The following is a 57,671-nucleotide window of genomic DNA, read 5'->3' as shown; positions in this document are numbered from 1 at the left end:
TAGATTTCCACCATTCACGACAATTGCCGCCCAGGGAATCTCTTTACCAACTTCTGGTGGATCGAATTCAAACGCGATTCCTTCCAGTGCCAGCGTCCCCTTTGAAACGCGTAAGATGTGTCGCACATTCGGATCTCGTTCCGGACGGGCTCGTAATCCCAGTTTATTGCGTCCTCTGGTATACACAAAGACCGGGGAATAACCAAAGCCTGCTTCGATCGTTAAATCTTTATCAATTTCAACATGCGGAATTCGGAAAGGGCCATCGCCGTTGACGCGAATCAAGTCTCCCGCTTTCGCTGCAGTCACAGCGTCTTCCAGTTTCTCAAATTCCGGTTTCTTTGCCTGAGTATAAATCTGAAATTTCTTTTCCGGCTCGCCGTTCAACATCCGAGAAATATCACTTCCCAGATTGGCCTTCCGCAGAAAAAGGATCGCAAACGAAGTATCAGCCAGTTTTCCTCTCGAATTCTCCCAGCTCCCATCTTCTTTCTGAGTTTTGATCAACGCACTGGCGCCTCTGGAAAACCAGTCGGTGTCCCCCAGTTTTTCCAGCCCCAGCAAGACCCCCACGCGTTCCGTAGACCAGAGAAAATAACGAGCAGAGGATGCATTGATTCCTGCTGCATATTTCCCCGCCATTTCAAGGCCTTTGGCAAAAATCGGATCGGACACTAGTGTCTCACCCTCTTTTTGATCTGATGCTCTGGATTCACCCTCTTTTTCCTGTTCTTCCTGTAACGACCGGATTTTCGCCGCACGGGCAACTGTCAGACAAAACAGGCCCGCCAATGTCATGGAATTTCGTGAAGGCTCTGCCTTATCATCCTTGGGCATGGCGTAAGGCCAGCCACCATCTTCGTTTTGTGTCTCAACAAATCGTCGGGCCACACCAATCATCGAATTATCAATATTGATATTGGAGCGGGATGCAGTCCATAAGCCGAGCACAGCAAACTGCGTACAGCTGTTATCTCCTGGAGAAGTCCCTAATTTGGGTCGGGCTCGCGGATTATTCAATGAACTGGCAGACGCCAGGGGACAAGAATAAGTCCAGCCACCGGTTGTGGTCTGTCCGGCAATCAAGCGTGCAGCAAACCTTCGAATCTGAACTTTGTCCTCCCGGTCTCCCACCCGCGAGAGTAATAAGATCGCCAGCGCTAGATCGTATGTGGACTTCAACTTATCTGACTCTTTCAGGACAAACTCGCGGCCTTTCCGAATCACAGGATCATTCACTGGGATTCCGTTTTCAAGCAACGCCATCGTGCAGAGTGCCGTAATGCCGACAGGATGTCCTTCGTACTCCCAACTTCCATCTTCTTTCTGCTGCGACTTGAGAAATTCGACCCCCTTCAAACGGGACTCTGTCACTTCCTGATCTGTCTGGGCCTGTACAACAGAGGTAAACATAACCGTCGATAACACACTAACCAGTGCGAATGTTATACTTTTGAAAAGGTGCTGGCGCATCACTTGTCTACTCCGAGAGAAAAATGGTTTGATCTTAACAGATCTCAATATCTTGATTTCGTATTAACCTATTCTAAATATATGGGTTAGAAAAGAGAACTTAAAATACAAACTTCCACCAAAATAGAGAAAATACGTGACAAATCGGGCTTGTTATGCAGGCCAGACCTGATTCAGGAATGCTTATCTCACTTCTTCACAGCCTGACGGGCCTGTTCGGTGAGATGATGTATTTTCGATGTGACTCGGTTTTCTACGGAATCAGTAAACGGTCCCGGATAAGAAGAATAAATCATCGCTCGGGCTCCCTCGTATCCACCTTCTTTCAACACCCGCAGGCTAGGCAGATATCCAAATACATGGTTGGAATAACCGGCGACCCAGACAATCGGTTCTACACTTTCAGCAACACCAAAACCCGATTTTAGCTCTGATTGCAGACGTAACGAGTAATCAACGACCGTCTCGCCGCAAATCGCAACCAATGTCAGATCATTTCCAAACTGGATTACCTGTAAAGGGAAGGCATATGTCGTTTGTATTCCCCCTCGTTCTTTCAGTTGTGCTAACAGCCGTGTCGCATGACTTTTCTCATACTTGTTTCCCGTCTCTTGGGATTTGAGCAATTCCTCACGGGAAGGGGGTGTGGCAAACTCCAACTCAACATCATCCATCGCGATTCCAAGAGGACCATGAATCAAGCGAGACTGCTTGACAGACAGAGCAGTTTCCACCGCGTTAGCCAGAGCACGCCCATGTTGTTTTGCCAGATCCAATGTCCGACGGGGATACGGGTTTTGATCGCCGCCGCACCCCATCATAAATAACGCCACCATTCCCGGATGATCGGCTTCCAGATATTCCTGCGCAAATCCGGCGTAGTCACCGCAAAACTGATAAAAGCTAAGCGTGGTATTATGACAGGCATATCCGAAGAGCGCTGCCATCACAGAACCATCAGGACGCGCCACACTCAACACTGGTACCCGCTGATCTACTGGACCTTCGGGATGTGGACTATTAATGACGCCCTTCGGAGTCGGCAAACGCCGATTCATCGCGAACCCGGCCCGACCATAAGAATATTTTAACGTCACCGGCTCCAGCCGAGGCAATGTTTCGCCGACGTGCTTCACTATTTTTTTGACCAGTGACTGAGTGTACTCGCGCGCCTCAGCCCCACGATCTCCTCCCAGTCCGCGACGGGATGCCTTCTTTTCCCTCAACTCGGGACCACAGTGTGTATGCGAGGCATTCATCAACAGTGCTGCGGAAGGAATCTGATACTCTGATTCCAGACGAGCAGCAATTGGATCGCGGAGTGCCGGCGTAATTCCGATTAAGTCCGTCGTAATCAGAACGATCTTTTGCCCTTTCGCATCCTCAATGATTAACACTTTCGCAAACAGATCGTGAACCTTCCCTTCCGAAGGCTTCGTGCGTGCTGCGTAGCCTGACATCCACATCGACTTTTCCGGAGTGATGACAACCGAACCCGCCGCGGCGCGCCATTCAGACTGCCTCGTCACCTCGGCAGACAACACGCGGCTGTCGTTACCAGCAGAGATCCATGTCAAAAGAACAATAATCAACAGATACGGACGGTTCTGAATTTTCATGTGATCTCTCCTATTAATTAAATCAAACGCATCTTCTTCTATGTCCCACAAACGGGGCAGTTTGTCCGGCGTTGAATTGTATTTCGCCGAAATGTCATGTCCCGCAAATCAAACATCAACAACTGATTTGTCAGCGGCTCTCCCAATCCGGACAGAACCTTGATCGCCTCCATCGCCGCGATACAGCCGACAGTTCCTGACACAGCGCCAAACACGGGAAACTCACGTTTCCAGGCGGGCGGATCATTAGGAAACAGACAGGACAAACAGCCCGTTTGACCGGGTATGAATGTTGTAATCTGTGCTTCCAGGTCATACATGGCACACTCAATTAACGGCTTATTCTGTAATACCGATTGACGATTCATCGCATAGCGTTCAGGGAAGAGCGGGGCACAATCAACAATTAAATCGACCTGATTCACAAGCTGTTCCGCGTTTTCTTCATTCAGATTTTCGGGAACGGCGACAATTTCCAGGCGGGGATTCAACTCTTTCAGACGACGTTCTGCCGATTCCACACGCGGCTTACCTAACCAGTCATGCGTCATCAATAACTGGCGATTTAAATCACTCGGTTTGACATTTCCTGCATGAGCAATCACCAGTTTGCCAATTCCTGCCGCTGCCAGTTCATAGGCCACCACGCTGCCCAGCCCCCCGCAACGCGAGACCAGCACCGACGCATTTTTCAATTTCTCCTGGCCGGCTTCACCAAACTCCGGTACCCAGATCTGCCATTCATAAACTGCTCGTTCTTCATCTGTCAGGGGAGCGAAACCAGACATCACGACTCCTGTCTCTCACTAAATTTTCATTGCCGATGTATTAAAAAAGGAAATCATCCGCCGGAAATCGGCGAGAGAATCGTCACGACATGATGCGGTTCTAAAGTAAACGGTTCCTCCCACAACACCTGCTGATTGGAGACAAACAACAGGATCGACGGGTGTAACTCGTCTGAATTCGGGAACAGAATTGATTTTAAAGAAGCTGCATGATTTTCTGCCACTTGTTTGACAAGTTCCTGCAGAGAGCTCCCCTCATTAACCTCGAATTCTTCTTTTCCCACACCGGCGGCTTTTTTAACCTGTGCCGAATACTCCACTACAATCTTCATTTGATTCCGCTTTCCTTTTCGCAGATTTCACGGGGTTGATTTTGTTGTCTGACTTACCTGATTCGGCTGTCCCGAAATTTTCTCCGTGCCGCCCGTTGAGACCTGATGAACCGCACCCCCTTCAATCCGTAATTTGATATCTCCTAGTCGATCGGACTCTGAAAGATTATGTGTGATATGCAATGTTGTAACGCGGGTCAATCGTTGTACATCACTCAGCAGCACACACATTTCTTCACGCGTATGTTCGTCCAATGCACTTAAAGGCTCATCCAGACACAAAAAGGCAGGCTTGGCTGCCAGAGCCCGCCCCAGCGCAACGCGTTGCGTTTCCCCTCCACTTAATCCATGCGGAGTCCGATCGAGTAACTCTGTAATCCCCAGCAGGTCGGCCAACTCGTCCACACGTTTATTGATTGCCTTTTTGCTCCATTTTCGGAGTTCCAGCGCAAAGGCCAGATTATCTCTGACCGTCATCGTATGAAACAGCACACCATCCTGAGGGACATAACCAATCTCACGCTCAGATGGTTTGGCATGCGTCATCAGTTTCCCGTTCAGGTGGATCGTTCCGGAAAGCACTTTCTTCAAACCACAAATCGTTTCCAGAATCGTCGTCTTTCCACTACCTGTCTTGCCCATTAATACCGCATAGTGCCCCTGAGGCACTTCAAAGCTGATATCCTCCAGGCTGAACTCACCAACTTGTACACAAAGATTATTTACTGAAATCATGTCTTATCTAATCAGGTAGCAGACTTCTCTGGCATGCAGAGGCACTTTAATAGAACAACAATTTAAATTGCCGCGCCGCGCGTCAGCCCGAACATTCGAGCGATGACTAATACAATCAATGCGGAAACAACCATAATCAAGGAAGCCGCAACCGCACCTTCTATGTTACCAACAGTCAGCTCCAAAAACACGGTTGTGGGCAGAACCTCTGTTTTCATACGCGTGGCACCAGAAAATACCAGAATCGGCCCAAACTCCCCCAGAGAACGCGCCCAGGCCAGTGTGCCCGCCGCTAATAAGCCGCGATAAGCCTGGGGAAACACCACACGCCAGAAAGCCTGACCGCGATTACAGCCCAGTGTCAACGCAACCTGCTCATAGCGGGGCCCAATCTGATCGAAGGTCACCCGCATTGTCCGGACCGCAAAGGCACACGCCACCATAAATTGCGCCAGAATCACACTTGGAATTTCGTAAGTCACGCCAATCGGCCTACTGAAAATCAGGCCAGTCATTTTGCGAATCATGTCATCCAGCGAATCGCCCTGAGCGACATAGATTTCTTTCCCAAATAGAGCTCCTGAAACCGACTTCAATACATGGTTCACCCATTCAATTTGAGGCACTTCCACCTGGAACAAAATCAACAGGCACAGGCCAATCACCAGTGGAGGTAACACAATCGGAATATCCAGAATCGCATCCACCAGGGTTTTGCCCCAGAAATTGTGACGGGACATTAAATACCCGATCGGCACCGAGACCCAGAGTGACAACACCGTCGTAATTGCACAGGAAACAAGGCTCAACCAGATCGCATAGCGAATTTCCGGCTTGGCAAACGCGCCCCAGATATGATCGGGCGTGGTATATGTCGTCTCTGCCGACAACATCGCAACAATCAGCAGCACATAAATGGCGCTGATGGCAATGAAAATCGTATAGAAGGGGAGATCAGAACGAGATTTGAGCTTGCTGGAATGTTCGTCAGTGTTCTGCTCGGTCATGTCGACTCCGGAGTGAAACGCCAGCGAAACCCTCGCGATTCAAAAATCACTCGAGAAGAGTCCGATGTTAACTGATCGACCAGACGCTGCATCAGGTTGGGATATTTTGTCGACTTCAAGATCGCAATCGGCTGCTCGGCCAGAGGACGTCCCTCTTTAATTTCTACGACATCCAGCTTATCTGTGACTTTAGAAATATTGGCTCGATAGACAATTGCCGCATCCAGAGAACCGGTTCGTAATTGATTCACCAGCAGATCAGCCGTCGGAGTATTGGTTTTGACGTTCGGCTGAATGGCGTCGTACAGACTTTTATCATTCTGTACCAGGGGACCCAGTAATTTTTTGGTCAGAGCCCCCAATGCACTTTGCTCATGATGGGCAATCCCCACCTTGATATCATCGCCAGCCAGATCATAAACGGATTTAATATTCTTAGGATTGCCTTTTTCAACGATGATAATCATGTCCGTTTCAGCGACGGTTAAGGGCAGGGTGAACTTGGGTTGTACCTGCACCATATAGGATGTATCACAAGCAAAGTACGCATCCGGTCTTTGCCCGCTGTTGATTTGCCCGACCAGAATTCCACAGCCGTTATATACCACGTTAATGGAAACGCCTTCACGCTTTTCAAATTCTTTCAGCGTATCCTGAATCGCCAGTCGGTTTACCCCCCCACTAAAGAGCAGTATTTGCGGATGCGGTTCCCAGGTGTCGCCTTTGACCGTCTGGTATCCCTGTGCTGCAAACAATTTCTGACCTTTCTCAGGAGCCTGCAGGTAACGGGCAAACATTAACGCTTCCTGAGGATGTGCGGAAGAATTCAAAACTCCCACTGTCACATTTTTAATTGCCTCTGAGAATTCGGGGACCTCAATCATCTCTACTTTGTCTGCATGTTGATTGACGGTCGCATCCCAGACAATACCCGCATCGACCGCCCCCAGCAGCACATCATTGGCAACTTCTGAAACGGTCGGTTTGAAGACCCGCGCTGATTTTGCCAGCGCATCCCACTTCCCGGCTTTTCCCAGTTCTTTTTTCGCCAGCTTTCCGATCGAGGCGGCATCGGGATTCGCCAGGGAAACCGTCACGCCTTCTTTCATCAGGTCGTCTATCGATTTAATCTGCTTCGGGTTCCCTTTTTTGACCATGATAACCGGATGCATTTGCGCTACCGGAACGGCTTCTTTGACCAGATTCTTCTCGCGGGCAATTTTGATATAGCTTGTATCTGCCGCCAGATACAAGTCTCCTTTTTTCGCTACCTGTAAATTACTCAGCAGAGTCCCTGAGCCGCCATACTGTAATTGAATTGGAATGCCGAACTCTTCAGCTGCAAACTGTGCTGCTGCTTCAGCAACCGGTGGTTTGATGCCGGCCGCACAGTACATCACCAGGGACTCAGTCTCCTGATTTGCAGAGCCAGACTCGGCTTCCCCAGATTCATTCGTCGCACTCGGCTGGTCATCAGAGTTCTGAACTGTCTTGACCGGCGTCTCAGCGTTCTCTTTTGGAGGAGCATAAATCAAGACCCCCAACATGATCACAAGAACTGCCAGAGAACCTCCGACAAACGCCATGCCACTGCTGATTTTCCCTCTTCGGGACACGAACCGAGTTGTTTGCTGCCTGTGATCACTGCAGGGGTATATCATCATTCTATCCAATTAGTTTGGTTAGTTCTTAAGAATTAATTAACGCTTCTGTTTCACTTTGAGGCTGTAACCGGCCATCCTTGATGCCTAACACTTTCTGAGCTGACTGCACGGCTTGATCATCGTGAGTCACCATCAGCACACAGCCTCCATTCTGGGTAAATTGATTGAGTGCGTTCAACACGATCTCAGAATTTTCAGAATCCAGATTCCCGGTTGGCTCATCTGCCAGCAGAATTTTAGGTTGGTGAAACAGCGCTCTGGCCAAAGCCACCCGCTGTTTTTCTCCTGTACTCAATTCCGCAGGGGTATGGTGCAAACGGTGCTCCAAACCAAACTGTGAAATCAAGGCATTCGCCCGTTCTTTCGCCGCCGCCAAATTGGTTGCCAGCGCGGGCGTTAACACGTTATCCAATACCGTTAAATAAGGGACGAGATGAAACTGTTGAAAAACAAAACCCAGATGAGTTGATCGAAACCGGGCTCTCTGGTCATTTGAAAGGGCATAAGGATCTGTTCCCTCAATCAGCACCTTTCCCGAATCAGGACTCAACAATCCCCCAACCATTAACAGCAAGGTCGACTTCCCACAGCCACTCGGACCTTTGATCGCCAGAAATTCCCCTGCGCCCACAGTCAGACTGATCCCATCCACGGCTTGAACCCGTTGGGAGCCGGACTTGAACGACTTCGATAACTCAACCAATTCCAATAACATATCTGTTCTGATTATCCTTCCTGCAGAATCGTGGCTGGATCCTGTCTTGCCGCCAGCAACGCGGGGATCCAACTGGATAAGCTAGCCAGCACTGGTGCAAAAACCAGACTTAACAGCAACCACTGCCCCGAAAACAGGGCTGCTTCTGGATTGACGGATGCCGGCAGGTTCCCCCAGATGATTCCGATCCCGTAGCCCAAAAAATAGCCGATCAAGGCACCAATCACACCAATCACAATCGCCTTGATGATAAAGATCCCAAAGACCTGGGAAGACCGTAAACCGATCGCCCGCAAGATACCAATTTCCGTCGCGCGACGCCGGACGTTTTCCAGGGACAGAAAACCGATCCAGGCACCACAACCGAGTACAACTAAAGGAACTAAAACGGCTGCGAAATCAGCGTGGCGTTCGATCATCTTTAATCGACTGGCCTTTTCCTGCTCCAGAGAAGCGAGTGCCGTTTCATGTGCTTTGTTGCGTGCCTCTGCGCGGGCCAAAGCAGGGGGGCCACGTTCAATCACTTGCGTCCCGGGGAGGATCTTTCCAATTTCATCTCGAATTTGAGCGACTCGATCTTCGGCAGCACAATTACATTCCAGAGCCAGGATCGCATTGACCAGGTTTTGCATTCCCAGTAATTCCTGTGCTTCTTCCAAGTTGATCCAGACGGTACTGTCATCAGCGGTGCCCCGTTCGGGATAAGTTTGAGTGACTTTGAAGTTTTTCCCCATCAGTTGAACTTCATCCTCTTTGCTCAAGCCTAGTTTCTTCTGAATCTGATAGCCCAGCACCATGCTTCCCTTAGGAACCTGTTGCTGGAGCGGTTTCTTGAGAGCACGATGTAAAATAGGCACTTCACCACGCGTGCCCGTTAAAATCACATCACATTTTTTTTCTGGCCAGGTAATTTTTTTGGCGACCATCGGCAACAGGTGATTGACGGTCACGATTTTCGATTCGGCCAGCTCTTTAACGTATGCTTCCGGCATCGTTTCAGAAACAACCCCGGTTAAATGGAATTCACTCAAATCCTGATTCGCCGGCAGGACGAGGATATTAAACCCGAGCCCTTTCATGATTTTCCGCATGGAGTCTTTCAGTTCTGCCCCCGCCTGCTTCACCTCATCTGCCTTCTGTTCCAGAATGAAAGTCGTTTGAATTTCATCTGCCTGTAACAAGGTTAAAGCAGCGATCAAGCAAGCAACCGCAATGACAACAGAGGAGAGCCCCAGCAGAAAATTAATCTTACGATGCTGCATTTCCTGAAGAATTAAGCGAAATAAAGTCATAGCCCGAACTTTTCTTTGACCAAAAATAGGAATGGAACCAGGTCTGAATATACTGTCCTGTTTATTTGCGAACCATCAGCATATAGCTGGCCCCCAGAATCAGAACAATCACGAATGAGGCCATGATGATCAGATTCCGAAACAGAGTACTGCCCTGAGCGCTCTCGAGCGTTTCTGCCCCGCCTGTACTTTGCTGTTCTGTTGACCCCGATGTCGAGACGGCAGCACCACCGGCTTTTGTAGCGGCCACTTCCTGCGACTGATTCGCCTGGCTTCCGTCACCTGCAGTCTCAGCTTGCTCAGCATCCGCTTTTTTTTCTGCCAAATCATTGTTCAGAGCAGCAGGCATCTTTAGTTTCTCTGAGGCATCCTTCGAATCTTTGGAAAATCCGATCAGTCCCGTCAACGGTGGTAATTCTTTTTCATCCTCTGTCGAAGGTGTCACCAGATTTTCCCAGTTGACAGCCATCAATAAATCCGTTCCCGGATTCTGATCTTTTACCTGACAAGTACAGGGCCCCGTCAGATCTCGGCAGGCCTGCTCGATTGTCCCGGCATTGATCCCCTTACCAATTAACGCATACAAGACCCGGCCTCGCCCGAATACCGGTAGAGCCATGGGTTCGTCATTAAAGTCTTTGAGATCATTTTCCGTCGCCAGTAACATCTGCGTGAAGTAGGCTTCTGCAGAATCTTCGCGCGAACATTTTTCAACACTGAACTTCAGTTTCAAACTATCCGGGGAAACGCTCACCAGCCCCTGTTCAATATCTGCCTGCTCGATCTCTGGCAACTTCAGCGTTTTTTCCATTCGCTTGAGTTCCTTGGTCAGAAGCTCAAATGCCGCTTTGTCTTTTTCAGGATGACCGCTTTCCAGAAAAACCCAGACAGCGGTTTGTCCATTAATCAATTGTTTGGCGATATTCTGCCGCAGAGGAGAATCGATCAGTCGTGTCAGATTCTCTTCATTCAATTCCCCGGACCAGAAACCATCAGGGACCGGAGCGGGCAGGGGAGTCCGCACAACCAGTAAGGGAAGCGTTTCCGATTTTTGCTTTTTCCAGAGTTCGAGATCTTCCGGAGCAGGTTTTGTATCCAGATTGACCAGACGCAATTCAACGTTCGCTGATTTTTGGCCGATCGCCCCCGCTTTGTCGAATTGCGCGACCAGCTTTTGCTGATCTGCATTGAGTTCCCCCCGGTGAAACACAACAGCGTTATATTTATCGGCAGGCCAGCGCTCTAATGCATAACGAAAGACAGGAACAGAACACGCCCAAATTACCGTTGATGTCAATAGAGCACCAAGGACAGCCAGAGAAGTGATAAACCGTCTCATGAATTCACCTTTCGAGGAGGGTAGCTTCGGGCGGGTGTATGTTTCAATTCGATAATGAATCGATTTGCAAACCTGCAAATCCAGTAAACCGAATCAACTCCATACTATGATGACAAATTGTTTGGTAATTGTGAAGAAAAGATGTTTTTAATAGGAAAGAATTATTGGAACTGCATTTAGCATGAAAAGGAGCCGGGGAAATCACACAAACCAGCCCACTTTGTATACTACAGTTTACAGTCCCCAAAGGAAGGCACGCTCAGACAATCCATGTTGTGATTGATCCAAAAACGCAATGACTCGCCCCACTCAATTTCAGATGACCAGGTTTGGCATGCTGAATTTGATAGTATGAAACAAATTTAATTCGGAAACCGTTTTGTTAATTCACTTTTCACTAGCGGTTATTTTTTCGCGTTCAGCTTTAACTCAATCGGTTTTCCTGGTGCAACAGTCGCTTTCAATTCCGAATGATCATGGTCCGAATATTTGCGGGGCAATGTTTCTCTCGCCGGCGATTCAATTGGCGGCGTCGTGTCTCCCTCGGGAACAGGAGTGCCATCCGGCATCAAGCGATAGCTGACAGCAACCCGGTACGTACCTGCAGGGAGGCCTGCACCACCACGACTATACGTGACTTCGAATTCACCCGCTGCTTTGGTTCGTGCCTGTCCGCCCACTCCGGGTGTACCTTCGAGCGGGACAAAATATAGATCGGCATTGACCAACGGTTCTTCGTTTAACAAAACGGTGCCTGTCGTCGGCGTCAACTCAGGTCCCGGATCTTTTGATGAACAACCCATACAAGATATCAGCAGAAAGACTACGGCAGCAGATGCAATCTGACTGCAGCGATACAAACTCATGGAGTACCTCACTTGTTCGTTGTTTACTCAAAAGGGAATCAACTACTTAAGGCAGTTCGACGACCGAACCATCTGACATCGTTCCCAATCGCCTCAACAAGGTGAGATCGGTATTTTCAGAGATGAACCGCACAGCACCATCCCCAAGACCAAAGTGGGCACCACCAGTATGCAGACTCCCGACTTGTCCCCAGCTATTCAAGTTGCCGACATCAGGACGTGTCCACCCTGTGGGAATATCCCAAACATTGATTCCCGGATCCACGTCGCCTCCGGTTGTGACCCAGCCCCGCATTCCCCAGGCAGGTGGCTCACCATTGGCAACTCTGCGCGTGGTTTCACAAACCATCAGCGTATTGGAGCTGCCGTCCTTCACATCGCTGATTTTGCACCGACTGTTCTCTCCAAACATTTTACGAGAATTGACCCCTTGCTTAGACCAATAGTTGCAACTAATGGTCTGGTCCGCACTGAACTCATAATTTGTCTTGGCAGGCCCGGGCGCCACTGACGTTCCGTAGGGTGCACCGGTTCCTAAATGTGTGGTTCCATCATCAGAAGGACATAGAAATACATCAAGCAGGACCACCATTTCATCTGCGTTATCTGCCGGATTCCCAGCAAGAGGAGCGTTGCGCCCTGCATACCCGCAACAATAGCCGGTATTCTGAGCGCTATTTGCTGTATCCTGGTTGATTTTATTATACAGGGGCGCCTGATCCAGATAAGGCAGCAATAAAGAAAACCCGTTTTTATTATGAGTGGTATCACCGGGAGCCTGATTCGGGTCGGCAGTACACCAACCATAGTTAATCCCACCTGGAGGAAACACGCGATGCGTTTCATGATAGTTATGTAGTGCTAACGCAATCTGCTTGATTTTGTTCTTACAGGTCGAACGGCGTGCTGCTTCGCGGGCTTGTTGCACTGCAGGCAGGAGCAGGGCGATCAGGATCGCGATAATCGCAATCACGACCAGCAACTCAATCAGAGTAAAACCCCGACGCCTTGATTGGCTTGAAAACATAATGACCTCCCGATAAAAAAACGATAAAAAACATCAATTATTAAGTTCTGAGCAATAAATCATGACAATGAAAGGCAAGCGATTTATGTCAGATGAGTGATCATAAAACAGATGTAAAAAAGAGATGTCAGTGAATAGCTAATAGCCGAGCAGCTTTATTTCTTAAGTATACTTATGAAAATTAGTACCTCAAGAACGAAATTCGCTTTGTTTAATAGTTTTACAAAAAAACTATCACTCCCGAAAACCGCACAAAAAATGAGTTGACTCCCATTTAGAGAACAAACCCGGGAAGAGGGGGAGCAGACATTCCATAGTCCGTTCGAGAGACGGTGCAGCCGCTCTATCTAGCAGAAGATATCATTGGCCTAGTGCATACATCAGCAGAAATGTAGCAGAGAGGGTGAGCAGAACCATCGAAGCACATCCGGATTTCATCGGAATCTCATATTTTTGAATCAATTCATCAATCGCTTCTTTTGATTCTTTTAAGCCAGCCCCCGTGGATTCCCGGTAATCTTTGATGGCCTGAATCTTATTACCTTGCTTGAGTGAATTCACGATCTGTTCCACAAGCTCGGATTGAGCGTCGGCCGCGCCAGTATCTTCTGGCTGTTGGGAATCGGGCTCATTCATGACAGCATTTCCTGGGGTAGAGAAAAAGGGAATCCCCATTAGTTCTACCACCAGGAGCTTGATTGATTCAAGGATTTACTTGGCAGGTTCTTTGAATTATGCAGAATCGTCTATGCTCTCGCATGATTCAAGAAGCAATCACGCAATCTGAAACACGACGGTTTCTCGATTGCACCTCTCCCCGTACTTTCTGTCTGCAGGCACTTGCCAACAGGGTTTTCATCTCTGCCAGAGATACTTCCTGCAGATCAATATTCAGCTCAACCAAGCGATCAACGACCGCATTGGCCAGCTCTGCGCTACTTGCCGCTGGTGACAATCCATTCCACAATTCTTCCATGACCTGATCTGACATGACCCTCTTCTCCTACTTTTACTTTTCACGACTTTGATATGTTGATGATCTATTTCGACAGCCTCGAATTCAGTGATTCTAACGCTGCTATTGCTTTCCACCTCTGGAAAAGCTGAATGACTGAAAGAATCGCAAGGGCTGTACCAAACGGGCCGAAAAAACAGATTCCCGCTACAGCAAATCCTAAATGCTTATGGGCTCCACATCTGTGACATAAAACACAAATTGCAAATCTCACAATACCTGCAGAGAGCGTGCAATTACTGTCATCAAATTGGGACATTATTACATCAAGATGATAAATCTTACGAACTGACTGAATCTCCGTAGAATTCTCTCAAGTTCCAGCTGACTCCGGTTTCAGGCTGGTCTCATATCAATATGACAACACAAACTTGCCCCAAGTTCGCTAATAGCTTTCTCCCCCCACCATCTCTAAAAAACGAACCTCGGAAATAAGAGGACTTTATAATGTTGCCTGTGGGGTAGAGCGTGCGTCCTGTTTCCGATTCCACCACAAGATTGCCTGTTCTCGTTCCTCACTGGTATCGTCGAATAGAGAGACCAGAAGCTTTCTCTGCCCCGCAGAGAGTGACAGCCCTCTTCGTTGCATGGAAATTTCAGCCAGTTGAAACAGATCGGACATATTGATTTGGCAATCGATGCGTCCCAGCCAAAACCGCGAAAACGAGGGAATATGCTTCGGCAGCAACTCTCCCGTTGGCAGCACCATCGACATCACGCCAACAGAAGTTCCCGTATTAAATAGACTGTTCAAACCAGTCTTAGTATGGTCTCCAATAAAGCAACCCACTTTCACAGACTGTGTTTCAACGGGAGTGCCCGCAAGAGGAACTTTGACTTCGGAATAATCGTTTTTAAGGTCGCTGTTACTGGTTTGCGCGCCCAGATTGACCCAGGGACAAATATAAGAATGACCTAAGAAACCCTCATGATATTTATTGACGTATCCGTGAATGATGGATTCTTCTATTTCGCCGCCCAGCCTGCAGTGCGGCCCGGCGGTTGTTCCCGCTTTAAGATTCGCGCGAAACAGTCGAGTCCCTTTCCCAATATAGGAAGGGCCTTCAATACGAGTAAAAGCCTGAATGATGGCATCTTCCTCGATAACAACAGGACCTTGCCTTGTATCCAAAACAACAAAGGGATCAATCTCCGCAGATGCCGCTACTCTCACCAGATCAGGAGGGCCGACAATGGTCAAGTTCCTGGCATCGCCCGTCGAGGGAACTGCTGACTGGTTAAAAGCAAAATCGGCCAGTAACTGAGTTCGATTCTGATTCACCAGGTCCCAGGGGTACTGTAATTCGACCCCTTCCGCTACGACAGACTTTCTGGTCGATGCAATTTTTTGAATCGCATCATCCCAGGCATCGGTCGTTAACAGGACAGACTCTTCTGGCTCCAAAAGCAAGTAAGCAACCGCTTCCCCCATCATACCAACAGTATCAGGAGAAAGATGAGCCAGTCGCGCGAGCTCGGCATTCGTGGGAAGCCAGCGCCCATTGACCAACAGGGTGGGACCTTCGTTCAGCCAAATAGCATCATTGATCCGAGCATCGGCATGCTGCTCTGCATAGACTTCGGTAAGGGCAGGGCGAATCAGCACGCCCCATTCCTCTATCTGAAGAGACCGGAACAATCGCTCGCGAGCAGAGAACTGCCCGCACAACAATTCAAACACCGGTCTCAATAGTGAAATCGGCGCGAATTGCAGCGCAGAACGATCCTCAAATATGGCAAGTCGCATTATTGTCTGCACTTCCCTGTGCGAAATTCAGCAGAATCTATTCGTTTCGATGAATCTGAAAAGCCTACAACAGCCCCAGTTTCCGTTTTCATATCACATTGATACAAATAAGGAAAGAGAATTTTTAACTCTATGATCCCCTATCCGAAATCAACTGAATCACAGAGAAAATCGGCGGAATTTTCTAATCTCAGTTAAAAACACAGACTCATCAAATTGATGGCTCAGTTCGCTTCCTGCTTCGCCAAATTACGACCCGCTAATTGATAAATGGCAGACTGGCAGCCGGATAGCTTCGAGTAATTGTCGGAAATGCCCAGTACCGTTTCTGCTGCGCCCAGTAACAACACTCCAGATGAGTGCATTTGCTCACTAATGCGATTCAGAATATTCTTCTTCATCTCAGGCTTGAAATAAATCAGAACATTACGACAGAACACTATGTCAAACATTCCCAGATGCTTGAAATCTTCAAGGAGATTCAACCGTTTCCACTGAATGTTGACGCCTGAGTCAGATTTAATCTTCCAGCCTTGTTCACATTGCTCAAAATACTTCATCAAGAGCTGAACCGGCAAACCACGCTGTACTTCAAACTGAGAATAAATCCCCTCTTCAGCCCGGTTCAAAGCTTTCGTACATAAGTCCGTTGCCACGATTTGAATATTCCAGTCAGCCAGTTCCGGAAAGTGCTCTCGCAGAGTCATCACGATGCTGTAAGGTTCCTGACCATGAGAGCAGGCAGAACACCAGATTCGTAATTTTTGAGTCATACTGCGTTCTGCAATGATATCCGGCAAGATCGAATTCTTGAGCTCGTCAAATGGACGCCGATCTCGGAAGAAGGATGATTCATTCGTTGTCATCGCTTCCATGATATCCTGCCGTAGCGTAGGGTCGATACCAGACCGTAAGCTCAACACCAAATCCTGAATGCTGTTCATGCCATGAGTTTGAGCGAGTGGAATCAGACGAGCTTCCAGTAAATACTCTTTATTCTCGCCGAGAGAAAGTCCTGTTGTTTCCAATAAAAAATCTGTAATATATCTATAATCTTCTGGAGACACGAGATCACCACTTTCTATAAAGAACAAAGTCGGGCTAACTCAGGAGCGATATTCCTGAGTGGTAAAACCTGGCTGGCTAATCCTGCATTAGCAATCGCACCTGGCATTCCCCAGACAACACTACTCTGTTCATCTTGTGCGATAATATAACCTTTACGCTCACTGATCGATTGCGCTCCCTCAATCCCATCATCTCCCATCCCTGTTAACATTACTGCCAATACCGAGCTGCCATACCATTTTGCTGCTGATGCATACAACGGATTCACAGAAGGCCGGCAAAAATGTTCTGGATCATCTTGATTCAAACGAATCACCATTCGATCATCCTGTTTATCAATCACCATATGAAAATCACCCGGGGCGATATAAATATGGCCTCTCTCAATTAACTCGCCATCAACGGCTTCCGCTGTCGGACGATTCGTTTCCCTTTGAATATGCTCAGCCAGCGTCTTTGTAAACAAAGGGGGCATGTGCTGTGCGATCAGGATTGGTAACGAAAATTTCTCTGGTATTGCAGACAACATTGTCTTCAATGCATTCGGACCACCTGTACTGGACCCAACAACTAAAACCATCGGAGTCTTAGCAGGGAGTACTGCTGCATTTGAACTGTTATTGTGATTTGTGAAACTCGATTGAGAAGTGGCATTGGTTGAACCCACTAATGCTTTGATTAGCGGAATCAAATCACGAGCTACTTGTGCAATCGCCTCAGAAGGATTCGTGGCCACTGGCTTGGGAATACAACCTGCAGCACCAAGATCAAGCGCCTGCAGAGTAATCTCTGCGCCGGCTCGAGTCAGGGCACTGGCCATGATGACAGGCAGATCAGGAAAATCCTGCTTCAGTTGTTTCAAACAACTGATCCCATCCATGACGGGCATTTCAACATCAAGAACGACCACATCCGCCTGGTTATGTTGAAGCCAGGTGAGGGCAGTCTGACCATGCATGGCAGACCCGACTACTTTCAAGTCAGAGTCCATATTGATGGCTTGAGTCATTAATCCCCGAATCACAGCTGAGTCATCGACCACTAAAACCTTAATGACCGAAGGGCTCACAAAACACCTGTTTCTTCCAGCTTGTCGCGGACAATGTCTTCTGTAAACGGTTTCATAATATACTCATTCGCACCCGCTTGCATGGCTTGTACAATTTGAGGCATATCATTTTCCGTCGTACACATCACCACGATCGGTTGTTTTGCCCGTTCGTCGGCTCGTAGTGCAGTCAAGAATTCCATTCCATCCATGATGGGCATATTCCAGTCCAAAAGAACTGCATCAAGATCCGGATTGGCTCGCGCCACTTCCAAAGCCTGTTTGCCATCTTCTGCCTCAAGGACATCAAGTCCCAGAGTTCCCATCATACGGCGTCCAACAAGTCGAACTGCCCTGGAATCGTCAACAAGTAATATCGTTTTCATTTCCACCGGTCTCCCAGTATGTAAAATTAGCTCATTGTTAATAGCCGGTAGCCCAAGTGATAAATGCATCAAATGCAGGTTCATCGCTTGAAATAACGGTTGATTAGATTTCTAAACGAAGTCTAGGACACGTTTCAGATGAGGAACTGATCAAACTGCAAAATCGTTCAATTTTAGCCCTTTTGAGCGTTTTCCCTCAAAATATCCCACCCTCTGGGCAGAAAAAAACCGCCAGACTAAACCGATGCACATAAACATATGCCTACTCTGGCGGTGATTTTTCAATTCAGTAGCTGACCAGTCAGGCCATGCTTTCAGACAGATTAGATTGCTCTCATGCGTGTCAGGAAGGAAGCGGCTGCTTCGTCCAGTTTGACAGATTCCTGAGTCAGGCCTTGAGCAGCTGCCAACATATCGTTTGCTGCCGTTCCACTGTCTGTCGCTGCCTGAGAAACACCTGAGATATTATTCGTAACCTCAGCCGTCCCGCGAGCGGCTTCTGCCACATTGCGTGAAATTTCGTTGGTTGCCGCAGTCTGTTCTTCAACCGCACTGGCAATCGTAGTCGAGATCTCATTGATCTTGCGAATACTCTCACCAATCGAACCAATGGCAGATACAGCAATGTTCGTGGAACCTTGAATGGCACCAATCTTCTCACTGATTTCTTCCGTTGCCCGAGCAGTCTGGCGAGCCAGTTCTTTGACTTCGTTCGCCACAACAGCAAACCCTTTACCGGCTTCACCGGCACGAGCTGCTTCGATGGTTGCGTTCAATGCCAACAAGTTCGTCTGCTGAGCAATTGATGTAATCACCTTAACGACCTGACCGATTTCACTGCTGGCATCACCCAGTTCTTTAATCGTGTCGTTGGTGCGATCCGCTTCACCCACAGCCTGCGAAGTCATGTGTGACTGCTCTTGCACGTGACGAGCGATTTCACTGATGGAGGCACTCAACTCTTCTGCAGCAGAGGAAACCGTTTCCACGTTGCGGGTGGCTTCTTCACTGGCAGCAGCCACAACCTGTGACTGACGAGCCGTTTCATCTGACATGTCAGACAAGCTCTTGGAACTGGCCTGCATCTCGGTGGCAGAAGAGGTCACCACGCTTACAATGCCCTGAATTTCAGATTCGAAATCATCGGCCATTTTCACCTGGTCGGTAATCACTGACCAGCAGACCATCGGACCAATATAGTTATTGTCTTTATCGAAGATTGCAGTCGCTTCAAGATCCAGCGTTTCGTCGCCGACCTTGATTTTAGCCCGATGCGGCAGATTAGAAGGATCCGCCAACAGGCGGCGTTGCATTTCCGGATTTTCATGGAAGATGTCAATACTTTGCCCGATCAATTGATCGACCGGCTTCGGCAACAAGTGCTCGATTGCTTTGAGCTGACTCCGCGACGCTGGGTTCATATAAACCATTTCAAAATCCAGATTCGCCAGCAGAACATTGGTCGGAATGTTCTCCATCATATTCTGAACACGGACCATATCTTCTTCAGCCAGTTTTTTGGCTGTGATATCAGTTGCATATTTGACAACCTTAAACAGTTTGCCGGATTGGTTCTTAATCGGATTGTAAGAAGCAGAGATCCAGACCTCTTTCCCCCCTTTTCCGATGCGTTTGTATTCAGCAACCTGATTCTGTCCGGCATTCAAGTTTTCCCAGAACTCTTTGTACTCATTGCTGTTTCTAAAGTCCGCATCGACAAACAAGCTATGATGCTTCCCTTTAATTTCATCCAGGGTATATCCCAATGTAACGCAGAAATTCTGATTGGCAGTGATGATCGTCCCATCCATGTTGAATTCGATCACAGCCTGGGCCTGGCTGATCGCACCCAACTGACCGGCATAATCACAGAGTTCCTCAGCGTGCTTCTCCTGTTCTGTGGTATCGTTCCAGTTCAGAACAGTTCCGACTATTGAGCCATCCTCAGATTTGGCAGGATTCAGTCCGATTTGAATATGTCTTTCACCCAATTGAACGGAAATTGTTTTTTCACCCGTCAAACTTCCAAGCACTGTCTGCAATTCTGGGATTTTATGAAACAACAGATTCACTGTTCCGCCAACAAGCTGCTGAGGGGCGACTCCCAGGTCTCCACTCAATTGCTGGATTAACTCTTGCCCCTTGCGATTTAAATAAGTCACGGTTCCTTCTGTATTCAGAAACAGAGTCGCCTGTGGACTGTATTCAACGATACCATAAAACTGATCGAGATTCTGCGACTGTTCAGTAGCCGCGCTCTGTCCCGTATTCTGTACTGAATCAATCGACATATCACTATTCTCCTTGGGATTATTGATCTGCTCTTCAGATCTTAAAGATGGTTCGGTTTGTAGATTGTCTTGTTCCTCTGAAATCGACGGAATTTCCTGTTCGGATTCCACTTCTTCAAAGCTGGCTCCCTGTGAGCCTGATACAGCCGCCGATTGAAGCTGTTTTGCGCGACTTGAGTCTTTAGCACCTTCAATCATGGTTGATGCAACCGCTTCGAGTGCCTGACTCCAGGACTCTTCCAGTTCTTCACTCCATTGATCACCTGCAAACTCACCCAATACACTGAGCAGCGTACTGGTTACTGGTGGATAATCATCCTCCTGAATTCCCATTTCCCCATGCTGGTTCCCCAACTGGTGTAAAACCTTAGTCAGAGCAGGGGGGTTCTCAAGTGACTTCAGCACGAGAACAAGTGACTGAATTAACTTACCGCGTTGTTCCGAAAAATCGGTATGCGTGAAATAACGTAGAAGGTCGGGATAATCTTCGAATAACTTCTCATAGAATCGTTCTGCCAGCTGATCTGCACGAGGTGCAATCAGTTCGAACGAGTCTCGAAGTGCGGTCACATTTAAATCCACGGGAATGGCCCTTAAAAATCAGCCGAAGAAAGTGGGAACATCAGTCAAAATTTAATATTGTTTCAACATCCAGAATGACAAACAGGCCTTCCTCTAATTGAAAGACACCAATCGTCACAGAACGCCAGTGCGGGTCTAGTGTGCGGGGAACCGGTTCCATCGAACGTCCCGAAACATTAATCACATCGCCCACCTCATCTACCAGCAAGCTATAGGATTCTCCCATCACTCGGGTCACCACATTCATCGAACGATCATCTTCCAGAGCAGGCAAGCCGAGACGTTTTCTTAAACTCACTGCAGTCACGATCTGGCCGCGAAGATTTAAAAGTCCCTTAATCTCAGCACGCGCCAGAGGCGTCGGTGAAATCACTTGCTCTGTGAGCACTTCCTGCACCATATTGACTGGCATACCCAGTAGCTGGCCATCAACCCAGAACGAAACATACTGGCTTGAATAATCTAGTTGTGACTCCATGCCACTGCTGGAATCAGTCGTTGCCACACTCATGCATTCACTCCTGCGTTTAATTTCAATCTGGCAAAGTACTCATCCAGACAAGATACAAGCTCATGAGAATTGAACTTCGTCAGAAACTGATCGAAACCAACTTCAGATGCCCTTGACTGGTTTGCAGCATTATTCGAGGCAGTCAAAGCGATCGTACAAATCTCTTTCAGGGAGTCATTACCTTTGAGCCATTCACAAAACTCAAAGCCATCCATCATCGGCAAGTCGACATCGGTCACAACTGCCTGGAAGTGAGAATCTTTCTCCAGAATTTCAACAGCAGTCACACAGCTGTCGCTGGTAACAACAGAAAAGCCTTCTGTTTCCAGAGCCGTCGCCACCAATTGACGGAAGAACATGGAATCATCGACCACTAACACGCGAAATGTTTTCTTATCTTCTACTTTATCAAACCAGTTTGGTGTCGAACGTGTGACATAATACTGAGTATCAATTACATCAATGGCATTTTTGCCGATAATTGCTGTCCCTAAAACACCGGGACGATCTGACTGCATGCGAATCACAAGCTGTTCGTCAATAATGTCTTTGATCTCATTGACCATCAGCCCCATTGACCGGTTGTTCTCTGAAAAGACAATGACTGGTTGAGGATCAATCGGCTCGCCCCCTCCATAACCGGCACCTTCCACAGAAAGTAAGGGCAATAGATTTTCACGATACTGGACCACTTTGCGACCACCGTTGAGTTCAATGTTCTCCAATGGAAACTCTTCCAGTCGAGCAACCAGGGACAGCGGCACTGCCATTGTCTCATTCTCACCAGCACCAAACAGTAACATGCTGATCGTGTCTCGATTTGCTCCTGAAGCTGTTTCATCCGCCACAGTCTGCGAATGAGCTGAGCTACCGCCACACTGATTGAAGATTCCACCAACATCAAGAATCATCACAACCCGTCCATCTCCGAGGATCGTGGTTCCCTGATACAGGCCAATATTTTTTAGCAGACGCCCGACCGGCTTGACCACGATTTCTTCGGTATCAAAAATACGGGAAACAATCAGACCAAACTGATCTTCTCCAACCTGAACGACCACGATATTGGTATCATGCAAATCGTCATCTTCCGGCGTCTTCTCTTCCAGCCCAAGCACTTCGTTCAGATGAACTAAAGGCAGTAATCGATCTCGTAACCGGAAGACTTTCTTATCATGAATCGTTTCGATTTTCTTACGATCTTCCGCAGAGAGCCGCACCAGTTCCACAACTCCCAACTGGGGTATCGCAAAGGGCTGCTCTCCACTCTCCAGTACCAGTGCAGAGACGATGGCTAAAGTTAGTGGAATTTTAATACGAACAACCGTCCCTTTTCCCATTTTGGAAGAGAGATCAACCGTTCCGCCAATTTTCTCAATTTGAGTTCGAACAACATCCATTCCCACACCACGTCCGGAAATCGAACTGACTTGTTCTGCTGTGGAAAAACCAGCTTGAAAAATCATCGAAAAGACATGGCTGTCTGCCACGTTGGCTGCGTCAGCTTCCTTGATCAGCCCCTGGGCAATCGCTTTTTTCAAAACCCGCTCACGGCTGATACCTGCCCCGTCATCCTGAATTTCAATGATGACGTGCCCACCTTCATGGTAGGCGTTAAGATGAATCGTTCCCGACTCTGGCTTGCCATTCGCTTTACGAATTTCAGGAGTTTCAATTCCATGGTCCGCAGAGTTTCGGACCATATGTGTCAGAGGGTCTTTGATCGCATCCAGAACAGTCCGATCCAGCTCGGTTTCTGCCCCCGTCATGATCAATTCAATATGTTTATTAGTGACTTGAGATAAATCGCGAACCAGTCGAGGCAGCTTATTCCATGCATTGCCAATTGGCTGCATGCGCGTTTTCATAACCCCTTCCTGCAAGTCGGTAGTCACCCGGTTCAAGTGAGTGATCGGGGCAGCATATTTTGATTCTTCATCGCCTCGTGCCAGTTGCAGTAACTGGTTTCTGGTTAACACCAGCTCACCAACCAGATTCATCAGACTGTCAACCACATTCACATTCACACGAATGGACAGGTCGGCCACGCTGACTTTTGAGGATTTCGCAGCGGTATCTTCTGCCACCGACGCGGGTACCGCAGGCTCTGGTGCTTCCGGCTTTATCTCTGGAGTCGTTTCCGGACTGGCAGCTACAGGTTCTTCCTGAACCTCACTGGAATTCTCGCTACTTTCTGCTGGGGGAGTGCTCTCTGAAGCTGCTTCTGTCTGGGGAGCAGTTTCGGCTGGAGCGGATTCCTCAACTGACGAAGCGTCTCCTCCGCCATTAGTAGCAAATTCGGCCAGGTCATCCAGCATGGATGTTAATGTAGAATGATCCGTCTTCGGTTCTTCGCCCGTCGCTTCCAGACCTTGCAAAAGCTCTTTGATCTTGTCAATCGCTTCTAAGACGAGAGAAATTGCTCCCGGGGAGACATCCAATAGCCCCTCGCGCATTTTTCCCAGAACATTCTCTGCAGAATGAGCAACAGCTCCCAGGTTTGTCAGTCCGAGAAATCCGCAGGTCCCCTTTATGGTATGAATGGTACGAAAAATACTGGCAATCAGCTCAGCATTCTGCGGATCTTTCTCCAACTCAACAATCTCTGAGTCAAGTTGACCTAAATTCTCCCAGCTTTCTGCCAAAAACTCCTGCAGAATGTCGTCCATCAGCCCGTCCTGGTGATAAGGGAACGAAAATTGATATGTAAAGACAAAGAGGAAGAGACCGTAAGTCACTTATAAGAAAGATTTTATCAACAACCACTTATATATGGTCAGTCAATACATTCCCCCTAATTGTAAGCATTCTCCCCTGAGTCACTATCGTCATTTCTGTCTGACCCGCTTGAGCGTGTGATACCTTTAGATCTAGAAGGGAGGGGAATCCTCTTGATGTACCTACCCATCGAAATCACAGACGAACACCTGAAAGATCCCTGCAAATTTAACAAAAAGTCATGAGTAGATTCGAGGATGGGTGATGCAACCTCGACATTATTAAGAACATTCAATTATTAAGAAGTTAAACGAGACTCTGCGTTCGGTTGTGTGGCTGTCCTGAGACTATTACAATCCACCCCGATTGAAAGCTCAGCGGCAGTCTCAACCAGATCCACAAGGAATTGTTTTCCAACGTGACTGCCGTTAACAATAAACATCTATTTTTTATTTGAACTAAGGAGTTAGTCTCGTGCCCGTAAAGGTTGGTATCAATGGTTTTGGACGCATCGGCCGGATTACATTCAGAGCGCTTGCAGCGCGACCGGATGAATTTGAAGTAGTCGCCATCAACGACTTGGGAGATCCCAAAAAACTGGCTTTGCTCTTAAAATATGACAGTGTCCAGGGGCGTTTCCCCGGAACAGTCGACGTTGACGGAAGTGACCTGATTGTCAATGGGAAAAAAGTCCGCGTCTGTGCAGAACGTGACCCTCGCGAACTCCCCTGGAAAGAACTGGGAGTGGAAGTGGCACTGGAATCAACCGGATTCTTCACCAAACGAGAAGCAGATGGTAACCCCGGCTACGACAGCCACTTGACAGCAGGTGCGCGGAAAGTCGTGATTTCTGCTCCAGCAAAAGACACACCAGACATGACTGTTGTCTTCGGTGTGAACGATGACCAGCTGACAGCAGATCACAAATGTGTCTCGAACGCCAGTTGTACGACAAACTGCCTGGCTCCCATGGCTAAAGTCATCCATGAAAACTTCGGTATTGAACATGGTTTGATGACGACAGTCCACGCTTACACCAACGACCAGAGAGTCTCAGATCAGCTTCACGCAGATCCACTTCGTGCACGAGCTGCTGCGATCAACATCATCCCAACTACGACAGGCGCTGCAAAAGCAGTTGGCCTGGTTTTACCTGATCTGAATGGTAAGTTGACTGGATTGAGTCTTCGTGTTCCCGTTCCGGTTGGCAGTATTACTGACCTGGTCGTGAACCTCAGCAAAGATGTCACAGCCGAGGACGTCAATGCCGCCATGAAGGCTGCAGCAGAAGGCCCTCTCAAGGGAATTCTTGAGTATAATACCGATCCGATTGTCTCCAGCGATATCGTTGGAAATACGCATAGCTCGATCTTTGACTCCAGTTGGACCACAGTGATAGGTGGAAATATGCTCAAAGTCTTGAGCTGGTACGATAACGAATACGGTTATTCAAATCGAACCGCTGACATGATCGCTCGTCTGGCGCAACTATAGTCTATAGAAGGGCTTTAATGCATTCAAAAGCCATAGAGCAAACTGAGAATTCAGCCGAGATGGAAGACATCTCGGCTGTTTTTCAACCCGACAGGCACTAATCATTAGGACATGCGTTTTGACTTTCGACTAGACGTTGCTCAACAAGATCGTCAAAATAGCCCGCTTATAATAAAATCGACGTCTCCTCTCACATTTGAAACCCAATGATCAAATCGATCTCATGATTCAAAGAACTTGCTTTTGGCTTTGAATTGTATATTATTCCTGAATTCTATGATAAACCAAAAACTTCAGAGTAAATTGAATACATCTTCGCCAGTCATTGCTCCGTCGATGCTGAAGTGTGACTTCGGTAATCTTCACCGGGAAGTTGAATTATTGGAGGCGGCTGAAGCCTCAGTGCTTCATTGGGATGTGATGGACGGGCACTTCGTCCCCAATCTCTCATATGGAGCACTGCTGATCGAACGAGTCAGACCTCTGACGAAAATGTTCTTCGATGCCCATTTAATGGTCAGCAATCCGGCAAAGTATATCGATGAGTATATCAAAGCAGGCTGCGATTCGATCACAGTCCATATCGAAGCCGTACCTGATCCTCAAGACATCTTGGATCACATGAAAAAATCGGGAGTCGTGCCAGGATTAGCGATCAGCCCCAAAACTCCCGTCGAGATGATTGAACCGTACCTTGAATCCTGTGGCCTGATTCTGGTGATGAGTGTCGAACCAGGCTTTGGCGGTCAGTCATTCATGGAATCAAGCTTACCTAAAATCAAACAATTGAAAACGATGATTTCCAAAGAAACCATTCTTTCTGTTGATGGTGGAATTGGTACAGAAACAATTGCTGAAGCAGCCGCTGCTGGTGCAAACTATTTTGTTGTCGGCAGCGCACTATTCAGCCAGGCAGATTATTCGATTGCTGTAAACAACCTGGTTGAAAAGGCGAAGAGCCAAACAGCTTCCTTAACATAAAAGAGATTTGAAACAATGCCCACTGTGGTACTTATCCGTCCTGGTTGTACAGACTTTGATAAATATGAACGAATTCAGGGAACCCTGGATCTTCCCTTGAACGAAGAAGGGGAAGCCCAAGTCAAAGATCTGCTGCCCAAGATCGAAAATTCCGGTATTGAAACAATCATCACATCATCTTCAGAGCCTGCGCGTTCCACAGCCGAACAACTCGGCGAAAACCTCGGCGTACCAGTCAAAGAAAAAGAGGGGCTGAAGAATCTCAACCAAGGGCTTTGGCAGGGGCTGGAATACGAAGAAGTACGCCGTAAATACCCCAAACTCCTAAAACAGTGGACTGAATCACCTGAAACAGTCTGCCCTCCTGAAGGGGAGCTTGCTTCAGAAGCAGTCAAACGCGTTGAGAAAACACTGCAGAAGTACTTGAAAAAGAAACAAAACTTTGCAATCGTTGCCTCCGAGCCACTGGCCACGATTATTTCCTGCTTGTTGAGAAATGAGCAAAAAGAAAGAATTTCGTTTGAGCACAGCGGTCGCTTTTGTCAGAATGAAATGTTTGAAATTCTTGAGTCACCTCCGAAAAAAAGTGATTCAAAACAGGTAAATTCTGACGATCAATCTGAAAAGAAGGATTCGCAACAAGATCAGGGAAGCCATGACGAAAAATGGCGGTTCGAGGAGGCTAAGTAAAATGAGTTCTGCCCCTAAGTCTAATGTTGATTCATGGTTAAGCCATTCATCTTCACGCCCGAAGCGCGGCGTTCCGGAAGGGCTCTGGTTACGCTGCACTGAATGCAATGCAACGGTTTTCAGAAAACAGGTCGAGCAGGGGTTAGGACTTTGCCCTGAATGTGACCACCATTTTTATATTTCCGCCCAAACCCGGATTCAACAGCTGTTAGACCCTGATAGTTTTGAAGAATGGTTTCCTGATCTAACGGCAGGTGACCCCCTGGAATTTGCAGATAAGAATAAAACCTACAAAGACCGCATTATCCTTGAACAAAAGAAAACCGGCATGAAAGACGCCTGTGTCGTCGGACGGGGATATATGCGGGGGCGCCCCCTGGTTGTGGGCATCACCGATTCTTCGTTCATTATGGGCAGCATGGGCTCCGTTGTCGGCGAAAAACTAACACGCGCCATTGAACAGGCCACCGAGCTCAAACTCCCGCTGATTATCATCAGCGGTTCAGGAGGTGGTGCTCGAATGCATGAAGGTATTTTCTCCTTAATGCAGATGGGAAAAGTCTCTGCTGCCTTAGGACGCTACCATGAAAAAGGGGGCCTGTTTATCTCTGTTTTAACTAACCCGACCATGGGAGGCGTGGCGGCCAGTTTCGCTTCACTGGGTGATATTGTTGTTGCTGAGCCGAAGGCACTGATCGGATTCGCCGGACCGCGCGTCGTTGAGGCCACGATCAAAATGCCTCTGCCCGAAGGATTCCAGACCAGCGAATTTCTGCTGGAACATGGATTTGTCGATCGAATTATTCCCAGACCCAAACTGCGATCGGAATTAGCACGCCTGATTGACTACTGTGTTTGATTCCCCCGAAATGTGAACTGATTTTGAAATCGACGATTCCACCTCTCATGCACCCAGGTGAAGTTTCGCCTGCAGAATCAAAAGCTTTGGGTAGTAACGCTTTGCGTATCTCCGTTAAGACAATTATACTATCGGGAGCGGGCTGGTTATTTTTCTACTAAGCTGGGAATTCGGATTTGCTCTGAATTCACCCTTTGCTTTCTGGTGAATGCATGAACTTTCTAAAGCGTTTCTTTTCAAAACAGCCCCGCATTCCTCGCGTGAATATCAAACAGCGTTTTGAGCTGATCGGACGCGTGGGTCAGGGAAGCATGTCCAAGGTCTGGCGTGCCCGCGACTACAATACAGGCAAGATCGTGGCCCTCAAAGTCCTGCATAAAGAAAAAACAGAGGAACTCGAAGCACGTTTTGTCGGTCTCGATAAACCCAAGGAAGGCGAAATTGCTGTGCAATTTCATCATCCAAATATCGTCAAAACCTTTGAGCATGGCATCACAACTGAGAACGAACAATTTCTGGTAATGGAATTTATTGAAGGCTACAGCCTCAGCTATCTCGTCGAAGCCCAAAATGAGGATATGCGAACGAATTGCCTGAAGTACATGATCCAGCTGGGTGAGGCAATTCACTATTTCCATCAGGAAAACTGGATTCACCGTGATATCTGTCCGCGCAATATCATGGTCGATAATGAGCATCAATTGAAGCTAATCGACTTTGGCCTGGTTGTCCCTAATACAGCAGCCTTTCTGCAACCAGGAAATCGAACAGGGACAGCCGCCTATATGGCACCGGAACTGATTAAACGCCAGAAGACAAGCCAGAAGATCGACATCTTTTCCTATTCCGTTACCTGCTATGAGATGCTGACCAAACGATTGCCCTGGGAAGCAGCAGAAACTCTGGATGCCGTCCTGCAGCACATCAACACGCCACCCGAAAATATTCAAAAGCTGTTGCCTGATCTGAATCCTCAGGTAGCAGAAGCGATCATGAAAGGCCTTGAGCTCTATCCACAAGATCGCTGGCAAACAATGGAAGCAATGCTCGAACCTCTCAAGCAGGCTTATAAAACAAATCGCCAGCAGTTGAGGGATTCAAAATCGAAACCATCGGCGAAAATGCAGACAGCAGGACCCAAAACAGCTGCTGTGCCTCCGATGAAAAAAACGGCTGACGACCAGACCGCATTACAGGCTAAACGACCTCCGCATGCGAAAAAGAAAATCAAAAAAAACGATGCTCAGGACGCTCCTTTAAAAAAAGAGAGTCCCTCAAAGAAAAAACCTACTCCAAAACCCAAACGCAAGAATCCGGATGAGAATCCCTGAATTCAACTCATCTGAACTGAATCATCTTTCGATGATATAGATTTCGTCTTCGTTTCATCTTTCGAAAATTGACCAGGTTTCATGCCCCTTTCTACCAGTGCGAATCAATCGAGCCACCTCTCATCACTCAACCCGGCTCAGCGTGAAGCGGCCTCGACCCTCAAAGGCCCACTCCTGGTATTAGCAGGCGCTGGTACCGGAAAAACCAGAGTGATCACCTATCGCATGGTCGAACTCATTCGGCAAGGAGTCCCTCCCAATAAAATCCTGTCTGTGACATTCACGAATAAAGCAGCCAAAGAGATGCAGGAGCGGATGAATCTCTTACTGGGGAAACGGCTGCCTGCGAAACCGTTTATCTCAACATTCCATTCACTCTGCGTGCGAGTTTTACGAGAAGAGATCTCAGTCTTGGGATATCCCGAGAAATTTGTGATTTATGATCGCGGCGACCAGGAATCGGCAGCGCGCTCTGCACTCCGTGATATTCGTGTGAATGATAAAAGCCTGCGGCCGGGCGATTTGTTGAATCGTATCAGCAGCTGGAAGATGGCAAACGTGACGCCGGAACAGGCCACCAATCACACGGAAAATGATTTTGACTTTCTCGCTGCGATGGCATATCGAAAATACCAGACCAAATTACGATCCAGTGGTGCAGTGGATTTTGATGATTTATTAATGCTGACCAATGAACTGTTTTCGATTTCCCCCGAGGCACTGGAACGCACCCAAAGCAAGTTTGACTATATCCAGATTGATGAATACCAGGATACCAACCTCTCCCAATTTAATCTGATTCGTGCACTGGTCAAACCACATCAGAATCTGTGCGTGGTCGGCGACGACGATCAGTCCATTTATGGTTGGCGCGGCGCGGAAGTGCGGCACATCCTCGGATTCCAACAGCAATTCCCCGGTGCCAAAGTAGTGCGGCTTGAGAGTAATTACCGCTGCACAGACAAAATCATTGATATGGCCAACCGACTCGTGGCACACAATCGCGATCGACACAAAAAGCAATTGATTGCACACAAGAAAATGGGGTCGCCCGTTCGATTCCTGGAACTGCCTGACGAATTAACTGAAGCGGAAAAAATTGTCGGCGAAATCAGATATTTGCACGAAGCGCAAGAAGTCCCCCTTCGCGATTTTGCGATCTTGTTCCGGACCAATGAACAACCTCGTGTGTTTGAAACGGAATTACGTCGCACGAATGTCCGCTATCAACTGATCGGCAGCCAGTCATTTTTTGATCGCCGTGAAATCCGTGATTTACTGGCCTATCTCAAGACCCTGGCATTTCCCCATGATGAACTGTCTATGCTGCGGATCATCAATACACCGACCAGGGGCATTGGTAACAGTACCGTCGAAAAACTGGTCAATCAGTCCGTCAAAGCAGGGGATCGCTTCTGGGAAACGGTGGCTGAAGCTCAAAGTACCAACGAGCTAAGTGCACGCGCCAGTTCTGCGCTCAACGGATTCCACGATTTGCTCAAACGCTATCGAGCACGCCTCGAACGTTCTCCACATGATCTTGCCCGTATCATGCACGACTTGATCAAGGAGATCGATTATGAATCGGAAATCAAGAAACAATATAAAACTTCTGAACAACAACAGTCCCGCATTGTGGTCCTTGAACAATTTATCGAATCCATTAATGAATACTGCCAACGTTCCAAGAACCCTACACCGATCGGTTTTCTGGAAGAGACTGCACTGGGAGATCGGGACGACTTGAATGAAAAAGAAGATCAACTGGCACAAGATGCCGTCAAGCTAATGACACTGCATAGCGCGAAAGGACTGGAATTCCCGCGTGTCTATTTAGTTGGTATGGAAGAAGGCCTGTTGCCACATAAACGCTCTGTTGAGGGAACAGATAGCGAAATTGCAGAAGAAAGACGAATTGCTTATGTCGGCATTACCCGAGCAGAGGACTACCTGACTTTAAGTCGTGCTGTCACACGCACAAAATGGGGAAAAAAACAACCCACACTTCCTTCACGCTTCCTGTTTGAAATGCGCAAGACAGATGAAGATTAGCCTTTCATTCTTCCCCTTATTCATCACATTCTTCACCGGCGCGCTTACACTTCATTAACTGCTGATTATAGTAACCGATTGTTTCCTTACGGTTCAGCATCCCCAGTAGAATTCCTGGATCTTGCTCATCGACGACGGGTAACACCTCAACGTTGATTGAAGTAAAACGCTGCATCACTGTATTCAAATCGTCATCCGGACTGACTTTGACAAAATCAGACTGCATAATATCACGCGCCACGGCCAGCTTCCAGATGGTCTCATCATACAGGTAAGCGCGAACATCATCTTCCGAAAAGATGCCGATAATTCTTTCAGTATCATCTACAACAGGGAAGTAATGCTGCTGAGTTCCTGCCAGCGAATGCACGATTTCATCCAATGATTTCGATTCATGGATCAGTTGAATTTTTCTCTCCGGATCAAACACGTCAGAAACCCGACTACCCTCAAGCACATCAACCAGAAAATCTCCACGATGCGCAGGAGATTCGAGGCGGCTGGGATACTGTTTCTGATACAGGTGCACTTTTTGACACAGCACAAAACAGAGCGTTGAGGCCAGCATGGTTGGCAGTAACAACGAGTAATTCCCGGTAATTTCTGAAACCATAATAATAGTCGAAATCGGCGCGTGTGCGGCTCCGGCAAAAAAGCCAGCCATCCCCACCAGCCCATATGCCTCCGGCTGAGTGACAAGTTCAGGCCAAAGCTGCTGTAAAATTCGCCCTGTCGCAGTACCAACACAGCCGCCAATCACCATTGATGGGCCAAACACACCACCAGAACCACCAGAAGCAATCGTAAACGAGGTCGTAAATACTTTGACAAATGCAATCGTAAGGAGTAGTGGGATACTGAGACCAGCCGCCGAAGTCAACGCATCCTGTAGAACTCCATAGCCGGTTGACATGACTGATAATGCACGTATATCTTTTTCAAAAAGAAAATACATGCCAATTCCCACTAGCCCCGTCAGCAAGGCACCAATCGCAGGTCGGAACATCGGCTTGACCGGCAATGATTTAAAGATGCGATTGGTCCCGTAAAAGGTCTTCACATAAAAGATGGCAGCCAAACTCAGAACGATTGATAAAATCGTATAGGGAATCAATTCCCCATGCGAATCGACCGTGTGATGCAAACTGTCTCCAAACAGTGGCATAAATCGCAGATGTTGAGGAAGCGAAAGACAATAAACAGAGTAAGCGATGATCGAAGACATCGCCGCCGGGACAATGACATCCGATTCAAAATCAGCATTGCTGTAGAGAATCTCTGCGGCAAATAAAGCGCCCGCCAGCGGGGCACGAAAAATCCCACCAATTCCAGCCCCCACTCCTGCAGCAAGCATGATTCTTCGATCACGGGCCGAAAGCTTTAATAAACCTGCTACCCAGGATCCAAAGCCAGCACCAATCTGCGCAATCGGACCTTCACGTCCACCGGAACCTCCAGTTCCTAAAGTCAGGGCAGATGCAATGGTTTTAATAATGGGCACGCGCGGCTGAATAATGCCACGCTTGTTATGAAATGCGTCAATAGCTGCATCGGTCCCATGACCTTCTGCTTCGGGCGCGAAATTATAGACAATCAAGCCTGAAGCCAGCCCGCCAGCTGTAACCACGACTAACATCAACCAAGGTGAAACGTGAGTTACCTTGTCTGAATCTTCATAAATGGAATGCTCACCTACCGTTTGCGGGTGATCAAAACCAGCGATCGAAACCAGTGTATTATGCTGGACGACTTGAGTTAACACATCAAACACAATGGCGCCCAAGCCAGCAACGACGCCAATCAAAACGGAAAGCACAAACCATTTACTATTCGTTTTCAGATCGAATGATGTCAGAAATTGACCAAATGTTTTAAAGTAAGTCATCTTAAAATGTAACAATCTGGAAGGTGGTTAGAAATTCGCCTGTATGCCAGAAGAACAATCTGCACGTTTGATTTACATCGGAGGCAATGATTGCTATTTCTTTATCAAATACACTCTGACAAATTCCAGGTAGGAGACTTGGAAGGACCACTGGAGTATGTCATACTTTAACTGGTTTTAACCGATTTGCATCTCCTTTTCGATGTCTATTCGATGTATATTAATTGAGTCAGAGTGGAAAATCCCCAGTTTTATTTAGGTATTGAGACTTCGGCGCATCGTGGGTCCATCGCGGTCTATCGTCCCCAGCAGCAAATTGTGCAGATTGATTTGCAACAACAGGGGAGAAAGCATGCGCAAACTCTGGTTGCTGAAGTAAAAAAACTGCTGGACGAACTCCAAATATCGCCAAGTCAAATCACAGGAATCGGAGTCAGCCGCGGCCCCGGCAGCTTTACGGGCCTGAGAATCGGCACAACGTTCGCAAAAACCTTCGGCTACGTCACAAACTGCCCCGTATTGGGAATCGATACGTTTGAAGCGATTGCCCTCAACAGCCCACCCGAGATTCAGGAAACCTATGTGATCTCCAATGCACAACGGGGAGACCTGTTTGTTGGCAAATATGTCAAACTTTCAGACAATCAATGGCAACAAACTTCGGAAATCAGCTTACATGAAATGACTGATTTTTGTCGTTCCCTCACTCCTGGCGAGGCAATTTCAGGCCCTGGAATCGAACTGCTTGAAACCACATCCTTAAGCGAAGTGCAGCTTCTGGAACCAGAATATCGCTTCCCCGTTGCTGCCAAAATCGCTGAAATCACGGGAAGAATTCATCAAAACAGCCCGCCTGAGCAACACGAATCTCTCAATGAAACCTGGAATCTGACTCCCTTTTATCTGCGTAAAAGTGCTGCGGAAGAAAAATGGGACGCACAGCATCAGAACCAGACAGATTGATCCAGAACATTTCTTATTCAGATCTTTCCCTTCGTGAGTGGCGAGGGAGGAGGAAATCAATTCAGAAATCTGGATTTGTTATTTTCTCGAAACAATTCCAAGAAGACACTCTCACCCGGAATCCAGCTTGGCTATAATACTGGTCTGGGAAATATTCGATTTCAGACTCCTGCGTTTATGAACTGCCGCGACAAATTCGAAAGAGTCCTGTTATTCGTCGTCGTTCGTCAGATTTTCACTTTTCCATTGTTCAGACTGGAGTTGAATTATGGCTCTTTATGAGATTGAAACAAACGCACATATCATGGTGGGCTGGGCTAATACTCAAGAGGAAGCAGAACATGCTGCTCAAGAAAATTACCCTGAGGATGAAATCCTGAGAGTCACACGTCGTCCGCGCGACATGTGGGTCATTTCAAAACGTCTGCTGGGCATCGAAGGGCATACCGAGCCCTGCGATATGGCACGCGAATGTCTGTTCAAGGCTTCCGGTGACAAAGTGCACGCGATCCGGCTTTATATGCGCGATACAGGTGCCGACTTACACGAGGCCCAACTCGCAATCGAAACCAATATGTCAGTTGGCTGGTAATCAAAACTAAGACAACATCAGACCACGACCATAGCACTCACAGAACGACTTCTATCCGATGATCATACAGGGAACGCTCGTCAGTTCTTCAGGCACATTCAAAAGCCAGATTCGAGTCGACGGTAATTTTATTGTCGATGTAGGCACCAACTTGGGCCAGGCAGATATCACATTTTCTGATGATTGTCTGATCTTCGCCGGCATGGGTGATATTCATATCCATGCCCGCGATGATGTGAGTGAGTCCCAAACTTACAAAGAAGATTTTTGCACCGCAGGTGCTGCCGCCATCAATGGCGGGGTTGTCCATGTCGCCGACATGCCGAACAATCCGGTCCCACCGATCACAGATGAAAGCTACCTCGAAAAAGCCCGACATCTGGAAAAACGCAACCCACCAATTCATTTCACGCTGTATGCGGGCATCGGACCGGGAACCCGTCCACTTACATTTGCTGTCCCTTATAAAGCATACATGGGCCCCAGTGTAGGAGACCTGTTTTTCAAAACACTGGAGCAGCTCGACGAAACACTCTCACATTATCGTGGTTGCAACGTCAGTTTTCACTGTGAAGATCCGATCTTGCTGGAAGAACACGCTGATGCAGCCACACATGAAGCGAAAAGGCCGACAGAGTGTGAGATCTCGGCTACACGTTTTGCCCTGCAGATGATCGAAAAATATGACCTCAAAGGCAAGCTCTGCCACTATTCGGTAGGGGAAGGCTTGCCACTCATTCGGGAAGCCAGAAGCCGTGGAGTGAAGGTTACCTGTGAAGTCACTCCCCATCATCTCTACTTCGACCAGAGCGATCTGACGGATGAGAATCGGGGGAAAATGCAAATGAATCCGCCTTTGCGAACCATCTCAGACCGTCAAGCCATGTTGGCGGCACTCCGCGAGGGCACACTTGATTATCTTGCCACCGATCATGCACCGCATACGCTGGAAGAAAACGAGCAGGGGATCTCTGGACAACCGCATCTGGATACCTTCGGCGCGTTTGTCACCTGGCTGATTCTGGATCAAAAATTTACCCCCGAACAGGCCGCTCTGTTTTGCTCAGAAAACCCGGGCGATTTTGTAAATCCATATATCTCGCCTAAGAAATTCGGCAAAATTGAGCCCGGCTATACTGCCAGTCTGACCGTCCTCAATCTGAAACAGCCAGTCACGATCAAGCGAGAAGACCTGAAAACTAAATGCGGCTGGTCTCCCTTTGAAGGGATTACGTTTCCGGGTTCCGTGGAAGCGGTATTCATAGAAGGTCGTCAGGTCCGCTAAATATTCCAGCAACCTTAATGTCGACTGCAAATCGCATTCGCCAAAACTTCAAGTGAGTTCTGCCTTTGCTACATCGAAAAAGCGGGAGCCGATCTTTTGATCAACTCCCGCCTCGATGATTCTCTATTGAATCGTTCTTTGACCGCAGTCAAACGAGTCGCTTAGCTGCTGACACTCGCCTGTTTTTCACTTTGCTGAGTGGCACGCGCCGTCGCACTTCCAGGACGATTCATCAGCCAGAGCAGAACAGGGCTGGCAATGTAGATCGAACTGTAAGTACCAACAAACACACCCAGAACTAGACAGTAGGCAAATCCATGAATTCCCTCACCACCGATGGCATACAGGATCAAGACTACAATCAGAGTCGTAATCGATGTCAGCAAGGTTCGTGAGAGGGTCTGGTTCAAACTCTCATTGACCATTGTCGTGGTCAGAGCCGGGTTCTTCCCTCGTACTTCGCGAATCCGGTCGAAGACAACAATCGTATCATTCAACGAATAACCGACAATCGTCAGGAAGGCCGCAATCATCGGCAGGTTGATCTTAAAATCATTCAGCCCCAGCACAAGTCCTAAACCGGTATTACTTAAATAGGCTCCCAACGCAACCAACCCCAGCACCACGAGAACGTCGTGAACCAGAGCAGCAACAGCAGCCAAACCAAAGGTAATTCTCTGGAATCGGAACCAGACATAAGCCACAATCGCGATTAAACTGATCAACATAGCTAGTAAAGCAGATTCCTGCATTTCACTGGCGACTGAGCTGTCAAAGCTGTTTACCTCGTCCAGAATTGCCGTCGTCTCCATCACAGCCTGCATCGAAGCAAGTGCTATCTTTAAATCATCTACCAGAAGATCTGGCCCGGCTTGCATTTTCATCTTTTTATAGCGATTCGACTCTTTAGATTCGGCATCTGCACCTTCTTTGTCGGCAGTGATGCCTGTCAAATGAAAGTCGGGAATGCGATCGTATTTGGGAGTCTTATCTGCATTCTTGATTTCTGCAATGGCTTCTTTCAGATAATTATCAACAGTAGAAGGTTTCACTTCACTACTGAAAGTCAGTTCCACTTCGGCACCAGCGGGAGAATCCTCGCTACCTGTAAGCGGCTTGACCTCACCATATTCCATGGTTACTTTTCGTAACTTATGAGCAGAATCCTTGAAAGCCAGATTCAACTTTTCTCGAATGGAATCAGCGGCTTTGGCTTCCTCTTCCCCTTTATCCGCATCGTTCATTGTAGTACGCAAACGGAAAAAACGCCCCTCAGAAGCAGGATCGTTGGAAAGCTGTAATTGCTCAAGAGTAATACTGTTGCCAAACTCGCCTTGTAATAATCCACGAACATCGTCGATCTCTTGTTGATCTTCGAATTCAAATGTAACCATCGTTCCACCGGTAAAATCGATATCCAGATTCTTTTCACCACGTGTAACGACAACCCCCATTCCAATCACAATCAGTGCAATGGAGAATGTAGCAGCCACCATTTTTTTACCGATGAAATCGATACTGGTGCTGCCGACGATACTCATCATCTTCAGATCGCTGATCCAGCGTTTGCGTTCGAAAATATCAAAAATGATGCGTCCCACATACAATGCGGTAAACATACTCATCACAATCCCGATGAAGAGCGTAACGGCAAACCCACGTACCTGATCGGTCCCAATAATATACAACACGACGGCAACAATCAGCGTCGTCAGGTTCGCGTCCACGATCGTCGTGAATGCTCGTGAAAAACCGTTGTTAATGGCCATCCTTAAACTGGAACCACGAGCTTTCTCTTCACGAATTCGCTCAAAGATCAACACGTTCGCATCGACGGCCATACCAATCGTTAACACCAGACCGGCCAAACCGGGCAGGGTAAATGTTGCATTGATGAACGACATCGTTCCCATCACCAGCAACAGGTTCAGAGTCAAACAGATATTGGCGACCAGACCGGAAAAACGATAGTAGATCAGCATGAACAGAATAACGGTGATCGCCGCAATCACGATTGCCCGCTTCCCTTTTTCCTGAACATCGCTCCCCAGTAGCGGACTGATGGAAAATTCAGAGACAGGCTCCGGCTTCAAGGGAACCTCTAATGCACCAGCATTCAAAACATTTAACAAGTCAGAAATTTCTTTCTGAGTGAACCGCCCTGTAATTTGTCCTTCGGCACCAATCGTCGTAATCAAGCGTGGTGCGGAATGCACTTTGCCATCCAGTAACACAGCCAAGTGTCGGTGAAATCCGTCTTTACTGGGGCGATTTTTTGAGGTGAGCTGGCTAAACAATGTGCCGCCTCGGGCATTGAATGTAAACGCTACGGCAGGAGAGCCGTTCTGGTCTGTCGACTGTCGGGCACGCACCAGATATTTACCGGTGACCTTTCGCTCTGGATTCGGTTCAATAATCACCAGAACCTCTTCCCCCTGAGTTCCATCTTCGCGTGTGAATGGCCGCGAAACCATCTGGTCTTCGGTATAAGAATCATCGCCGTTGACTTCGCGCCAACTGGCAATCACACGGCCTTCGCCGTCCCGAATATCTTTTCCGGGGCTTTCCAAGGCACGATTGACGATCGTGGCATGATCGCGACGATTTGCCACAATATCAAATTCCAGACTTCCCAGACGGGTAATCAGAGACTTAATGCGTTGAACATCATCACTGTCTGCTCCGGGAACGATCACTTCGATCCGGTTCTGACCGACTTTGCGAACCGTCACTTCTTCCGTTCCGGAAGGATTGATTCGGCGGCCAATCGCGCCGACCATCTGATCCATCACTTCGTTGGAAAGCTCTTTTTCACTTCGGCCTTCATCAACTTCGAATACCATGTTTGAACCACCGGCCAAGTCAATACCGAGACGAATGGCATTCCGCCAGTCGTGTCCGTTGGCAATCTGCCAGGCAAAGGGGGTCGAAGCAATCACGGCGGTGAATAACACCAGACCAATTTTGCGTGAAAAGTCTTTGAGCTTGAGAGCACGAGCAATGACGACTCCCAGAACAAATGGTAATACGAATACGATTACAAGTACGAGAAGAATACTCCCCCCGGAAACCTGTGATGTCGTCTTTTCAGTCACTTCTGCAGCGAGCAATGCTGCTGAGTGGAAATCAATCCCTGTCATTCAATTAGTCCCGAAACTATTCTGTTTGTATGGGCCGATTCATTCGGCAATGAAGATTTAAACTGACACATTGGTGTCAGATACTGATTCTCAGAGAATTTTTAGAAACTAGCTGGTCGATTCTTTGTTTTCTTCCTGATAAAGCCCCTGGATGGCACTTCGTCTCATCTTAATCCGGGAGTTATCATCGATTTTCAATGTTACTTCCTGCTCTTTTTCCGAGATGTTGGCAATCGTGCCAATGATCCCGCCGATGGTCACGACCCGATCATTTTTCTTGAGTTCGCCAAGGGCTTTCTCACGACGGGCCCGTTCTTTTTGCTGGGGGCGAAACATAATGAAATAAAAGAAAATGACGATCGCAATGATCGGCAGAAATTGAAAAATCGGTGAAGGAGCAGGACCCTCTTTTACAGGTGCTTCATCAGCCAAAAAATATAGTGTGGTCAATAGAATGTTCATTAAAATTTTTTCCAAGGGCTGTAAAGCCATCCCCTTAAAGTAATAATCTCTAACTACTTAGGAGAACGAAATTCCCGATCACGTATGCCCGTACTCAGATGCAATTCCGCATCTGAAGACTCTGCAAACGAATCTGAATTGGCCCAAACCTAAACAATTTCAGGAGTTATCAAACGATCTTGTAAGCTGTATCTTAGAAAGATGCGTTCCAACGGGCAAGGTGAACCGCCCTAAACTCCTCAACTTGATCGTTGAGGATCGCCTGACGCAGATCTCGCAACAATTTTTGATAAAAGGCAATGTTGTGCAGAGAAATCAAAATAGGCCCCAACATCTCTCGAGACATGAATAAATGCCGCAAATAAGCCCGACTATAGTCTCTTGACCCAGGGGAATCACATTCAGGGTCCAGAGGATTGGGATCTCTGGCATGTTTTTGATTACGTAAATTCACCCGTCCCTGACTGGTAAAAGCCATCCCATTTCGCCCATTTCTGGTCGGCATCACACAATCAAACAGATCCACGCCACGGATAATCGCCTCGATCAGGTCAGAAGGGCGGCCCACCCCCATCAAATAGCGGGGTTTCTCCACAGGCAGCATGGGGGTCGTGAAATCCAAAGTGGAGTACATATCCTCAGGCTTTTCCCCCACACTCAAACCGCCGATAGCGTATCCTGGAAACTCCAGGGGAAGTAAGCCTTCAGCAGAACGTTCTCGCATCTTCTGATCAGTTCCCCCTTGAACAATCCCAAACAGCGCCTGGTCATCCCGTTTCTGGGCATCCCGGCAACGTGCAGCCCAGTTTGTGGTGCGATCGACGGCATCCTGCATTTTTTCCAGCGGCACATCATGAGGCGGACATTCATCCAGACACATAATGCAGTCTGCTCCCAACTGTTCCTGAATCTTGACTGCCTTTTCGGGTGATAATTCGAATAAGCTGCCATCGATATGAGAACGAAACACAACTTGTTCATCATCCATCTTAGTTAGCTGGGCCAGACTGAAAACCTGAAACCCGCCACTATCAGTTAGAATTGGGCCGTCCCAGTTCATGAATTCATGCAGCCCACCCATCTCTTCCACAATCTCGGCTCCGGGACGTAGCGCCAAATGATAGGTGTTGGCCAAAACCTGCTGCGTTCCGACCTGTTTGAGTTGCTCAGGCAGTAACCCTTTCACCGATGCCAAAGTTCCAACAGGCATAAAAGCAGGGGTATCCACGATTCCATGCGGCGTATGCCAGCGACCAACACGTGCTCCGGTCCGGGAATCGGTATGGATCAGTTCAAATTGAAAATGAGACACTTTAACTTTCTCTTCAGAAGAATACGTTGTTAATCATAAATCAGAGGATGCGGAAACGGGCATGTCAGACATGCTGCAAGGCATCGTTAAGTATCCCCAGATACCAGAAAGCGATCCGGAAGACAACAAAGATGATAAATGCCGCAACCAGCGCCCAGATCAGCCAACCAAGAACCGCAGCCAATGTCGCCAGACTCCGCTGTGCATCTTCCTGAAAACGCGGACTTAATCGCTGCAACGTTTCCGGAATGGTCCCAGATGTCTCCCCCACATCCACCATATGAATATATTCTTCTGTAAACAGATGCGTTTCCGCCAAGGCCTCCGTGAGATGCTCTCCGTCGTTGACCGCGCCGTTCACCTGAGGAATTTTCGCAATAAATGCCCCATTTCCCGTTGCTTGCAGACTAGCTTTGATCGAATCCAGAATATTCATTCCGGCCTGCTGGGTGAGTGCAAATGCCCAGGAAAATCGGGCAATCGCAAACGAACGCATACAGCCGCCCACAACGGGAATTTTCAGAAACAGACCATGAAAGTAACGTTTCCCGCCGAACAAACGATCTAACACCTGATAAGCGACAAACAGGACAAAAATCGAACCGAACGTACATGTCAGCCAGATCATCGCGCCACTCGGACCTGATAAACCCAGCCCCAGCACATCCATCGGCTGCCCGCCTTGACCACTGGCGATCAGCCCCAAAATAAGAATCATCAAAGCAATCACCAGAATCGCCACAGTAAACTGAAAGACAGGCCAGGCGATGAGCCGGACAAAGTTTTTCCGCATTTGCAATAGATGATCGTAGTGTTCCGACAAAGCCTTTAAGACTTCGGGTAACCCGCCACTCTGTTCCGCCACACTGATCATATTCACCAGTAGTTCAGGATAGAAATCGCCCTGTTTCCGCATGGCTGAGGTGACATCATTGCCGGATTTTAATTCGACTGTGATCTCACGTACGGATTGCTGCAGGCGGGAATCACCGATTTTTTTCCCGGCTAACTGGAATGCTTTGGTAATTGAAACCCCCGACTCCAGCATCGTACTTAACGATCGACAAAACAGCGACAATGATTTCAATGAAGCGCGTGCTCTGAACATGAAAACAACTTTCAGGGAATCGAAAAGAAACAGACAGGAAGCCGAAGAATACTACTTGAGATACTGTTCATTATTGCGAATTACGACATATCTGAGAGTGACAATCTCTTCCACATTGCGAAAAAAAAGAAAATTTGTCAGAGTGAACCCTCGGTAGACCAGATTTGTTTAGTTTTATCGATCTTTGGAAAGATGCTTGATGGATTTTTTGCAATTGGCTGGAAAACGGATTCTGATTTTTGGAGTCGCCAACCGAAAAAGCGTTGCCTATCAGACCGGCAAAGTACTGGAAGAAGCAGGCGCGGAAGTCATTTATGTCGTTCGCTCTGAAGCCCGCAGAGAATCTTTATCCAAACTGCTCAAACACGCACCGATCTTTGTCTGTGATGTGGAGCATCAACAGGAAATTGACCAGTTAGCCACAGATATCAGTCAACAATACGACGTGATCCATGGCTTAGTGCATTCGATCGCCTTTGCTGATTACTCCGCGGGCTGGCTTCCGTTTCACCAAACACCGCGGGCTGCGTTCTTGCAGGCAGTCGATATTTCCTGCTTCTCATTAACGGCGCTTTCAAATGCATTCAGTCAGCTTCTTGATCCAGAGCAGGGGAGTGTGGTGACCATTTCCATCTCAACCACGCGGATGGCTGCCGAAAACTATGGCTATATGGCCCCGGTCAAAGCGGCGTTGGACTCCTCTATCTGTTTTCTTGCCAAATCCTTCTCCAACTTTTCCAAAGTCCGCTTCAATGCAGTCTGTCCCGGCCTGCTGAAAACATCTGCCTCGGCCGGCATCCCTGGTTATGTCGATAGTTACCTGTTTGCGGAAAAGGCAACCCTCCGCAAGGAAGCAGTCCAGACCAGAGAAGTCGCTGATACCGTCGCGTTTTTACTCAGCCCCCGCTCATCAGGGATTAATTCCCAGGGAATCGTCATTGATGCGGGGATGGGAACCAATTATTTCGACAAAGAAATCGTATCAGAGCAAACATAGCTTTTAAAAAGAAAAAAGCCGACTGAATCAGTTCCAGTCGGCTTTCTTGTTCACATCACTGGCTGACCAGTCGAGCCACAGCAATGTTTTCAATTATCCGTTTTTGCGTTAGGGCTTCTTTCTCCCTTTTCTGCCTGCACCTTTAGGTCCTTTACCAGCACCTTTCTTCGAACGGTTCTTCATCATTTCTGCTCTGGCAGCCTTACGCTCTTCTTCGTTCAGCTTGCCATCACCATCTTTATCAAACTTCTTAAGCATTGCTTCGCGGTTGATTCCAGGACGGCGACCTTGCCCCAATGTCTTGCGAGCTTCCTGACGTTCCGCTTCGCTCAATTTTCCGTCGCCATCTTTATCGAACTTCTTGATCAATTCTTCACGGCTCATTCGAGGTCCGCGTTGGCCCATTTTGGCTTTCTCAGCTTGAGCGGCTTTGCGTTCGGTTTCGTCTAATTTCCCATCGCCATTCTTATCGAATTTTTTGATGAATTCTTCCCGATTAAAGCCCGGACGGCCTTTCCCATCACCCCCTTTAGGACCATTTCCTTTGGGACGTGCTGCTCTGGCTGCCGTACGCTCTGATTCACTCAGCTTTCCATCACCATCTTTATCAAACTTCTTGAGGATTTCTTCACGGCTCGGCCGTTGGCCTTTTTTTCCTTCTTCGGCCTGGGTAACTGAATTTCCGGACAAAACAGCCATTCCCAATACAAATGCTGATACTGCTAACAGGCTTACTTTCATCAAGGCAACTCCTCATGCACTAAAAAATAGGAACAGGAACAAGTTCCTGTATCTGATTGACTTCACAAGAAATCAAACGCGTCTGGAAACGATTGGTTTCGCAATTTCTCAAAAAAACTCTCTCGATTCACAATCTTTCAATGCACGATCCCCTTGTAAATAAAGCATTTGTTAAAAAATCGTTTCACCAAGCTGACCTTGCCACAATTCCGCTTCTCCCATTATGATGCGTGGCCCGCTGGCATTGCCTGTTCAAACAAACCCTGAGTTCTTAGTGATTAGACAATTCGGATGAGTTCACAGCACATATTATCTCAACTGAATCAAATTGAAGCCAAACGGATTTGTATTATCAAACCCAGTGCCCTCGGTGATGTCGTACAGACGCTGCCCATTCTGCCGGTCCTGCGAGAACGCTTCCCCAACGCCGAAATTTCATGGATCATTCGAGACAGTTTTGCCAATCTGTTGGAAGGGCATCCGCACATCAATCACATTATCCCCTTCAGCCGACGGAGCTCAGTTCGTTACTGGTGGAGCTTTCTGAAAGATCTGAAACAACGTCAATTTGATCTTGTGCTTGATCTGCAGGGATTACTCAGAACAGGCATCATGACCACAGCGACACGTGCTCCATGGCGAATTGGCATCGAAGCCGCTCGTGAAGGATCTCATCTGGCCTACAACCTGACGATTCCCGATACCGGACGGTTGGTCCCCGCATATCTGAAATATTGGCGCGTTGCAGACGCGCTGGGACTAGGTGAAACCAAACGACAAACAGACCTCGCTCTCAGCGAAGAAGATCTGAACTGGGCCAAAAGCAAACTCTCATGCCAGGAAAACCGGGCTCCCACGCTGGCAATTCACGCCGGCGCACAATGGATTACCAAGCGTTGGCCCCCCGAAAGTTTTGCGGCAGTCGGTGCGAAAGCAATCCGTCACTTCCGCAGCAATATCGTTCTGGTGGGAACCGCGGATGAACGACCATTGACCAATCATATCGAACAATTGTTGCACAAGTTCGTGCCAACCGGCAACGTGATCAATCTGGCTGGGGAAACCACACTCAAACAACTGGCAGCGGTGCTCATCGAGTCCGACTTCCTGCTGACGAATGATTCCGGCCCGATGCATCTGGCTGCAGGGCTGGGAACCCCCGTCACAGGCATCTTCACATGCACCAGCTCACTTCGCTCGGGACCACCGGGAGATCAGCATGAACTTGTTTCAACCAATGTTGACTGTGCAGGCAGCTATCAGAAACGCTGCCCCAAGCGCGGTCCACAAAATTTATGCTGCATGGAAGAACTGGAAATTGGTCGCGTCTGGCAAGCGCTGTTCCGGTTGATTACCAGGCATTCAGCGCAACGAACCGGGAAAGCAGCATAAGCCGGTCTTCAAGGTCGCCTGAGTTCGTAATAGCGACTCAAGACCCGAACCCGGTAAATCTGATAGGCAGTAATCATCCCCAGGATCGCCAGAACCATTCCATAGATCACGGGATATTGCCACAGCTCTGTTAATTCAGGTCGCGACAGCACCAGTACTGCAAACGCCAGTAGGGATAATACAGTCGTGAAAAAGACCAGTCTCACATAAAAGAACAGCCCTGCGGATACAATCAGCATCGGATAACCTATTAATAAAATGCCAACAGGGGAGTCTGCCAGAATCAGCAAACCCGTCAACAACGAAACATCGGCGGCTACCCAACAATAGCGTACTTTTTCCTGATTTCTGAAGTGATCCAGGCCCCATTGAAAAAACAGCGCCAGAATTCCCCACAGGCAAAAGAGGGTCATAATCTTAAGATGATAGTAAAAATCCACCCCTTGTGTTGAGTAGACCGTCTGAATGATCCCCGTTGAAAGTACGATTGCCGACAGCCGAGAGACTAAAGCGGGCTGCCTGCGAAACCAGCGTTGAAACGCATGCCGTAATCCAGCCGGTTGTGCCTGAATCGGTTCTCCGGCAATAAAACGCTCCAGATCGTCAGCCAAATCACAGGCAGACTGATAGCGCAACTCTGGATCTTTTTCCAGACATTTGAGACAGATCAACTCCAAAGGTTGGGGGATGTCTGAATTGAGCGAATGAGGCAGGGGAGGCTCGCCTTCGATCACAGACACCAGTGAATCCAAAGGACTGTTTTGTTTGAATGGTGAAACGCCAGTTAAAAGCTCATAGAGAATAATCCCCAGACAAAAGACGTCACTACGGACAGAAATATCATCCAACTGTCCTGCAGCCTGTTCGGGTGACATATAACCGGGTGTTCCGACGATCGTTCCACTCTGCGTGTGCGCATCATGTTCAGCCCCCTGAAGAACTGCGTCAAACACTTTCGCCAGACCAAAATCTGTGACATAAGCCATTCCGCTTTCGTCAACCAGAATATTGGACGGCTTTAAATCACGATGAATGATCTCCTTGGAATGCAGATACTCAACAGCTTTGGAAACCTGCTGAATCAGAGAGGCAACCTGAATAAAATCAGTTTGTGATGACTCTGAGAGCATCTGGGGGCTGGTGTTCGCTAACGAACCTCCAGAAATATAATCCATTGTGAAATAATGCTGCCCCAGATACTGGCCCACTTCATGGATCGAAACAATATTTGAATGCTGTAAACGACCCACTGCCTGGGCTTCCAGATAAAACCGTCGCACTTCTTCTTCTGAAGCAAACTGATTGCTCAAGATTGTCTTTAACGCAACAATCCGATTTAAGTCTTTCTGGCGTGCTTTGTAGACGACCCCCATTCCCCCCCGGCCAAGTTCTTCCAGCAATTCATAGTTGCCGAACTCGGGAGTCTGTTGAAGAGCCGATCGGCCGGAAGAAGAACCCGGTAGCAGTTGGGTGGCATCATCGGGTCCGAGAGCAGGCGTTTCTTGATTTCTGTCTTCTGCATCCGGCGCCAATCGTTCGAGTGAATCCAGGCAGGCCATCAAGTTTTTCAATTCCGGATTTACTGCTCGTAACCCGTGACAGCTTTCCTGATCGCTGTTCTGTAAGTAATCGAGATACTGGTTCAAAACTTCAATTACTAATTCTGACTGATCATCCTGCTTATCTGTCACCGGTATTCCTGCTCTCTCTGTTTCTGCATGCTAAAGATCATCAGTAAGTCAGTTCATGAAATCACACACGTTCCATCAGTTCCTGCAACTGGTTTAAGGCCCTCAACCACAGCATTTGCACTGCGCCGGGACTGCGATGCATGCGTTCCGCGACCTCTTTGAATGAAAGTCGTTGCAGATTCCGCAGCATAATCACTTCCTGGTAATCGGGGGGAAGCTGTGCGACCGCTTCAGCCATCAGAATTTCCTGCTCGCGGTTTAACAGAATGCGGCTGGGCGTTTCCGTCTGATCTTTCAGATCCCAATTGTGGGGCGTTGCCCCAACAGAATCTCCTCCCGCCTGATTGATGGAGAACTCCCGTTTCACATCGCGTTTGGCTGCCCCTTGATATTTTCTGGCAAAATCCAGAGTGTTGTGATTTAGAATCCCGCGCAACCAACCCAACCACTCGGCCTCTGTCTGGCCTTTAAAATTCTCGAACCCCTGATGGGCTTCCATTAATGTCTGTTGCACAAGATCTGATGCATCAAACTTGGTACGCATCCAGCCTTCGATTTGAGCGCGGGCGATAATTGAGACATAATTGCGGCATTTTTGCAGTAATTCGTTCTCTGCAGCACGATCCCCTGACCGGGCTCGTTCTATCAGCGTTTCAAAATGTGACTCAGACATAGTTGCGCCTCGGAGCCGGTATTTCCTACGACAAACCTGAAACGGATCACAAATGAAACCATCTGGAAAAAGGCCACAACGAATTTCGACAACTCATCGTTTTTTGTATTTGTGACTTGCCTCTTTGAGAAGTTCCCGTTCCTGATCGGTGAGACTCGCTTCTCCTTCGCGGCTGATTTTTTCCAGAATCGCATCCACTTTTTCATCCAGCCCGGCCTTAGACAGTTTCGTATCGGGCTCGGAATAAACTCGCAGGTTCTTACTTCTGGCAGAGCGACTGAGTTTAAAGCGATTCCACTTCTTCTGAAAGCTTCCTGTCAGGTGCCAGCCAAAATACTTATAGGCTACCCCAAACGCGGCGCCTCCCAGATGCGCGAAGTGGGCCACACCGTCGCTCTGCGGATTAATAAATCCAAACACATCGACGGCTGCATAGAGCACGGCCAGCCAGCGCAATTCAATCGGCAAGATAAACATCAGCAGCACGGTCATCCGGGGGTAAATCATCGCAGTCAGAAAGACGACTGCCATCACCCCCCCGGAAGCACCAATCACCGGGTTAGGGCTAATGGCGATCTGGCAGATACCACTAATCACGATGCCCACCAGATAAAATGCCAGAAATTCACGTGACCCCAGAATAGGTTCGATCGAACGACCAAACATCCAGAGTACAAACATATTAAAGAAAATATGGGCAGGATGCTGGGGGGCATGACAAAACCCATACGTTATAAATCGCCAGATCTGCAGAGAAGTGTCCCGATTTAATGCCAGAAAATTAAGAATCGAGGGAGAAGATATCTCAAGGAGAAACACAGCAATATTGGCAATAATCAGATACTTGATGGCCCAGCCACCAGATGCCATTCTGAAAGAACCGTAACTTCCCCCACCACTTTCATGCCGCAGGTAATCCCGGCTCTCAATCCCCATTGCCAACCTATCCTTGCTTGTCTTTTCGTAATCAGGGGCGTTCTGAGAGTCTACGCCCGCCTTCCATGCTAATCAGAATCTAACAGATTAAGATCCTGCCGGTTTCTGCTGCGGTAGCTGTTTGGTCAGCTTACTGACTTCCTGTACCAGATCCAGCTGTTTTTGATAGACATTCAACAGATCACGCCTTAAACGATCTGTTTCCTGGAACTCCTGATTTCGCAGTTGCTCTTCTTCTTCGAGGCCGGCAACGAGACCTTTTCTTAATTCGATCGGCAGGACTTCATCCTGTGGTGCATTTTCAGAACCTACCAATTCGCTCACTCTGGTTTCCAGGCGTTCCTGAGCTGCCGCCAGTAATCGATTCAAATCCTGTATTCGATCCTGTTTTCGTTTGAGCTGTTGCTCGCGCTCCACCAGATTATCCCTCAAGGTTCTTATGGCAGAAATATAATTGGGAGGGACTAGAGCTCTTAAGCGCCAGGGACCATTCTTCCACGTCGCAACTTCGCCTGCTTGAGGGGGATTGACGGAAATCAACTGGGCACCGTTTGGCTGCAATGCATTCACACGGAATGCCCCCACATAGCTCACTCCATTCGGCTTGCTCTGATCAGGCTGGAATGCAAACACCACTGGTTGTACAGCCGGATCGTCTCCCTGCTGCGCCGATCCCAGACCTTGATTTCCACCAATATTGACCTGGATTTCACCCGTCTGCTGATTGGCAACGGTCACATTCGCATCCCAATACCGGTCCCACCCCAGCATCAACTGAGTTAAATCATTGCGAAGTGTTTTACTTTCCGCCTCTTTGGTTTCGAGTTCGGCCTCATTCTTCTGAATTTGCGCCTTGTTTTTTTCAACGCTTTTTAACCAGCTACCTCGGACATCAAGCATCTTCGATGTCAGCAGCACAGCGCCTACCGCTGCCAGAGCGACGAACCAGGCCAGGATAACTCCAGATTTATGCATCTTCTTTGAACCTTGATGAAATCGAACGAGCGCAGCTGCCTCGTCATGCTATTTCGTATTATGCGAACTCAATATCGTTATATTTTATGGATTTTCTCAGCTTATACTTTCAAAATGGCCCGATTCAAGAATCTTCATTGCCATCTTGTTTATTACATCGTCCACAAATCCTGTGAGAACGAAATTAAATCCTGTAGTATCAATTATTCTTGCGCATCCCGACCCAGACAAGCGAGAGGCCTACGAATCGTTAAGAACAACAGACAGGACTTTAGTTTAATGATAAGTCCCTCTCTAAATCAGGGTCAAGCAGAAACCATAATTATACACCTTCTCTTAGCGGGATAATCGCTAAAACCCACAAATGTGAATCATTATTAGACTCTGATCGCCCCCCAGAACAGACGCCCAGCAGTATTGGAACCAGCAAACTGGTCTCGATTCTGCTTGAAAACCCAAACTTTCTATCCCCGGATTCCGTGCATTTTCCTGCAAGATGACTTATAAAACATCCTAAATCGTTACAAATCGGGGAACATCGAAGCAGAATCCCTGCTTTCAATTTTCTGCCTGTGTCTCATCCGACGCGCATCTAATTTTTGATTGAGTCCAACAACGCGAACCTTTCTGTAAATTTGTCATCATTATCTATAATTCATCAAGGGACACGACAATGTCGACGGTCACAGTAAAACGATCTGATCTCAAAGCCGGGGAAGTTTTATGCAGCTATTGCACAGCACGTTGTTGTCGCTACTTTGCCCTGCCGATCGAAACTCCTGAAAACTGGGAAGACTTCGATCATATGCGGTGGTATGTCATGCACGGCCATTGTTCCATTTTTGTTGATGAAGATACCTGGTTCCTGATGGTGTATGGCGACTGCAAATACCTGCTGCCCGATTACCGTTGTGGCAACTATGAAGATCGTCCCAAAATTTGCCGTTCTTACACAACAGATGATTGTGAATACGACAATGACGGAACTTATGATCGCTTCTTCGAAACTCCGGAACAAATCTGGGAATATGCCCACGCTGTTCTACCACCGAAAAAGAAGAAACGCAAAAAATCGCAGGCGGCGACGGCCACCCAAAAACTGCCCGTCGTACATATTTAGCACACTACTTGAATTCCATCCTGCATCACATACAAACAACTACAGAGAGATCTTTTACGATCTAAATCGGTAATCACTGTGAAAAAAACATTAATTGAGCCACGCACACTCAAAGGATTTCGGGACTATCTGCCAGCTGCCATGATTCCCCGGGAACAACTGATTGAGACTGCAAAATCAGTCTATCGCAGCTACGGCTTTCGACCGATCGATACGCCCGCGCTGGAATACACTGAGATTCTAACCGGAAAAGGGGGAGAAGAGTCGGACAAGCAGATGTTTCGCTTTCAACAGGGCGACCGAGATGTCGCGATGCGATTCGATCTGACCGTCCCCTTTGCTCGTTTTGCTGCACAGAACATCAATGAGCTGGGAATCCCCTTTAAACGCTATCATGTCGGAACCGTCTGGCGCGGCGAGCGACCACAAAAAGGACGCTACCGTGAATTCATGCAATGCGACTTCGATACCATCGGTACGACTTCCAACTCAGCCGATATTGAGACGCTGTTTATCATTCACGATCTGATGGTTAAGATTGGCTTTACCGAATTCAAAATCCGCATCAACAACCGCATGATTCTGAACGGGCTTCTGGAAACACTGGAATTGCAATCCCAATCCACAGAAATCTTAAGAGCCCTGGATAAACTCCCCAAATTGAACCCGCAAGCGGTCATCAAGGAAATGCAGGAGCAGGGGGGGCTGACGCAACAACAGGCAGAAAAAATCATCTCGCTGACGACCGTTCAAGGTGAAACAGCAGACATTTTGAATTCTCTGGAACGGCAACTCTCCGGAAGCGCCTGTGGAGAGAAGGGCGTCCAATATCTGCGGGAAATCTTCACAGCCACAGAAAGAGCCGGCATTCCCGGTGATCGGGTTGTCCTGGATCCTTCGATTGCGCGAGGACTCGATTATTACACCGGCACTATTTACGAAACGTTTCTAGACGCGTTACCAAAGATTGGAAGCGTCTGCTCAGGCGGACGCTATGATAATCTGGCCGAACTGTTCACGACGCAACAATTACCGGGCGTAGGAGCCAGCCTGGGACTGGATCGTTTGCTGGCGGCAATGCAGGAACTCAACATGCTGCCAGACGTTTCGACTCCGGCCCCGATTCTGGTCTCGCAAATGGACGCCGCTTATACTCCGGAATATCTCAGACTGGCCCGGGAACTGCGATTGAACGGATTCAACGTGGAAGTCTATCCGGACACCAAAGCGATCAAAAAACAGTTCAAATACGCGAATCGGCATGGATTCAAGATCGTGATTCTCGCAGGAACTGATGAATTTGAAGACCAGGTTTGGCAAGTCAAAGAACTACAGACAGGTACTCAAACCGCGGTCAAAGAAGAAGAATTAACTGAATTTGTACGGGGAATGCTCGAATAACATCTCTTCCTCGAATCCTCACATTCTATCGCTGGATGCCTGAAACCCCGCAGCCACTATAGACATTTACAGTAAAACCCCATACCATTCACATAAGATCAGTTCTCATCTTGTGAATTCATGGGGAGATATTCGGCTCATGGTCATCCGTCGCAACCATTACGACGCCGCGTTTGAAGACTACCTTCGTGCTGCAAAAGTCCCCTATGTGGCAGTCGACGAGAAACGCAGAGCCCTGGCGCAAAACGCCTCCATCAAATCGCTGGATTTTATTGTTTATTCACATCAAGGCCCCAATCTTCTGGTGGATGTCAAAGGCAGAACGGAAATCTCTCCAGACCAACGACAAAGTCGTCGCTGGGAGAACTGGGCTACCATCGAGGATATTCAAGGGCTCCAGCAGTGGCAGGAACTGTTCGGAGAAGGCTTCATCTCCGCACTCGTCTTCGCCTATCAACTTCCGCCGAATTCCATGTCTAACAATCTGGAAACCCTGTTCGCCTACAAGGGGAGCCTGTATGCGTTTTATCTGGTCAAAATCGATGAATACCGCTTGAAAATGCGATCTCGCTCCCATAGCTGGCAAACGGTCTTCCTGCACCAGCAGGATTTTCACGAAATGCGACAACCTGTAGATACGATCATCCAATCCTGAATGAAGACGCGGTTTTAATGTCTGAAACGGTTTACTCTGAGTTTCGAATCTTCTATTTTCATTACGGTTTCCATCAGGAATCGGCTTTTCCAGATGCAGTTTGTGAGCCAGACTGATACAATGGATTAGCCGAAAATTCCTTCAGTTCTCTCTAAGCTTTCAGATTTCAATGATTATGAAACGATCTCAAAACATTTTCCGAATCTTGACCGGCTTCGTATCAGTCTCCGGGACATTACTCATTTCTGTGAGCGCTGCACTGGCACAAGAGGGCGAGAAAAAAAGTGGGCTGGTGCAATCATCTCAAACTTCGATCGTCGAATACATTCTGGTGGCAGTTCTACTCGGCTTAGCTTTGTTTGCCATCTGTCGAACCAGCCATCGTTCCTGATTGCTTCCTTCTCTCTTCCTTTGCGACTTTTAAGTTCCAATGCGACCAAAGCTTTCGGTATCTGAGCGTTCTCCCCGCAGGGTCGTAATTACGGGCATCGGTTTAATCACTCCTTATGCGGCTAGCCGAGAAGCATCCTGGCAGAAACTGCTCTCGGGGCAATCCGCAACCTGTCTGCTCGATGACTTGTCCCGACAGCTGAAGCGGCCTGTGGCAGGGGGAGTCATCCCCGACAGACAACTCTCATCAACTTCGCTGTCTGATCAAATTCCTTTTCAGCAAGAGCCATCAATCACATTAGCGCTGAAAGCCACCGCAGAAGCAATTCAGGATGCGGGGCTTGATATGCACCGGCTCCCCCGGGAAACTGCAGGCTGTGTCATCGGCTCCAGCAAGGGGGGAATGGCTGGCTTTGCACAAATGTCGGAGCTACCGCGAATGGGTCAGGAACAAACTGCGCAAGTTCATCCCCAGTTCTGGCAGCAGTGTTTTCCCAGTGCCGCCAGTCAGTCCATCGCCGCACATTATAATTTACAAGGTGCGGCACTATGCCCAGTCTCTGCTTGCGCGACAGGATTTTCAAGCATCATGCGCGCGGCCGAATTAATTCGCGAAGGAGTCTGTGATACCGTCTTTGCGGGTAGTGCTGATGCGTCACTGCTGCCAGCTGTCATCGGCTCTTTTCAACGCATGGGAGTTCTGGCAACTGACTTTCAAGCTCCCAGCTCAGCCTGCCGCCCTTATGATCAAAACCGCAACGGTTTTGTCGTCGGCGAAGGTGCCGGCATTCTGGTTCTGGAATCGCTGGAACAGGCATTAAAGCGAAACAAAGTCCCGTACGCGGAATGGATCACGGGGAGCATGGGTTCTGACTCTACTCACTTGATGCAATTCGATCCGTCTGCACAAAGTCTGGCCCGATTAATTTCCAGCACACTCAACCGATCCCATGTTAACCCTGCAGAACTTGATTACATTAATTTGCACGGGACGGGAACCCAGATCAATGATCTCTATGAAACCCGCGCAATCCAAAACGCACTTGGTTCTGAAGCAAGCAAAATCAGATGTTCCAGTTTAAAAGGGGGGATGGGCCACCTGCTGGGAGCGGCGGGAAGTGTGGAACTCGGTTTTACCCTGCTGGCGATGCGCGATAATCTGGTTCCTCCCACAATCAATCTGAAAGAGCCCGATCCCAAATGCACTCTGAATTACACGCCACAGAAACCGGCTCCCCAGGAGATCAAAACAGCGCTCAAGCTGTCGTTCGGTTTTGGAGGACACCTCGTCGCCGGGCTGGTTCGCAAGTGGGATCCGTCTCTCTGAAACGACTGACTATTGCACAAACCGGGCCGATTTGACGAACTCGCGGAATTCCGCTTCTGCTTTTAATAACTGTTCACGCGGGCCTGTCAGTTTAAGATAAAAATCACGGGGACTACGCGGTATGGCAACACCAATCATTCGCATGCCCAAAGCCACACTGGAATTGATCGCTGGTCCGGAATCAAAGGTGCCTCTCAGATCGAGCCAGATGGCATCAACATGATCGATGCGAATCGTTTCCTGCAGAGGTGCTTCTCCAGGTGGCAACTGAAACTGCCCCTTCCACCTTTGAATATTGGCGTCAATCCCACCTCCCACAGAAGAAAGGGTCAACTTCACTCCGTTTCCTGCCTGAGGAATTTTAAAGCTGGCGGAAATCATTCCCTGTTGTGCCGGCGTCAATGCCACCTGCTCCCATCCCGCGGGTACCCGAAACTGAATCCCGTCAAATTCTTTGACTCCAGCTGCTTGCTGTTCTCCCCGATCGGACGGTGCATTTTCAGCAGGCAGAGGTTCTGCTTCGGGGATCGGTAAATCAGTCCTCGATTCATCCTCGGTTGAACCACAGCCATGAATACTGACTGCGCAAAGAATTACGACTTTTGAGTAAAAAGAGCGCCACTGTTGAATCATTGCCTGCCTCACGATGCCCCTCTATTGGGGATCGTATTGTTTGAGAAGATAATATCCGTTTCAGGGCATCATTTTATCAATTCCGGCTGCTCTCAACCAGAGCTGCCGCATCGTCGTTATACTTTTGAGAAAGCTGGATGATTTCATCCCGAATCTCAAAATAGGCATCGATGACATCCGAATCCCACTGAAAACCTTTGCCTTCGCGGAAAATGATTTCCAATCGTTCCAGCGGCATTCCGTTTCGGTAAGGACGATCACTGCCCATCGCATCATAAGCGTCGGCCACGGCAATAATTCGCGCCATCAAAGGAATATCATTCCCCTTTAACCGATCGGGATAGCCCATACCATCAATCTGCTCATGGTGATTCCGAATTCCCGGTAGTATATTTTTTAGTTTTTTAATCCCGGAAAGAATTTTATATCCGATCATGGGGTGCTTCTGGATCTGGGCAAATTCTTCGTCAATCAATTTGCCTTCTTTCCTTAGAATTCCATCATCAACTCCGATTTTACCAATATCATGTAACAGCCCCGACAGATAGATATTCTGCAGGAATTCCCCGGTATACCCCAACTGCTTGGCCAGTTTCTGTGCAATCAAAGCGACCCGCTCGCTATGACCTCGTGTATAAGGATCCTTAGCATCGAGTGTCGAGATAAACGACTTCACAAAACTCAACATCAACTCTTCCTGTTGAGCGTAAAGATCGATATTTCTCAGGTGAGTGCCTAAAAATGAAGCCACCGAGTTCAGCAAGCTGGCCTGAATAGTGCCATATTCTTCGCTTTTCAGTAAATTACAGCTGAGAATCCAGCCATAGGAATTGGAACCATCGGAGATTGGTACGAGAACCAGATTATGCAGATCAGGAAATTCAAGCGACAGCAGTGAACTTTCTACCTGGTTAATGACCAGTGGTTGATTCCAGTTAAATCCATCAAACTGTGCGACAAGTCGAGCCAGAGAAACTTCATCAAACCCCGCTGTACTGTCAGACATAAACTGCGATGTATTGCCTTGACCTTCAAACCAGATAATATTGGTTTCCGCTTCGATCAGAGTCCCAATTCGATCAAGGCACAATTTTCCTAGCTGTTCCGGACTTTCGGAAATCTTGAGATGCTGAGCCACTTCGTGCAACAGACTGATTTCCTCGAATGTCTCATCCAGACATTCGGACAGATTATCCACTTCCTCGTTTAAAACAACAAGTTGCTGTTCCTCTTCGATGTGCAGGATTGCCAGACTTAATAAAGCATGCAGCGATTTTGTGTCCAGAACTCTTTGATGTTCCAGCCAGGCGTCCAGTTCCTCAGCAGCCCACTCTCTCTGCACGGCCGCTAATACCATTTCAGTCAATTTGCGTTTCTCTTTGGAAAACACAAAACCGGCGGCTGCAATTTTATGAGCTTCATCCTCAACAAGAGGGAGTAGAAAATGAGTCACTCCATTTGTATTTTCGATCAATGTTAAGCCATCGATGTGCTGAATTTCGTTGAGAATATCCTGAGGAAAGAAGGGCAGTGACTGCGCATTCGTTTTGTCTAGAACGATTCCATTATCAGAATCGAAACAGAACATCGTCAGGCCAGTCAATTCAGAAATTCGCTTCATACGGCTGATGGCAAGATCGATTTTTGCATCTGAGTGCAAATCCAGATCCCATTCGCCACCACATTTACTGAAGTTCGACAACTTCTTCAATGAGTCCGTTGTTCCTAATGCCATAAGTCTCTTCTCTACTTTCTAAAGGAATATACCCAATGAAAAGTTAGTTCGTAGACTCCGGCTCGCAAATCAGTTTTAAAAACAGGACCTCAAATGGCTTATCTTTCTAGAAAACAAGGGCTTTTTGCAGCAGAAACGCTGAAATGACGGTGAAAATCTCATTATTCCCTGAACAGTGAACAACGGATTCAATATTTCAGCTCAGACCAGCAATCTATAGCCCACCTCGTGAGAATTGCACGATCGCCGAATAGAACTCTATGAATAAGCCTTTTATAATAAAGCACTTAAATCGACGAAATCATCTCATCCTTGAAGTAGAATTTCACCAGAAATTTGAAGAGCGTGTTCACTATTTTGTGACTCAACCCAAGTTGATTTTCAGGGCTGGAAGTCGGGTTTTGCCGGTAAGTAAAATTAAACCGGATCTACCCCCTCACAGATAAAATGATTTCCCAAAATTCAAAATCACCAGTGTGAATACTTCATAACCAGGGAGCTGAAAGCATTCAGACAGAACGCCCGGGAAGAGCAGGGGAAGAAGATCCTGATAATACTGACTTTAAGGATCAGAATCACTTTTACGATATCGGGCACTCACCTGATTTAACTGCTGTCTCTCTTTTGG

The 57,671-nt window shown here is 48.0% G+C and carries 50 protein-coding genes (2 of these 50 cut by a window edge); 16 read left to right on the top strand and 34 right to left on the bottom strand.

What is annotated here, in order from left to right; translation table 11 throughout:
• From Pan241w_RS12395 to Pan241w_RS12295, 21 genes are all read right to left on the bottom strand, one after another.
• A protein-coding gene (locus Pan241w_RS12395; protein WP_198000488.1) for a prenyltransferase/squalene oxidase repeat-containing protein crosses the window boundary here: on the bottom strand, positions 1–1,413 show its 5' portion. 738 nt of this gene lie to the left of the window's left edge; 1,413 of the gene's 2,151 nt are visible here — the first part of the coding sequence; its start codon is at positions 1,411–1,413; its stop codon lies beyond the left edge, outside the window.
• 248 nt (positions 1,414–1,661) lie between these two features.
• Positions 1,662–3,092, bottom strand: coding sequence for a neutral/alkaline non-lysosomal ceramidase N-terminal domain-containing protein (locus Pan241w_RS12390; RefSeq protein WP_145215872.1), 1,431 nt, complete (start codon positions 3,090–3,092; stop codon positions 1,662–1,664).
• A gap of 38 nt (positions 3,093–3,130) precedes the next feature.
• Entirely contained in the window at positions 3,131–3,880 is a 750-nt protein-coding gene (locus tag Pan241w_RS12385) for a HesA/MoeB/ThiF family protein (RefSeq protein WP_145215869.1), read from the bottom strand.
• A gap of 53 nt (positions 3,881–3,933) precedes the next feature.
• Complete coding sequence (locus Pan241w_RS12380) at positions 3,934–4,212, bottom strand: MoaD/ThiS family protein (RefSeq protein WP_145215866.1); 279 nt, start codon at positions 4,210–4,212, stop codon at positions 3,934–3,936.
• A 27-nt stretch (positions 4,213–4,239) separates the two neighbouring features.
• The gene (locus Pan241w_RS12375; protein ID WP_145215862.1) at positions 4,240–4,947 is read right to left on the bottom strand and encodes an ABC transporter ATP-binding protein; all 708 of its coding nucleotides are present in this window, start codon (positions 4,945–4,947) and stop codon (positions 4,240–4,242) included.
• 62 nt (positions 4,948–5,009) lie between these two features.
• Positions 5,010–5,954: an ABC transporter permease gene (locus Pan241w_RS12370; protein WP_145215859.1), complete on the bottom strand. Its 945-nt coding sequence runs from the start codon at positions 5,952–5,954 to the stop codon at positions 5,010–5,012.
• On the bottom strand, positions 5,951–7,540 hold the full coding sequence (gene modA, locus Pan241w_RS12365; protein WP_198000487.1) for a molybdate ABC transporter substrate-binding protein: 1,590 nt from the start codon (positions 7,538–7,540) through the stop codon (positions 5,951–5,953). The genes Pan241w_RS12370 and modA overlap by 4 nt, the downstream gene beginning before the upstream one ends.
• A gap of 103 nt (positions 7,541–7,643) precedes the next feature.
• Positions 7,644–8,333: an ABC transporter ATP-binding protein gene (locus Pan241w_RS12360; RefSeq protein ID WP_145215854.1), complete on the bottom strand. Its 690-nt coding sequence runs from the start codon at positions 8,331–8,333 to the stop codon at positions 7,644–7,646.
• A gap of 11 nt (positions 8,334–8,344) precedes the next feature.
• On the bottom strand, positions 8,345–9,625 hold the full coding sequence (locus Pan241w_RS12355) for an ABC transporter permease (protein ID WP_145215852.1): 1,281 nt from the start codon (positions 9,623–9,625) through the stop codon (positions 8,345–8,347).
• A gap of 61 nt (positions 9,626–9,686) precedes the next feature.
• A complete protein-coding gene (locus Pan241w_RS12350) occupies positions 9,687–10,964 on the bottom strand; it encodes a hypothetical protein (RefSeq protein ID WP_145215849.1) in 1,278 nt (425 codons plus the stop codon).
• 404 nt (positions 10,965–11,368) lie between these two features.
• Positions 11,369–11,767: a hypothetical protein gene (locus Pan241w_RS12345; protein ID WP_198000486.1), complete on the bottom strand. Its 399-nt coding sequence runs from the start codon at positions 11,765–11,767 to the stop codon at positions 11,369–11,371.
• 109 nt (positions 11,768–11,876) lie between these two features.
• Complete coding sequence (locus Pan241w_RS12340) at positions 11,877–12,857, bottom strand: DUF1559 domain-containing protein (protein ID WP_145215842.1); 981 nt, start codon at positions 12,855–12,857, stop codon at positions 11,877–11,879.
• 360 nt (positions 12,858–13,217) lie between these two features.
• Positions 13,218–13,493 carry a ribosomal protein L7/L12 gene (locus tag Pan241w_RS12335; protein ID WP_198000485.1) on the bottom strand — a complete coding sequence of 92 codons (276 nt, stop codon included), beginning with the start codon at positions 13,491–13,493 and terminating at the stop codon, positions 13,218–13,220.
• A gap of 127 nt (positions 13,494–13,620) precedes the next feature.
• The gene (locus tag Pan241w_RS12330; RefSeq protein ID WP_145215836.1) at positions 13,621–13,848 is read right to left on the bottom strand and encodes a hypothetical protein; all 228 of its coding nucleotides are present in this window, start codon (positions 13,846–13,848) and stop codon (positions 13,621–13,623) included.
• A gap of 466 nt (positions 13,849–14,314) precedes the next feature.
• Positions 14,315–15,619: a putative sugar nucleotidyl transferase gene (locus Pan241w_RS12325; RefSeq protein ID WP_198000484.1), complete on the bottom strand. Its 1,305-nt coding sequence runs from the start codon at positions 15,617–15,619 to the stop codon at positions 14,315–14,317.
• A 224-nt stretch (positions 15,620–15,843) separates the two neighbouring features.
• Positions 15,844–16,686, bottom strand: a complete 843-nt coding sequence (locus Pan241w_RS12320) for a CheR family methyltransferase (protein WP_232107433.1) — start codon at positions 16,684–16,686, stop codon at positions 15,844–15,846.
• A gap of 14 nt (positions 16,687–16,700) precedes the next feature.
• A complete protein-coding gene (locus Pan241w_RS12315) occupies positions 16,701–17,756 on the bottom strand; it encodes a protein-glutamate methylesterase/protein-glutamine glutaminase (protein WP_145215831.1) in 1,056 nt (351 codons plus the stop codon).
• The gene (locus Pan241w_RS12310) at positions 17,753–18,121 is read right to left on the bottom strand and encodes a response regulator (protein WP_145215828.1); all 369 of its coding nucleotides are present in this window, start codon (positions 18,119–18,121) and stop codon (positions 17,753–17,755) included. The genes Pan241w_RS12315 and Pan241w_RS12310 overlap by 4 nt, the downstream gene beginning before the upstream one ends.
• Before the next feature lie 323 nt (positions 18,122–18,444).
• A complete protein-coding gene (locus Pan241w_RS12305) occupies positions 18,445–20,982 on the bottom strand; it encodes a methyl-accepting chemotaxis protein (RefSeq protein ID WP_145215825.1) in 2,538 nt (845 codons plus the stop codon).
• Positions 20,983–21,034: 52 nt separating this feature from the next.
• Positions 21,035–21,505 carry a chemotaxis protein CheW gene (locus Pan241w_RS12300; RefSeq protein ID WP_145215822.1) on the bottom strand — a complete coding sequence of 157 codons (471 nt, stop codon included), beginning with the start codon at positions 21,503–21,505 and terminating at the stop codon, positions 21,035–21,037.
• The gene (locus Pan241w_RS12295; RefSeq protein WP_145215819.1) at positions 21,502–24,174 is read right to left on the bottom strand and encodes a hybrid sensor histidine kinase/response regulator; all 2,673 of its coding nucleotides are present in this window, start codon (positions 24,172–24,174) and stop codon (positions 21,502–21,504) included. Before Pan241w_RS12295 ends, Pan241w_RS12300 begins: the two co-directional genes overlap by 4 nt.
• A gap of 523 nt (positions 24,175–24,697) precedes the next feature.
• On the opposite strand from Pan241w_RS12295, the gene gap reads away from it, so the two are divergent.
• From gap to Pan241w_RS12265, 6 genes are all read left to right on the top strand, one after another.
• Positions 24,698–25,717, top strand: coding sequence for a type I glyceraldehyde-3-phosphate dehydrogenase (gene gap / locus Pan241w_RS12290; RefSeq protein WP_145215816.1), 1,020 nt, complete (start codon positions 24,698–24,700; stop codon positions 25,715–25,717).
• Positions 25,718–25,993: 276 nt separating this feature from the next.
• Positions 25,994–26,698, top strand: coding sequence for a ribulose-phosphate 3-epimerase (rpe, locus tag Pan241w_RS12285; RefSeq protein WP_145215813.1), 705 nt, complete (start codon positions 25,994–25,996; stop codon positions 26,696–26,698).
• Positions 26,699–26,713: 15 nt separating this feature from the next.
• The gene (locus Pan241w_RS12280; protein WP_145215810.1) at positions 26,714–27,388 is read left to right on the top strand and encodes a histidine phosphatase family protein; all 675 of its coding nucleotides are present in this window, start codon (positions 26,714–26,716) and stop codon (positions 27,386–27,388) included.
• Position 27,389: 1 nt separating this feature from the next.
• Positions 27,390–28,247, top strand: a complete 858-nt coding sequence (accD, locus tag Pan241w_RS12275; protein ID WP_145215807.1) for an acetyl-CoA carboxylase, carboxyltransferase subunit beta — start codon at positions 27,390–27,392, stop codon at positions 28,245–28,247.
• Between the two features lie 212 nt (positions 28,248–28,459).
• The gene (locus Pan241w_RS12270) at positions 28,460–29,578 is read left to right on the top strand and encodes a serine/threonine protein kinase (RefSeq protein ID WP_198000483.1); all 1,119 of its coding nucleotides are present in this window, start codon (positions 28,460–28,462) and stop codon (positions 29,576–29,578) included.
• An 81-nt stretch (positions 29,579–29,659) separates the two neighbouring features.
• Positions 29,660–31,630 (top strand): ATP-dependent helicase, encoded by a 1,971-nt coding sequence (locus tag Pan241w_RS12265; protein ID WP_145215801.1) that lies wholly within the window; start codon positions 29,660–29,662, stop codon positions 31,628–31,630.
• Between the two features lie 16 nt (positions 31,631–31,646).
• Here Pan241w_RS12265 and Pan241w_RS12260 read toward each other — a convergent pair whose 3' ends face one another.
• Positions 31,647–33,515 carry a chloride channel protein gene (locus tag Pan241w_RS12260; RefSeq protein ID WP_145215798.1) on the bottom strand — a complete coding sequence of 623 codons (1,869 nt, stop codon included), beginning with the start codon at positions 33,513–33,515 and terminating at the stop codon, positions 31,647–31,649.
• A 234-nt stretch (positions 33,516–33,749) separates the two neighbouring features.
• Between Pan241w_RS12260 and tsaB the strand changes: the two genes are divergently transcribed.
• The 3 genes from tsaB (at position 33,750) to Pan241w_RS12245 (ending at position 36,355) form a co-directional block, all read left to right on the top strand.
• Complete coding sequence (gene tsaB, locus Pan241w_RS12255) at positions 33,750–34,478, top strand: tRNA (adenosine(37)-N6)-threonylcarbamoyltransferase complex dimerization subunit type 1 TsaB (protein WP_145215795.1); 729 nt, start codon at positions 33,750–33,752, stop codon at positions 34,476–34,478.
• Between the two features lie 268 nt (positions 34,479–34,746).
• Positions 34,747–35,070: a DUF6793 family protein gene (locus Pan241w_RS12250; RefSeq protein WP_145215792.1), complete on the top strand. Its 324-nt coding sequence runs from the start codon at positions 34,747–34,749 to the stop codon at positions 35,068–35,070.
• Between the two features lie 58 nt (positions 35,071–35,128).
• On the top strand, positions 35,129–36,355 hold the full coding sequence (locus tag Pan241w_RS12245) for an amidohydrolase family protein (RefSeq protein WP_145215789.1): 1,227 nt from the start codon (positions 35,129–35,131) through the stop codon (positions 36,353–36,355).
• A 161-nt stretch (positions 36,356–36,516) separates the two neighbouring features.
• On the opposite strand, the gene secD is transcribed toward Pan241w_RS12245, so the two are convergent.
• From secD to Pan241w_RS12225, 4 genes are all read right to left on the bottom strand, one after another.
• Complete coding sequence (secD, locus tag Pan241w_RS12240) at positions 36,517–39,495, bottom strand: protein translocase subunit SecD (RefSeq protein ID WP_145215786.1); 2,979 nt, start codon at positions 39,493–39,495, stop codon at positions 36,517–36,519.
• Positions 39,496–39,603: 108 nt separating this feature from the next.
• Positions 39,604–39,957, bottom strand: coding sequence for a preprotein translocase subunit YajC (gene yajC, locus Pan241w_RS12235; protein ID WP_145215783.1), 354 nt, complete (start codon positions 39,955–39,957; stop codon positions 39,604–39,606).
• A 193-nt stretch (positions 39,958–40,150) separates the two neighbouring features.
• Positions 40,151–41,269: a tRNA guanosine(34) transglycosylase Tgt gene (gene tgt / locus Pan241w_RS12230; protein ID WP_145215780.1), complete on the bottom strand. Its 1,119-nt coding sequence runs from the start codon at positions 41,267–41,269 to the stop codon at positions 40,151–40,153.
• Between the two features lie 64 nt (positions 41,270–41,333).
• On the bottom strand, positions 41,334–42,377 hold the full coding sequence (locus Pan241w_RS12225; RefSeq protein ID WP_145215778.1) for a type II secretion system F family protein: 1,044 nt from the start codon (positions 42,375–42,377) through the stop codon (positions 41,334–41,336).
• Between the two features lie 199 nt (positions 42,378–42,576).
• Here Pan241w_RS12225 and Pan241w_RS12220 point away from each other — a divergent pair, with 199 nt between their 5' ends.
• Positions 42,577–43,374 carry an enoyl-ACP reductase FabI gene (locus Pan241w_RS12220; RefSeq protein ID WP_145215774.1) on the top strand — a complete coding sequence of 266 codons (798 nt, stop codon included), beginning with the start codon at positions 42,577–42,579 and terminating at the stop codon, positions 43,372–43,374.
• 108 nt (positions 43,375–43,482) lie between these two features.
• Here Pan241w_RS12220 and Pan241w_RS12215 read toward each other — a convergent pair whose 3' ends face one another.
• Positions 43,483–44,115 carry an EF-hand domain-containing protein gene (locus tag Pan241w_RS12215; protein ID WP_145215771.1) on the bottom strand — a complete coding sequence of 211 codons (633 nt, stop codon included), beginning with the start codon at positions 44,113–44,115 and terminating at the stop codon, positions 43,483–43,485.
• A 291-nt stretch (positions 44,116–44,406) separates the two neighbouring features.
• On the opposite strand from Pan241w_RS12215, the gene Pan241w_RS12210 reads away from it, so the two are divergent.
• Positions 44,407–45,507: a glycosyltransferase family 9 protein gene (locus tag Pan241w_RS12210; RefSeq protein ID WP_145215768.1), complete on the top strand. Its 1,101-nt coding sequence runs from the start codon at positions 44,407–44,409 to the stop codon at positions 45,505–45,507.
• 8 nt (positions 45,508–45,515) lie between these two features.
• On the opposite strand, the gene Pan241w_RS12205 is transcribed toward Pan241w_RS12210, so the two are convergent.
• From Pan241w_RS12205 to Pan241w_RS12190, 4 genes are all read right to left on the bottom strand, one after another.
• Complete coding sequence (locus tag Pan241w_RS12205; RefSeq protein ID WP_145215766.1) at positions 45,516–47,198, bottom strand: serine/threonine protein kinase; 1,683 nt, start codon at positions 47,196–47,198, stop codon at positions 45,516–45,518.
• Between the two features lie 61 nt (positions 47,199–47,259).
• Complete coding sequence (locus Pan241w_RS12200; RefSeq protein ID WP_145215763.1) at positions 47,260–47,871, bottom strand: sigma-70 family RNA polymerase sigma factor; 612 nt, start codon at positions 47,869–47,871, stop codon at positions 47,260–47,262.
• 93 nt (positions 47,872–47,964) lie between these two features.
• Positions 47,965–48,807, bottom strand: a complete 843-nt coding sequence (locus Pan241w_RS12195; RefSeq protein WP_145215760.1) for a rhomboid family intramembrane serine protease — start codon at positions 48,805–48,807, stop codon at positions 47,965–47,967.
• A gap of 87 nt (positions 48,808–48,894) precedes the next feature.
• Entirely contained in the window at positions 48,895–49,782 is an 888-nt protein-coding gene (locus Pan241w_RS12190; protein WP_145215757.1) for a hypothetical protein, read from the bottom strand.
• Between the two features lie 673 nt (positions 49,783–50,455).
• On the opposite strand from Pan241w_RS12190, the gene Pan241w_RS12185 reads away from it, so the two are divergent.
• The 5 genes from Pan241w_RS12185 to Pan241w_RS12165 all read left to right on the top strand — a co-directional run bounded on the left by Pan241w_RS12185 (position 50,456) and on the right by Pan241w_RS12165 (position 54,675).
• Positions 50,456–50,902: a YkgJ family cysteine cluster protein gene (locus Pan241w_RS12185; protein WP_145215754.1), complete on the top strand. Its 447-nt coding sequence runs from the start codon at positions 50,456–50,458 to the stop codon at positions 50,900–50,902.
• A 78-nt stretch (positions 50,903–50,980) separates the two neighbouring features.
• Positions 50,981–52,303 (top strand): histidine--tRNA ligase, encoded by a 1,323-nt coding sequence (hisS, locus tag Pan241w_RS12180; protein ID WP_232107432.1) that lies wholly within the window; start codon positions 50,981–50,983, stop codon positions 52,301–52,303.
• A 139-nt stretch (positions 52,304–52,442) separates the two neighbouring features.
• Positions 52,443–52,958: an HYExAFE family protein gene (locus Pan241w_RS12175; RefSeq protein ID WP_145215748.1), complete on the top strand. Its 516-nt coding sequence runs from the start codon at positions 52,443–52,445 to the stop codon at positions 52,956–52,958.
• 175 nt (positions 52,959–53,133) lie between these two features.
• Positions 53,134–53,349, top strand: coding sequence for a hypothetical protein (locus Pan241w_RS12170; protein WP_145215744.1), 216 nt, complete (start codon positions 53,134–53,136; stop codon positions 53,347–53,349).
• Positions 53,350–53,388: 39 nt separating this feature from the next.
• Positions 53,389–54,675 carry a beta-ketoacyl-[acyl-carrier-protein] synthase family protein gene (locus tag Pan241w_RS12165; protein ID WP_145215742.1) on the top strand — a complete coding sequence of 429 codons (1,287 nt, stop codon included), beginning with the start codon at positions 53,389–53,391 and terminating at the stop codon, positions 54,673–54,675.
• Between the two features lie 9 nt (positions 54,676–54,684).
• On the opposite strand, the gene Pan241w_RS12160 is transcribed toward Pan241w_RS12165, so the two are convergent.
• The 3 genes from Pan241w_RS12160 to Pan241w_RS12150 form a co-directional block, all read right to left on the bottom strand.
• A complete protein-coding gene (locus Pan241w_RS12160) occupies positions 54,685–55,308 on the bottom strand; it encodes a hypothetical protein (RefSeq protein ID WP_145215739.1) in 624 nt (207 codons plus the stop codon).
• Between the two features lie 76 nt (positions 55,309–55,384).
• Complete coding sequence (locus Pan241w_RS12155) at positions 55,385–57,043, bottom strand: HD-GYP domain-containing protein (RefSeq protein ID WP_145215736.1); 1,659 nt, start codon at positions 57,041–57,043, stop codon at positions 55,385–55,387.
• A 562-nt stretch (positions 57,044–57,605) separates the two neighbouring features.
• Positions 57,606–57,671 carry the 3' portion of a M50 family metallopeptidase gene (locus tag Pan241w_RS12150; protein ID WP_145215733.1) on the bottom strand. Its footprint extends 930 nt past the window's final position, so 66 of the gene's 996 nt are visible here — the last part of the coding sequence; its start codon lies off the right edge, out of view; the stop codon is at positions 57,606–57,608.

The sequence above is a fragment of the Gimesia alba genome (genome assembly GCF_007744675.1).
In the GTDB taxonomy this organism is placed as follows: domain Bacteria; phylum Planctomycetota; class Planctomycetia; order Planctomycetales; family Planctomycetaceae; genus Gimesia; species Gimesia alba.
The sequence above is the reverse complement of the archived record's forward strand: the minus strand, read 5'-3'. Positions and strand labels throughout refer to the sequence as shown.

Coding starts and splice junctions, on each gene's coding strand:
- Pan241w_RS12390 (WP_145215872.1), bottom strand. CDS start 3,092: ATGAAAATTCAGAACCGTCCGTATCTGTTGATTATTGTTCTTTTGACA.
- Pan241w_RS12385 (WP_145215869.1), bottom strand. CDS start 3,880: ATGTCTGGTTTCGCTCCCCTGACAGATGAAGAACGAGCAGTTTATGAA.
- Pan241w_RS12380 (WP_145215866.1), bottom strand. CDS start 4,212: ATGAAGATTGTAGTGGAGTATTCGGCACAGGTTAAAAAAGCCGCCGGT.
- Pan241w_RS12375 (WP_145215862.1), bottom strand. CDS start 4,947: ATGATTTCAGTAAATAATCTTTGTGTACAAGTTGGTGAGTTCAGCCTG.
- Pan241w_RS12370 (WP_145215859.1), bottom strand. CDS start 5,954: ATGACCGAGCAGAACACTGACGAACATTCCAGCAAGCTCAAATCTCGT.
- modA (WP_198000487.1), bottom strand. CDS start 7,540: ATGGCGTTTGTCGGAGGTTCTCTGGCAGTTCTTGTGATCATGTTGGGG.
- Pan241w_RS12360 (WP_145215854.1), bottom strand. CDS start 8,333: ATGTTATTGGAATTGGTTGAGTTATCGAAGTCGTTCAAGTCCGGCTCC.
- Pan241w_RS12355 (WP_145215852.1), bottom strand. CDS start 9,625: ATGACTTTATTTCGCTTAATTCTTCAGGAAATGCAGCATCGTAAGATT.
- Pan241w_RS12350 (WP_145215849.1), bottom strand. CDS start 10,964: ATGAGACGGTTTATCACTTCTCTGGCTGTCCTTGGTGCTCTATTGACA.
- Pan241w_RS12345 (WP_198000486.1), bottom strand. CDS start 11,767: ATGGGTTGTTCATCAAAAGATCCGGGACCTGAGTTGACGCCGACGACA.
- Pan241w_RS12340 (WP_145215842.1), bottom strand. CDS start 12,857: ATGTTTTCAAGCCAATCAAGGCGTCGGGGTTTTACTCTGATTGAGTTG.
- Pan241w_RS12335 (WP_198000485.1), bottom strand. CDS start 13,493: ATGAATGAGCCCGATTCCCAACAGCCAGAAGATACTGGCGCGGCCGAC.
- Pan241w_RS12330 (WP_145215836.1), bottom strand. CDS start 13,848: ATGTCAGATCAGGTCATGGAAGAATTGTGGAATGGATTGTCACCAGCG.
- Pan241w_RS12325 (WP_198000484.1), bottom strand. CDS start 15,619: ATGCGACTTGCCATATTTGAGGATCGTTCTGCGCTGCAATTCGCGCCG.
- Pan241w_RS12310 (WP_145215828.1), bottom strand. CDS start 18,121: ATGAAAACGATATTACTTGTTGACGATTCCAGGGCAGTTCGACTTGTT.
- Pan241w_RS12300 (WP_145215822.1), bottom strand. CDS start 21,505: ATGAGTGTGGCAACGACTGATTCCAGCAGTGGCATGGAGTCACAACTA.
- Pan241w_RS12295 (WP_145215819.1), bottom strand. CDS start 24,174: ATGGACGACATTCTGCAGGAGTTTTTGGCAGAAAGCTGGGAGAATTTA.
- rpe (WP_145215813.1), top strand. CDS start 25,994: ATGATAAACCAAAAACTTCAGAGTAAATTGAATACATCTTCGCCAGTC.
- Pan241w_RS12280 (WP_145215810.1), top strand. CDS start 26,714: ATGCCCACTGTGGTACTTATCCGTCCTGGTTGTACAGACTTTGATAAA.
- accD (WP_145215807.1), top strand. CDS start 27,390: ATGAGTTCTGCCCCTAAGTCTAATGTTGATTCATGGTTAAGCCATTCA.
- Pan241w_RS12270 (WP_198000483.1), top strand. CDS start 28,460: ATGAACTTTCTAAAGCGTTTCTTTTCAAAACAGCCCCGCATTCCTCGC.
- Pan241w_RS12265 (WP_145215801.1), top strand. CDS start 29,660: ATGCCCCTTTCTACCAGTGCGAATCAATCGAGCCACCTCTCATCACTC.
- Pan241w_RS12260 (WP_145215798.1), bottom strand. CDS start 33,515: ATGACTTACTTTAAAACATTTGGTCAATTTCTGACATCATTCGATCTG.
- Pan241w_RS12250 (WP_145215792.1), top strand. CDS start 34,747: ATGGCTCTTTATGAGATTGAAACAAACGCACATATCATGGTGGGCTGG.
- Pan241w_RS12245 (WP_145215789.1), top strand. CDS start 35,129: ATGATCATACAGGGAACGCTCGTCAGTTCTTCAGGCACATTCAAAAGC.
- secD (WP_145215786.1), bottom strand. CDS start 39,495: ATGACAGGGATTGATTTCCACTCAGCAGCATTGCTCGCTGCAGAAGTG.
- yajC (WP_145215783.1), bottom strand. CDS start 39,957: ATGAACATTCTATTGACCACACTATATTTTTTGGCTGATGAAGCACCT.
- Pan241w_RS12225 (WP_145215778.1), bottom strand. CDS start 42,377: ATGTTCAGAGCACGCGCTTCATTGAAATCATTGTCGCTGTTTTGTCGA.
- Pan241w_RS12220 (WP_145215774.1), top strand. CDS start 42,577: ATGGATTTTTTGCAATTGGCTGGAAAACGGATTCTGATTTTTGGAGTC.
- Pan241w_RS12215 (WP_145215771.1), bottom strand. CDS start 44,115: ATGAAAGTAAGCCTGTTAGCAGTATCAGCATTTGTATTGGGAATGGCT.
- Pan241w_RS12210 (WP_145215768.1), top strand. CDS start 44,407: ATGAGTTCACAGCACATATTATCTCAACTGAATCAAATTGAAGCCAAA.
- Pan241w_RS12200 (WP_145215763.1), bottom strand. CDS start 47,871: ATGTCTGAGTCACATTTTGAAACGCTGATAGAACGAGCCCGGTCAGGG.
- Pan241w_RS12195 (WP_145215760.1), bottom strand. CDS start 48,807: ATGGGGATTGAGAGCCGGGATTACCTGCGGCATGAAAGTGGTGGGGGA.
- Pan241w_RS12190 (WP_145215757.1), bottom strand. CDS start 49,782: ATGCATAAATCTGGAGTTATCCTGGCCTGGTTCGTCGCTCTGGCAGCG.
- Pan241w_RS12185 (WP_145215754.1), top strand. CDS start 50,456: ATGTCGACGGTCACAGTAAAACGATCTGATCTCAAAGCCGGGGAAGTT.
- Pan241w_RS12175 (WP_145215748.1), top strand. CDS start 52,443: ATGGTCATCCGTCGCAACCATTACGACGCCGCGTTTGAAGACTACCTT.
- Pan241w_RS12170 (WP_145215744.1), top strand. CDS start 53,134: ATGAAACGATCTCAAAACATTTTCCGAATCTTGACCGGCTTCGTATCA.
- Pan241w_RS12165 (WP_145215742.1), top strand. CDS start 53,389: ATGCGACCAAAGCTTTCGGTATCTGAGCGTTCTCCCCGCAGGGTCGTA.
- Pan241w_RS12160 (WP_145215739.1), bottom strand. CDS start 55,308: ATGATTCAACAGTGGCGCTCTTTTTACTCAAAAGTCGTAATTCTTTGC.
- Pan241w_RS12155 (WP_145215736.1), bottom strand. CDS start 57,043: ATGGCATTAGGAACAACGGACTCATTGAAGAAGTTGTCGAACTTCAGT.